59 protein-coding genes and 2 tRNA genes are annotated in these 55,228 nt (G+C 42.7%); 1 reads left to right on the forward strand and 60 read right to left on the reverse strand.

Features of this window, described 5'->3' with window-relative positions; genetic code table 11:
- Positions 1-292 precede the first annotated feature (292 nt).
- The 47 genes from lysS to metG all read right to left on the reverse strand — a co-directional run bounded on the left by lysS (position 293) and on the right by metG (position 44,887).
- Positions 293-1,792: a lysine--tRNA ligase gene (gene lysS, locus SB658_RS21400; protein ID WP_029726382.1), complete on the reverse strand. Its 1,500-nt coding sequence runs from the start codon at positions 1,790-1,792 to the stop codon at positions 293-295.
- Positions 1,793-1,883: 91 nt separating this feature from the next.
- Positions 1,884-2,885, reverse strand: coding sequence for a tRNA dihydrouridine synthase DusB (gene dusB, locus SB658_RS21405; RefSeq protein ID WP_014475588.1), 1,002 nt, complete (start codon positions 2,883-2,885; stop codon positions 1,884-1,886).
- Between the two features lie 23 nt (positions 2,886-2,908).
- Positions 2,909-3,118, reverse strand: coding sequence for a helix-turn-helix domain-containing protein (locus SB658_RS21410; protein WP_003226678.1), 210 nt, complete (start codon positions 3,116-3,118; stop codon positions 2,909-2,911).
- A complete protein-coding gene (gene folK / locus SB658_RS21415) occupies positions 3,070-3,573 on the reverse strand; it encodes a 2-amino-4-hydroxy-6-hydroxymethyldihydropteridine diphosphokinase (RefSeq protein WP_029726383.1) in 504 nt (167 codons plus the stop codon). The genes SB658_RS21410 and folK overlap by 49 nt, the downstream gene beginning before the upstream one ends.
- A complete protein-coding gene (folB, locus tag SB658_RS21420; protein ID WP_014478613.1) occupies positions 3,570-3,932 on the reverse strand; it encodes a dihydroneopterin aldolase in 363 nt (120 codons plus the stop codon). Before folB ends, folK begins: the two co-directional genes overlap by 4 nt.
- A complete protein-coding gene (folP, locus tag SB658_RS21425; protein ID WP_029317175.1) occupies positions 3,925-4,782 on the reverse strand; it encodes a dihydropteroate synthase in 858 nt (285 codons plus the stop codon). The genes folB and folP overlap by 8 nt, the downstream gene beginning before the upstream one ends.
- Positions 4,764-5,645 carry an aminodeoxychorismate lyase gene (pabC, locus tag SB658_RS21430; RefSeq protein ID WP_015715112.1) on the reverse strand — a complete coding sequence of 294 codons (882 nt, stop codon included), beginning with the start codon at positions 5,643-5,645 and terminating at the stop codon, positions 4,764-4,766. Before pabC ends, folP begins: the two co-directional genes overlap by 19 nt.
- Positions 5,645-6,229 (reverse strand): aminodeoxychorismate/anthranilate synthase component II, encoded by a 585-nt coding sequence (pabA, locus tag SB658_RS21435; RefSeq protein WP_144500612.1) that lies wholly within the window; start codon positions 6,227-6,229, stop codon positions 5,645-5,647. Before pabA ends, pabC begins: the two co-directional genes overlap by 1 nt.
- A gap of 13 nt (positions 6,230-6,242) precedes the next feature.
- Positions 6,243-7,655 carry an anthranilate synthase component I family protein gene (locus SB658_RS21440; protein ID WP_144500613.1) on the reverse strand — a complete coding sequence of 471 codons (1,413 nt, stop codon included), beginning with the start codon at positions 7,653-7,655 and terminating at the stop codon, positions 6,243-6,245.
- A 166-nt stretch (positions 7,656-7,821) separates the two neighbouring features.
- Entirely contained in the window at positions 7,822-8,748 is a 927-nt protein-coding gene (gene cysK / locus SB658_RS21445) for a cysteine synthase A (RefSeq protein WP_015715109.1), read from the reverse strand.
- 75 nt (positions 8,749-8,823) lie between these two features.
- Complete coding sequence (locus SB658_RS21450; RefSeq protein WP_024571698.1) at positions 8,824-9,717, reverse strand: peptidyl-prolyl cis-trans isomerase; 894 nt, start codon at positions 9,715-9,717, stop codon at positions 8,824-8,826.
- A 46-nt stretch (positions 9,718-9,763) separates the two neighbouring features.
- Entirely contained in the window at positions 9,764-10,639 is an 876-nt protein-coding gene (hslO, locus tag SB658_RS21455; RefSeq protein ID WP_003226695.1) for a redox-regulated molecular chaperone HslO, read from the reverse strand.
- Between the two features lie 11 nt (positions 10,640-10,650).
- Positions 10,651-11,427, reverse strand: a complete 777-nt coding sequence (locus SB658_RS21460) for a type III pantothenate kinase (RefSeq protein WP_010886388.1) — start codon at positions 11,425-11,427, stop codon at positions 10,651-10,653.
- A 193-nt stretch (positions 11,428-11,620) separates the two neighbouring features.
- Entirely contained in the window at positions 11,621-13,534 is a 1,914-nt protein-coding gene (gene ftsH, locus SB658_RS21465) for an ATP-dependent zinc metalloprotease FtsH (RefSeq protein WP_003243881.1), read from the reverse strand.
- 97 nt (positions 13,535-13,631) lie between these two features.
- Positions 13,632-14,174 (reverse strand): hypoxanthine phosphoribosyltransferase, encoded by a 543-nt coding sequence (hpt, locus tag SB658_RS21470; RefSeq protein ID WP_003226700.1) that lies wholly within the window; start codon positions 14,172-14,174, stop codon positions 13,632-13,634.
- Positions 14,171-15,589: a tRNA lysidine(34) synthetase TilS gene (gene tilS, locus SB658_RS21475; protein WP_029726386.1), complete on the reverse strand. Its 1,419-nt coding sequence runs from the start codon at positions 15,587-15,589 to the stop codon at positions 14,171-14,173. Before tilS ends, hpt begins: the two co-directional genes overlap by 4 nt.
- Before the next feature lie 103 nt (positions 15,590-15,692).
- Complete coding sequence (gene prkT / locus SB658_RS21480) at positions 15,693-16,709, reverse strand: serine/threonine protein kinase PrkT (protein WP_029726387.1); 1,017 nt, start codon at positions 16,707-16,709, stop codon at positions 15,693-15,695.
- On the reverse strand, positions 16,675-17,412 hold the full coding sequence (locus SB658_RS21485) for a vWA domain-containing protein (protein WP_003243782.1): 738 nt from the start codon (positions 17,410-17,412) through the stop codon (positions 16,675-16,677). The genes prkT and SB658_RS21485 overlap by 35 nt, the downstream gene beginning before the upstream one ends.
- 84 nt (positions 17,413-17,496) lie before the next feature.
- The gene (gene spoIIE, locus SB658_RS21490) at positions 17,497-19,980 is read right to left on the reverse strand and encodes a stage II sporulation protein E (RefSeq protein ID WP_003243026.1); all 2,484 of its coding nucleotides are present in this window, start codon (positions 19,978-19,980) and stop codon (positions 17,497-17,499) included.
- A gap of 199 nt (positions 19,981-20,179) precedes the next feature.
- Positions 20,180-20,251: transfer RNA gene (locus SB658_RS21495), tRNA-Glu, on the reverse strand.
- A 9-nt stretch (positions 20,252-20,260) separates the two neighbouring features.
- Positions 20,261-20,337 (reverse strand) — tRNA-Met (locus SB658_RS21500).
- Positions 20,338-20,505: 168 nt separating this feature from the next.
- Positions 20,506-20,892, reverse strand: a complete 387-nt coding sequence (locus SB658_RS21505; protein ID WP_003218379.1) for a S1 domain-containing RNA-binding protein — start codon at positions 20,890-20,892, stop codon at positions 20,506-20,508.
- A gap of 80 nt (positions 20,893-20,972) precedes the next feature.
- Entirely contained in the window at positions 20,973-21,350 is a 378-nt protein-coding gene (divIC, locus tag SB658_RS21510) for a cell division protein DivIC (protein ID WP_003243211.1), read from the reverse strand.
- Positions 21,351-21,367: 17 nt separating this feature from the next.
- Positions 21,368-22,003 carry a spore cortex biosynthesis protein YabQ gene (yabQ, locus tag SB658_RS21515; protein WP_003243260.1) on the reverse strand — a complete coding sequence of 212 codons (636 nt, stop codon included), beginning with the start codon at positions 22,001-22,003 and terminating at the stop codon, positions 21,368-21,370.
- On the reverse strand, positions 22,000-22,302 hold the full coding sequence (gene yabP, locus SB658_RS21520; RefSeq protein ID WP_003226714.1) for a sporulation protein YabP: 303 nt from the start codon (positions 22,300-22,302) through the stop codon (positions 22,000-22,002). The genes yabQ and yabP overlap by 4 nt, the downstream gene beginning before the upstream one ends.
- Before the next feature lie 78 nt (positions 22,303-22,380).
- Positions 22,381-22,641: an RNA-binding S4 domain-containing protein gene (locus SB658_RS21525; RefSeq protein ID WP_003226716.1), complete on the reverse strand. Its 261-nt coding sequence runs from the start codon at positions 22,639-22,641 to the stop codon at positions 22,381-22,383.
- 2 nt (positions 22,642-22,643) lie between these two features.
- Positions 22,644-24,113 carry a bifunctional methyltransferase/pyrophosphohydrolase YabN gene (gene yabN, locus SB658_RS21530; protein WP_015715107.1) on the reverse strand — a complete coding sequence of 490 codons (1,470 nt, stop codon included), beginning with the start codon at positions 24,111-24,113 and terminating at the stop codon, positions 22,644-22,646.
- Complete coding sequence (locus tag SB658_RS21535; protein WP_019712375.1) at positions 24,103-25,701, reverse strand: putative polysaccharide biosynthesis protein; 1,599 nt, start codon at positions 25,699-25,701, stop codon at positions 24,103-24,105. The genes yabN and SB658_RS21535 overlap by 11 nt, the downstream gene beginning before the upstream one ends.
- A 181-nt stretch (positions 25,702-25,882) precedes the next feature.
- Positions 25,883-26,419, reverse strand: a complete 537-nt coding sequence (gene spoVT, locus SB658_RS21540) for a stage V sporulation protein T (protein WP_003218365.1) — start codon at positions 26,417-26,419, stop codon at positions 25,883-25,885.
- A gap of 135 nt (positions 26,420-26,554) precedes the next feature.
- A complete protein-coding gene (mfd, locus tag SB658_RS21545; RefSeq protein ID WP_003243453.1) occupies positions 26,555-30,088 on the reverse strand; it encodes a transcription-repair coupling factor in 3,534 nt (1,177 codons plus the stop codon).
- Positions 30,089-30,157: 69 nt separating this feature from the next.
- A complete protein-coding gene (fin, locus tag SB658_RS21550) occupies positions 30,158-30,388 on the reverse strand; it encodes an anti-sigma-F factor Fin (protein WP_003243417.1) in 231 nt (76 codons plus the stop codon).
- 59 nt (positions 30,389-30,447) lie between these two features.
- Positions 30,448-31,014: an aminoacyl-tRNA hydrolase gene (gene pth, locus SB658_RS21555; RefSeq protein ID WP_029726390.1), complete on the reverse strand. Its 567-nt coding sequence runs from the start codon at positions 31,012-31,014 to the stop codon at positions 30,448-30,450.
- A 106-nt stretch (positions 31,015-31,120) separates the two neighbouring features.
- A complete protein-coding gene (locus tag SB658_RS21560) occupies positions 31,121-31,735 on the reverse strand; it encodes a 50S ribosomal protein L25/general stress protein Ctc (RefSeq protein WP_029726391.1) in 615 nt (204 codons plus the stop codon).
- Positions 31,736-31,819: 84 nt separating this feature from the next.
- Positions 31,820-32,773: a ribose-phosphate diphosphokinase gene (locus SB658_RS21565; protein WP_003218353.1), complete on the reverse strand. Its 954-nt coding sequence runs from the start codon at positions 32,771-32,773 to the stop codon at positions 31,820-31,822.
- Positions 32,774-32,795: 22 nt separating this feature from the next.
- Complete coding sequence (glmU, locus tag SB658_RS21570) at positions 32,796-34,166, reverse strand: bifunctional UDP-N-acetylglucosamine diphosphorylase/glucosamine-1-phosphate N-acetyltransferase GlmU (protein WP_015382564.1); 1,371 nt, start codon at positions 34,164-34,166, stop codon at positions 32,796-32,798.
- A gap of 192 nt (positions 34,167-34,358) precedes the next feature.
- Positions 34,359-34,652: a septation regulator SpoVG gene (spoVG, locus tag SB658_RS21575; protein ID WP_003218346.1), complete on the reverse strand. Its 294-nt coding sequence runs from the start codon at positions 34,650-34,652 to the stop codon at positions 34,359-34,361.
- Between the two features lie 194 nt (positions 34,653-34,846).
- Entirely contained in the window at positions 34,847-35,224 is a 378-nt protein-coding gene (gene ridA, locus SB658_RS21580; protein WP_003226738.1) for a 2-iminobutanoate/2-iminopropanoate deaminase, read from the reverse strand.
- Positions 35,221-36,078: a pur operon repressor gene (purR, locus tag SB658_RS21585; protein ID WP_003218342.1), complete on the reverse strand. Its 858-nt coding sequence runs from the start codon at positions 36,076-36,078 to the stop codon at positions 35,221-35,223. Before purR ends, ridA begins: the two co-directional genes overlap by 4 nt.
- Positions 36,079-36,133: 55 nt before the next feature.
- Positions 36,134-37,003, reverse strand: a complete 870-nt coding sequence (ispE, locus tag SB658_RS21590) for a 4-(cytidine 5'-diphospho)-2-C-methyl-D-erythritol kinase (protein ID WP_003226742.1) — start codon at positions 37,001-37,003, stop codon at positions 36,134-36,136.
- 147 nt (positions 37,004-37,150) lie between these two features.
- On the reverse strand, positions 37,151-37,336 hold the full coding sequence (locus SB658_RS21595) for a small, acid-soluble spore protein, alpha/beta type (RefSeq protein WP_003218333.1): 186 nt from the start codon (positions 37,334-37,336) through the stop codon (positions 37,151-37,153).
- A gap of 159 nt (positions 37,337-37,495) precedes the next feature.
- The gene (gene veg, locus SB658_RS21600) at positions 37,496-37,756 is read right to left on the reverse strand and encodes a biofilm formation stimulator Veg (protein ID WP_003218330.1); all 261 of its coding nucleotides are present in this window, start codon (positions 37,754-37,756) and stop codon (positions 37,496-37,498) included.
- 210 nt (positions 37,757-37,966) lie between these two features.
- Positions 37,967-38,839, reverse strand: coding sequence for a sporulation-specific protease PrtG (gene prtG / locus SB658_RS21605; RefSeq protein WP_410602252.1), 873 nt, complete (start codon positions 38,837-38,839; stop codon positions 37,967-37,969).
- Positions 38,840-39,000: 161 nt separating this feature from the next.
- Positions 39,001-39,879: a 16S rRNA (adenine(1518)-N(6)/adenine(1519)-N(6))-dimethyltransferase RsmA gene (gene rsmA, locus SB658_RS21610; RefSeq protein WP_014662482.1), complete on the reverse strand. Its 879-nt coding sequence runs from the start codon at positions 39,877-39,879 to the stop codon at positions 39,001-39,003.
- On the reverse strand, positions 39,872-40,432 hold the full coding sequence (gene rnmV / locus SB658_RS21615; protein ID WP_015253010.1) for a ribonuclease M5: 561 nt from the start codon (positions 40,430-40,432) through the stop codon (positions 39,872-39,874). Before rnmV ends, rsmA begins: the two co-directional genes overlap by 8 nt.
- A 144-nt stretch (positions 40,433-40,576) precedes the next feature.
- Positions 40,577-41,890 (reverse strand): ubiquitin-like domain-containing protein, encoded by a 1,314-nt coding sequence (locus SB658_RS21620; RefSeq protein WP_029726392.1) that lies wholly within the window; start codon positions 41,888-41,890, stop codon positions 40,577-40,579.
- Between the two features lie 155 nt (positions 41,891-42,045).
- Complete coding sequence (locus SB658_RS21625; protein ID WP_128422032.1) at positions 42,046-42,813, reverse strand: TatD family hydrolase; 768 nt, start codon at positions 42,811-42,813, stop codon at positions 42,046-42,048.
- Positions 42,814-42,892: 79 nt separating this feature from the next.
- The gene (gene metG, locus SB658_RS21630) at positions 42,893-44,887 is read right to left on the reverse strand and encodes a methionine--tRNA ligase (protein ID WP_029726394.1); all 1,995 of its coding nucleotides are present in this window, start codon (positions 44,885-44,887) and stop codon (positions 42,893-42,895) included.
- Positions 44,888-45,381: 494 nt separating this feature from the next.
- Here metG and abrB point away from each other — a divergent pair, with 494 nt between their 5' ends.
- Entirely contained in the window at positions 45,382-45,672 is a 291-nt protein-coding gene (abrB, locus tag SB658_RS21635) for a transition state genes transcriptional regulator AbrB (protein WP_003226760.1), read from the forward strand.
- A 48-nt stretch (positions 45,673-45,720) separates the two neighbouring features.
- Here the strand turns inward: abrB and rsmI are convergent, their stop codons facing one another.
- The 13 genes from rsmI to csfB all read right to left on the reverse strand — a co-directional run bounded on the left by rsmI (position 45,721) and on the right by csfB (position 54,989).
- Complete coding sequence (gene rsmI, locus SB658_RS21640) at positions 45,721-46,599, reverse strand: 16S rRNA (cytidine(1402)-2'-O)-methyltransferase (RefSeq protein WP_019712967.1); 879 nt, start codon at positions 46,597-46,599, stop codon at positions 45,721-45,723.
- Positions 46,574-46,873 (reverse strand): GIY-YIG nuclease family protein, encoded by a 300-nt coding sequence (locus SB658_RS21645; protein WP_003242983.1) that lies wholly within the window; start codon positions 46,871-46,873, stop codon positions 46,574-46,576. Before SB658_RS21645 ends, rsmI begins: the two co-directional genes overlap by 26 nt.
- Positions 46,860-47,603, reverse strand: coding sequence for a tRNA1(Val) (adenine(37)-N6)-methyltransferase (locus SB658_RS21650; protein ID WP_003244526.1), 744 nt, complete (start codon positions 47,601-47,603; stop codon positions 46,860-46,862). The genes SB658_RS21645 and SB658_RS21650 overlap by 14 nt, the downstream gene beginning before the upstream one ends.
- A gap of 58 nt (positions 47,604-47,661) precedes the next feature.
- Entirely contained in the window at positions 47,662-48,021 is a 360-nt protein-coding gene (yabA, locus tag SB658_RS21655; protein WP_003218308.1) for a replication initiation-control protein YabA, read from the reverse strand.
- 14 nt (positions 48,022-48,035) lie between these two features.
- On the reverse strand, positions 48,036-48,863 hold the full coding sequence (gene ricT / locus SB658_RS21660) for a competence/sporulation regulator complex protein RicT (RefSeq protein WP_003226767.1): 828 nt from the start codon (positions 48,861-48,863) through the stop codon (positions 48,036-48,038).
- 2 nt (positions 48,864-48,865) lie between these two features.
- On the reverse strand, positions 48,866-49,855 hold the full coding sequence (gene holB / locus SB658_RS21665; RefSeq protein WP_003244417.1) for a DNA polymerase III subunit delta': 990 nt from the start codon (positions 49,853-49,855) through the stop codon (positions 48,866-48,868).
- A gap of 11 nt (positions 49,856-49,866) precedes the next feature.
- Positions 49,867-50,307, reverse strand: coding sequence for a YaaR family protein (locus SB658_RS21670; RefSeq protein WP_009966249.1), 441 nt, complete (start codon positions 50,305-50,307; stop codon positions 49,867-49,869).
- Between the two features lie 12 nt (positions 50,308-50,319).
- Positions 50,320-50,649 carry a cyclic di-AMP receptor DarA gene (darA, locus tag SB658_RS21675; RefSeq protein WP_003242755.1) on the reverse strand — a complete coding sequence of 110 codons (330 nt, stop codon included), beginning with the start codon at positions 50,647-50,649 and terminating at the stop codon, positions 50,320-50,322.
- A 73-nt stretch (positions 50,650-50,722) separates the two neighbouring features.
- Complete coding sequence (gene tmk, locus SB658_RS21680) at positions 50,723-51,361, reverse strand: dTMP kinase (RefSeq protein WP_003243137.1); 639 nt, start codon at positions 51,359-51,361, stop codon at positions 50,723-50,725.
- Positions 51,358-52,800: an aminotransferase class I/II-fold pyridoxal phosphate-dependent enzyme gene (locus tag SB658_RS21685; RefSeq protein ID WP_029726395.1), complete on the reverse strand. Its 1,443-nt coding sequence runs from the start codon at positions 52,798-52,800 to the stop codon at positions 51,358-51,360. The genes tmk and SB658_RS21685 overlap by 4 nt, the downstream gene beginning before the upstream one ends.
- 81 nt (positions 52,801-52,881) lie before the next feature.
- Positions 52,882-54,042: a toxic anion resistance protein gene (locus SB658_RS21690; RefSeq protein ID WP_029726396.1), complete on the reverse strand. Its 1,161-nt coding sequence runs from the start codon at positions 54,040-54,042 to the stop codon at positions 52,882-52,884.
- Positions 54,043-54,060: 18 nt separating this feature from the next.
- The gene (locus SB658_RS21695; protein ID WP_003242630.1) at positions 54,061-54,675 is read right to left on the reverse strand and encodes a 5-bromo-4-chloroindolyl phosphate hydrolysis family protein; all 615 of its coding nucleotides are present in this window, start codon (positions 54,673-54,675) and stop codon (positions 54,061-54,063) included.
- Between the two features lie 119 nt (positions 54,676-54,794).
- Entirely contained in the window at positions 54,795-54,989 is a 195-nt protein-coding gene (csfB, locus tag SB658_RS21700; RefSeq protein ID WP_003243294.1) for an anti-sigma-G factor, read from the reverse strand.
- Between the last annotated feature and the right edge of the window lie 239 nt (positions 54,990-55,228).

Here is a 55,228-nt window from a genome sequence, read left to right on the forward strand (position 1 = left end):
GCACATCGCTGTGCGATTTTTAAAAACTGAATTAACAGGTACGTTTTGTCTTGTTTAGTTTTCAAAGATCATTTTGTCCACTTCGTTCAAGCGACTTTATTATTATAACTCGTTGACTCAGTGAAGTCAATAACTTTTTTTGAAGTTCTTTTTTTCGTTATCGCCTTGTTTAGCGGCAACGAATAATAATATACCACCTAGTAAATAATAGTGCAATAGTTTTTTTGAAGAAATACTAAGGAATTTAAAAAGAGCGGCATCCTTTCTCTATGGAGGATACCGCTCTTCTTTATTAGCGTTGTCTCATTTGCGGGAATAACAGCACATCGCGAATAGAAGGGGCATTCGTCATCAGCATAACCAGACGGTCGATACCGATGCCTAAACCTCCTGTTGGCGGCATACCGTATTCCAGAGCTTCAACAAAGTCTTCATCCATTAGATGAGCTTCATCATTACCGGCTTCACGCTCTTTTAATTGCGCTTCAAAGCGTTCTCTTTGATCAATAGGATCATTCAGCTCTGTAAACGCGTTGGCATGTTCACGGCCAACGATAAACAGCTCAAAACGGTCTGTAAAACGCGGGTCCTCAGGGTTTTTCTTAGCAAGAGGAGAAATTTCTACAGGATGCCCGTAAATAAACGTTGGCTGAATAAGCGTTTCTTCAATTTTTTGTTCGAAGAATTCGTTGATGATATGCCCTACTGTCATAGAATCTTTAATTTCTACACCATGTTCTTTTGCATATTCACGCGCCTGCTCAACAGTAACCTCTTCCCAGAAATCAACGCCAGTCGCTTCTTTGACTGCGTCAACCATATGGATTCTTTTCCACTCCGGTTTAAGGTCGATTTGCTCTTCCCCGTATTGAATCGTAGTTGTGCCAAGCACTTCTTGGGCGATATGAGCGACAAGGTTTTCAGTTAAGCTCATGATATCTTTATAGTCCGCATATGCTTCATATAACTCAATCATTGTAAATTCAGGGTTATGGCGTGTAGAGACACCTTCGTTACGGAAAACACGGCCGATTTCATATACTTTTTCTAAACCGCCGACAATTAGACGTTTTAGGTGCAGTTCGATAGCAATACGCATATAGAGTGGAATGTCTAACGCGTTGTGGTGAGTGATAAACGGACGTGCAGAAGCTCCCCCAGGAATGCTGTGCATTGTAGGTGTTTCTACTTCTAAGTATCCATGATCATCAAGGTATCTTCTCATAGCTTGAATGATCTTGCTTCGTGTAATAAACGTATGTTTGCTGTCTGGGTTTACGATAAGATCCAGGTAGCGCTGACGGTAGCGCTGCTCAACGTCTTTTAAACCATGGTATTTGTCAGGAAGCGGACGAAGCGCTTTTGTCAGCAATTCAAAGGAAGTTGCTTTAACAGACAATTCGCCTACATTTGTTTTGAAGACTTTTCCGGTTACGCCGATAAGATCACCGAGGTCAGAAGACTTGAAGATTTCATATTGGTCGTCACCGACACTGTCTTTTCTTACGTAGATTTGGATTTGGCCTTCTAAATCCTGAAGATGGGCAAAGCCGGCTTTTCCTTTGCCGCGTTTTGTCATCATGCGGCCTGCGATTGTAACTTCAATCGCTTTTTCTTCTAACTCTTCTTTGGTTAGATCTTGATATGCCGAAATAACTTCTTGAGACTGATGAGTTCTTTCAAAACGTGCGCCGAATGGATCGATGCCGTTATCTCTCAGCTGATTCATTTTATCGCGTCTGACTTGCAGCTGATCATTCAATTCTTCATGGTTATGCTCTTCTTGACTCATTGTTATCACTCCATTACAGATATTGTTTCATGAAAAAAGCAGAAAAACTGCCAGCGTAAAACTAGCAGTGAGCAGCAAATAGAGGTGAGTATTATCCTACTTTTGCATTTTGAAGCTCTTTTGCCTCAACTTCAACCGTAAATGCATCTAAAAGCTGTACAAACTCTTCTCTCGTCTCGCAATGATTGATTTCATTACGAACGTTCGCATTGCCTTTCACGCCTTTCAGATACCATGCAGCGTGCTTTCTCATTTCTCTTACCGCTACGTTTTCACCTTTTAAGTCAATCAGGCGGTCAAGATGCAGTTTGCATACGGCCATTTTTTCGCGTACTTGCGGCTCTTCTTTTAATTCACCTGTTTCAAGATACTGAACCGTACGGTAAATCATCCACGGGTTGCCCAATGCAGCGCGTCCGATCATGACCCCGTCTACTCCTGTCTCATCGAGCATACGCTTAGCATCCTGCGGTGTCTTAACATCGCCGTTTCCGATAACCGGAATCGATACTGATTGTTTTACTTCTTTGATGATATCCCAGTTTGCCGTTCCTTCGTACATCTGCACTCTCGTACGGCCGTGAAGCGCAACTGCTTTACCGCCCGCACGTTCTACAGCCTGTGCATTTTTCACTGCGAAAATGTGGTCTTCATCCCAGCCCATTCTCATTTTCACTGTAACTGGTTTATTAACAGCATCCACTACTGCAGAAACCATTTCGTAAATCTTATCAGGATCGAGAAGCCATTTGGCTCCCGCATCGCATTTTGTAATCTTCGGCACGGGACATCCCATGTTAATATCAATGATATCAGCAGTTGTGTTTTGGTCTACAAACTTCGCCGCTTCCACAAGGGTTTCCTTTTTTCCTCCGAAAATTTGAAGGCTCAGTGGTTTCTCACGTTCATCAATATAAAGCATACCCATTGTTCTTGCATTGTTGTAAAGGATCGCTTTGTCACTGACCATTTCAGCACATACCAATCCGGCTCCGAATTCCTTTACAGTCAATCTGAACGCAGAGTTGCAGACACCAGCCATAGGTGCGAGCACAACCCGGTTTTTCAATTGAATATCTCCGATTTTGAACAATTTTTCTCCTCCTTTCATTTGTTCTATTTTTCTGGCGGCGCCAATTCGTCCGCACTTATATTTAAAACATCTGCTGCATCTTGAATGATGGCAGCTGACGGCAATCGGTTTCCGCGTTCAATTTCGCCGAGAATAGAAACTGATATACCTAATGCTTTTGCAAATCCTTCTTGAGTATAACCTTTCAGCTTTCTGAATGCACGAATTCGTCTACCCCAGATTTCTGCTTCCATACTCTTACACCTTCTTGGTCTGTTTCGGCGCTTGTAGCCTCTTTTTCAACCTGCTGGCAAATTTCCGCAAGCGGCGCAAGGACAAACAAACGCTCATACATTCTCGGATGCGGAACAATTAGTTGCTCTGTTTCAATATTTTCACGATTAAATAACAAAATGTCAAGGTCTGCCGTCCGCGGCCCCCATCTTACTTCCCTTGTTCTGCCTAATTCATTTTCTATCTGCTGCGTCAGTTCAAGGAGTTGAAAAGGGTTCAGTGATGTCTTGATTTCAACAGCCATATTCAAAAATTGAGCTTGATCTTCGTATCCGACCGGGTCAGTTTCATAAATAGACGACACTTTAGTGACTGTCACCGCAGCATGCTGATGCAGTAAAGCCACTGCTTGCCTTAAATACGTTTCTCTATCTCCAATATTAGATCCAAGTGCAATATAAGCTATGTTGTTCATGACTTTTTTCTCGTAATTTCAATGGCTACTGATTTATAGTGTCCGGGAATTGGCGGGTCTGGCTTAATCACTTTCACCGTACATTGCTGAACAGGCTGAAATTTTTCGAGAACAGTGCCAGCAATACGTTCTGCCAGCGTTTCCACCAATTTTACAGGCTCCCCTTCCACGATATCTTTACATACGTGATAGAGTTCAGCATAGTTGATCGTTTGCTCAAGGTCGTCTGTTTGTCCAGCTTTGCTTAAATCCAGCTCAGCGGTTAAATCGACTTTAAACCGCTGGCCAAGTTTGTTTTCTTCTTTGAACACACCGTGATATCCGTAAAACTCCATACCTTCTACATAAACTTTATCCATGGTGCACCCCTCCCTTATTCAGCATCGCGTCCATCATTTTCGCCATTCTGGCAATTTGTTTTACATCATGGACCCTGACAATGTCACAGCCTTTTTGAATGCCGAGACACACAGTCGCGCCTGTGCCCTCAGCCCGCTCCTCAGGCGGAAGATCCAGAACACGTCCGATGAATCTTTTTCGGGAGGTTGCCAGAAGAACCGGATATCCCAGCCCGCTGAAAATCTCTAGTTTGTTCATCACTGCCAAGTTATCGTGATAGGTTTTCGCGAAACCGATACCGGGATCAAGAATAATGTTCTTCTCGTCTACTCCGGCATCAACAGCAATTTTTACACTCTCCATTAAGTCCGACAGCATATCCGGCAATAAGTCATTGTAGTTTCTTTCAGGGCGGTTATGCATGAGAACAATTGGAACATTATGTTCAGCTGCAACGGAAGCCATCTTCGGATCATGTTTAGCACCCCAAATATCATTGATAATGGATGCGCCGGCTTTCACTGCTTCATCTGCGACAGAAGCCTTGTACGTATCTACAGAAATAGGAACACCAAGCTCTTTCGTAATCCGCTCAATCACCGGAATGACTCTGGACATCTCCTCATCCTCAGATACGCACTCAGCGCCAGGCCTTGTCGATTCCCCTCCGATATCAATGATATGGGCACCATCATTGATCATCTCTTCCGCGTGCAGCAGCGCCTTGTCCAAGCTGTCATATTTTCCGCCGTCCGAGAAAGAGTCAGGCGTTACGTTTAAAATTCCCATCACCAGCGTCTTCTCTTTATATGATAAAGCGCTGGGCTTAGTGTGGATTACTTGTGTTTGATCTATTGTGTGCTGCGCCATGCTCTTCCTCCCTTTTCATGAATCATGTTCTTTATTTCTTTTTTGTATAACAATTGAAGAGCGGAGGTTGCTTCTCCGCTTTGGCTTCCATAGTTTACTTCTTCTATTTTAATAAACGGGATGATTTCAAGAACCGAGTTCGTCATCCACGCTTCGTCAGCTGTCAAGAGAGCTTCTAGCTCATATCGGCCCGTTTTGAGCTCCAGGCCGATATTCTTTGCATTTTCTATGATAAAACGTCTCGTGACGCCGTCCAGAATACCAGTATCAAGCGATGGCGTATAGATACAGCGACCTTTTCTCCAGAAGACATTAGATATGATACCCTCTGCAACAGCTCCATCCTCCGTTAGGAAAATTCCCTCGACACGTGGATCATTTCCAATTTCCCGTTTCGCATACATATTATTTAGATAATGATGAGATTTTAACCGGAACGATCCCTCAGGAGTGTTTCTCCGTATCGATAAAACCTTCCCTTCTTTTTGCAAAGGAAGGCTTTCTGGTTTCAGCTGATTCACAAAGCATAAAACGGTCGGCTTATCGTACGTCTGGGCGACAAAGCCTTTATCGCTGATCCCCGCTGATATGTTCAGTCTGACGCGGGCATTGCCATCCTTGATATCATTTAGCTTAAGCAGCTTGTCCAGCATCTCAAGGATCTCATGCTTTGAAACAGTATATTCGATTTGCAGATCCTTAAGCGCGCGTTCAAGCCTTTCTATATGCCAATCAAGCAAAAACGGGCAGCCTTCGTAGAGCCTGAAGGTTTCGAAAACACCGATCCCATATAAAAACCCATGGTCAAAAGGAGAAAGAACTGCATCTTTCTCCTCCATATACCGGCCGTTCACATATATCATCACGCAATAACTTCCTTGCGATATGTCTCAATAAAATTTCTGAGCATTTCTTTCCCAAAGGAGGTCATAATAGACTCTGGGTGAAATTGCACGCCCTCTATCGGGAGGTCATTGTGGCGAATAGCCATGATTTCTCCTTCTTTCGTTTGTGCTGTTACTGTAAAACAGCTTGGCAGCGTCTCAGGTTTTACGATCAGCGAGTGGTATCGCGTCGCAACAAGGGGGTTTTTCAACCCTTCAAAAACGGTCTTGCCGTCATGCTCGATATCCGAAGTTTTCCCGTGCATAAGCCGTTCTGCCCTAACAACATCACCGCCGAACACTTGTGCGATGGACTGATGTCCGAGACATACACCGAAAATAGGAATTTTCCCTGCGAAATGTTTAATTGCTTCGAGGCTGATTCCCGCCTCATCAGGGCTGCAAGGTCCGGGAGATATCATCAGAAAGTCCGGAGACAGTTCTTCAATTTCTTCGATTGTGATGCTGTCATTGCGTCTCACAACAAGCTCTTCCCCAAGCTCGCCCAAATACTGTACCAAGTTGTACGTGAATGAATCGTAGTTATCAATCATTAAAATCATTTCTCCGCTCACCTCATCTAATTTTTGTCTCTTCTTTGCTCAGCTCTAATGCTCTTTGCATCGCAAAAGCTTTTTTGAATGATTCCTTGTATTCGTGCTTCGGAACAGAATCAATCACAACTCCTGCGCCGGACTGCATAAATGCCTGCCCTCCGGTTGCATAAATGGTTCGAATGACGATATTAAACTGCAGATCGTGATTATATCCAAACCATCCTATAGATCCAGTATAAAGCCCTCGGCGTGTCGGCTCAAGTTCTTCTATAATTTCCATCGTTCTTACTTTCGGTGCACCAGTAATGGTTCCTCCGGGAAACACAGCATGAATAATATCTACAGCGTCATACCCATCCTGCAGTTCACCTTGGACATTAGACACAATGTGCATCACATGCGAGTATTTTTCAATTGCCATGAATTCATTTACGCGCACAGACCCGTAACGTGATACTCTTCCCAGATCATTTCGCTCAAGATCAACCAGCATGACATGTTCCGCGCGTTCTTTTTCATTGTGTATCAATTCGTTTGCAAGCGCCTCGTCTTCTTCATTTGTTTTCCCTCTGGAACGGGTGCCCGCAATCGGTCTCGTCTCTAATAGCTTGCCCTTTTTGCTGACAAGCAGTTCAGGCGATCCGCAAATGATTTGGAAATCAGGTGTTTCTAAATACGCCATATAAGGAGAAGGATTTACTTCTCTCAAGGTTTTGTAAATTTGATATGGGTGGGCAGACAGTGACTGTGACTGCCTTATTGATAGATTGACTTGAAACACATCTCCGCTGGCAATGTATTGTTTGATTTTCTCTACAGCTTGTGAGAACCCATCCTCGGTAAATGGCGCCGCGAAGGAACCATCTGTTTCATGCTTCATCTTTCGCGAAGAGACAGCGGGAAGCTCAGTCAGCCACATCTGCTCTAACTCAGATAGCCTCACATCCGCTGTTTCCTGATCAGAACCATTAACATGAGTAATCAGCCATAGAGACTCTTCTTGATGGTCATAAACTGCTATATCATCAAAAACAAGAAAATAAATATCTGGTGTTTCTAGATCATCTAACGCGAGCATTTTAAAATTTTCAATGTACCGTGCGTAATCATAGCTGAGAAACCCGATTGCCCCGCCTTGAAAGTCAGGGAACTCATGATTCGTTTCTGTTTCCAGCGTTTTAAACCAGCTGTGGAAGGCCCGTAATGGATCACCTTCTTTAAACAGCATCTCATCACCATGCTTAATTGTAGTTATTCCGTCTTTTCCTTTCACAGTTGCAATTGGATCAAGACCGGCTATACTATATCTGCCGCCTCTTGCACTTTCGAGAAGTACATGATGTTTCCGGGATTGCGCAAGTTTCTCAAATTGTTGTAAGAATGAGTCTTTTTGAAAAGGTATTTTTTTGCCTGCCGGTCTGCGTTGTGCCATTTGTATCATTCCTCTATTTTCTTTTTTACTTGTTTTTAATTGTAAAGCAATGTTGTTAGTGAAAAAAGTGAATTTCTCTTCCAAGAATAACATTCGTCGCAGACATGGCATATTTGATGCACGAAATATAAAAAAACTCCCGGCGGACCGGGAGTTTTGGCTTTTTTTAATCGAATTGATACAGCGGCGTGCTTAGATAACGTTCGCCGTTACTTGGAATGATGGCCAATACTTTTTTGCCTTTTCCGAGTTTTTTCGCTACTTGAAGAGCAGCATAAATTGCCGCACCTGATGAGATGCCTCCGAGAATTCCTTCTTCACGTGCAGCTCTGCGGGCATATTCGAATGCTTCTTCATTCTTCACAGGGAAGATTTCATCATATACTTCAGTGTTTAAGATGTCCGGCACGAATCCAGCTCCGATTCCCTGAATTTTGTGGGGGCCTGGTTTTCCTCCTGAAAGCACTGGGGAATCTGACGGTTCAACAGCGTAAATCTTGATGGAAGGGTATGCTTCCTTCAGCACTTCGCCCGCTCCCGTAATCGTTCCGCCCGTTCCGATTCCGGCTACAAATGCGTCAAGCGGGTCATCACCGAATTGCTCAACGATTTCTTTACCCGTTGTTTGGCGGTGAATTTCTGGGTTAGAAGGGTTGTTAAACTGCTGCGGCACAAAGTATCCGTGCTTTTCAGCAAGCTCTTCAGCTTTCTTAATGGCGCCTTTCATGCCTTCCGCACCAGGAGTCAGCACAAGCTCAGCACCGTATGCGCGAAGAAGGTTGCGGCGCTCCATGCTCATTGTATCAGGCATAACCAAAATGGCTTTTAATCCTTTAGCAGCAGCAACCATTGCAAGCCCGATTCCTGTATTTCCGCTTGTCGGTTCAATGATCGTATCACCGGCTTTTAATTTTCCTTCTTTTTCAGCCGCTTCAATCATGGCTAAACCGATACGGTCTTTTACACTGCTTCCAGGGTTCATGTATTCAAGTTTTAGATATACATCCGCACTGTTTTCATCTGCAAGGCGATTTAATTTAACGATTGGCGTATTCCCAATTAATTCAGTAATGGAGTTTGCTACACGTACCATTCTCGACACCTCAATTTCCGACTATTTGTATTGGTATTATGTATATAATCTATCAATTTCAAAATTTTTTGTCAATCACTTAGTACTTTTTTCCCCATAAAACCAAGATACATCGGCTTCTTTCCAAAGTGTCTTAACTGTCGCTTTATCGCCTAGCTGATCCATTGCGATTTGCCGTCTGATCTGGTCCTTTACTTCATCAAATGAGAACGTTCTTGCCTTTAGTTTTTCTTTCAGCTGGATAATGGCATATCCGTTGCTGACCTTTATTGGTTCCTGAGACCATTCATCCTCTTTGAGTGTTTTCGCCTCTTCAATGTATGCTGATGGAATGTTGTCTGATGCCTCTGTGACAAAACCTAAATCTCCGCCGTATGGTGATGTATATCTGTCAGTGGATCTTTCGGCAGCGACAGCTTCAAAGCTTGATCCGCCTTTCAGTTCTTTCAGGACTTCTCTCGCTTCTTCTTCATCTTTTACAACAATGTGCCGAATTCGATACGAATCATCAAACTGATATAGTTCCTTATTTTTATTATAGAATGATTCCAATTCTTTGTTTGAGATATCGATATCCCTTGTTAACAATTCCTCAAGGAGGATATTATAACGAATTTGGTCTTTCCACTCTTTCTCCGTCGTATGTTCATCTTCGTAAAAGGAATTATTGACCGCTTTAATCAGCAAAAACTCACGATCAACTTCGCTTTTGGATATTTTAAGGTTGTTCTTTTTAGCCAGCTGCTCAACAACTCGGACATTGATCATATCTTCAAGCGTTGACTTACCATACTGATCTTCCATTTCTTTCAGCCATTCTTCTCTTGTCACACTCTTGCCCCCGATAGTCGCAATAGACTCACCGGATGACGATGCGCCGGCTTGGGATTTCGTCAGCGTATATGCAACAGCAATACAGCAAACCAACAGCGCCCCTAAAATAATGGTCCAGATTGTTCTTGATTTCAAACCTGCTTTCAGCCCCTTTTCTCAAATTAAAAACCCGCTAAAGAGCTTAGCGGGTAGTTTGGTCACGAAGCCCTTCCAGCTCTTCTTTTGTAAATAAGTACTTTTCATTACAAAAATGGCATACTGCTTCGGCTTGTCCATCTTCTTCTATCATATCTTGAATTTCTTTTTTGCCTAGTCCTAAAATGGCTGTTTCGAACCGTTCTTTTGAACAAGGGCAATGGAATCTGACAGGCATCGTTTCCAAAATCTCAGGTTTCTCGCCTAGGACTTCTTCTAAAATTTCTTCTGGTGTCAGCCCTTTTTGGATGAGCTTAGAAATCGGCTCTACTTGAGATAGACGCTGTTCAATTTTTGTGATTGTTTCATCATCTGTTCCCGGCATCAGCTGAATAATAAAGCCCCCTGCCGCAAGAATGGTATTGTCAGGATTCACGAGCACACCTACGCCCACTGATGAAGGAACCTGCTCAGATGATACAAGATAGTAAGTGAAATCATCTCCTAATTCTCCTGAAACGATTTCTACTTGTCCTGTGAAGAACTCGCGCAAACCTAAATCTTTTACGACACTTAACGTTCCGTTTGTTCCAACCGCACGTCTGACATCAAGCTTGCCTTGTTCATTTAAATCAAAATGAACTTGCGGGTTAGAGACATAGGCTCTGACTTCTCCTTTGGCATTGGCATCAGCTACAATAGCTCCGATCGGACCTCCGCCCTCGATTTTCACGGTCAGCTTATCATCGCCCTTCAGCATAGCGCCGAGCATGAGTGAAGCTGTCATTGTGCGGCCCAATGCAGCGGATGCTGTCGGCCACGTACCATGGCGTCTCTGCCCCTCATTTACCATATCAGTCGTTCTCGCCGCATAAGCCCGAACTTTTCCGTCATACGCAAGTGCTTTTACTAAATAATCCATTACTAAACCTCCTATACACTTCCTACGCGGTTTCTTTCATAAATCAATTCCAGCCCTTTTAGGGTTAAGAATGGATCAACGATGTCTATACAATCTGATTCGTTCGCAATGAGCGGCGCCAGGCCTCCTGTCGCAATGACCTTTGGTTCCTGTTTTGCCTGCCATTTCATTCGCTTAACGATTCCTTCCACTTGGCCGACATAGCCAAATAAAATCCCAGATTGCATCGCGCTAACAGTGTTTTTTCCGATAATATTGTCGGGCCGGGTGATTTCGATACGCGGAAGCTTTGCTGCACGCGAGTAAAGCGCCTCTGTCGAAATTGTAATCCCAGGGGCAATCGCCCCGCCCATGTATTGTTTGTTTTCATCAATATAGCAGTACGTTGTGGCGGTTCCGAAATCGACAACAATTAATGGATTGCCGTATAAGTGTATCGCAGCGACAGCATTTACGATTCTGTCTGCCCCCACTTCTTTCGGATTGTCATATTTTATATTTAAACCGGTTTTCATACCTGGACCAACAATTTGCGGCTCGATATGAAAGTATTTTGTGCACATTCTTTCTAACGCAAACATGATTGGCGGCACTACTGACGAAATAATAATGCCATCTATCTGTTCAAACATAAGCCCGGAGTGATCAAATAAGGAGCGCAAAATCATCCCAAACTCATCTTCTGTTTTATGCCTGCTTGTTTCTATACGCCAGTGATATTCTAATTTTCCATCATGATATACACCAAGTACAGTATTGGTGTTCCCCACATCGATAACCAGTAACAACCTCTATCACCACTTTTGAATAGTTTCTCTACTTTACTTTTACAAACATTCTACAATACCATACACGATCAGCGGCTCATTTGTAAACAAATCGATACCAGATTTGGATGATTGTAAAAGCCGCAGCTGAGCCCATCATTTACATAAAAAAACTGCCAGCGTCAGCCGGCAGTTTTTTTAGAAAGAAAGCGAATTACTCTTTCGTATCGTCTTTCTTTTCTTCTGTTTTTGTCAGAATGTTTACTTTCACATCATCGTTCTTTTCATCATCTGAGAAATTACGCTCAGGTAATGTTCCATGATCGATAAGGTGTTTGATTTGTTCAGCGTCAAGCGTTTCAACTTTCAGAAGCGTTTGGGCAATCAATTCAAGCTTGTCACGATTTTCAGTCAGGATTTGTTTCGCACGCTCATAACATTCTTTGATGATGCGCTGAATTTCCTGATCAATTTCGTAAGCGATTTGATCACTGTAGTTCTGTTCGTTGTTGAAATCACGGCCTAAGAATACCTGACCGCCCTGAGACTGTCCAAATTGCAACGGTCCCAGTTTTTCTGACATACCGAATTCTGTAACCATTCGTCTTGCAATATTCGTCGCACGCTGGAAGTCATTGTGCGCCCCTGTGCTGACTTCACCGAAGATAATCTCTTCAGCAACACGTCCGCCCAAGAGGCCGACAATTTTATCAAGCAGCTCCGGCTTTGTTTGGAAATAACGGTCTTCTCTTGGCAGCATAACAGCATAACCGCCAGCCTGGCCCCGAGGAACAATCGTTACTTTATGAACCATATCTGCCTCATCTAAAACGAGACCGATAACGGTGTGTCCGCCTTCATGATAAGCCACGATATTGCGTTCTTTCTTGGAGATAACGCGGCTCTTCTTAGCGGGTCCGGCAATTACACGGTCCGTCGCTTCGTCAATATCACGCGCATCGATTTTTTTCTTGTTTTGACGAGCCGCTACAAGCGCAGCTTCATTCAAGAGGTTTTCTAAGTCAGCGCCTGAGAAGCCTGGTGTTCTCATGGCAATTGATTTTAGGTTAACCGTTTCATCCAGCGGTTTGTTTCTCGCATGGACTTTCAATACAGCTTCACGGCCAATGACATCTGGGCGGTCCACTGTGATTTGACGGTCAAAACGTCCCGGACGAAGTAAGGCTGGGTCCAAGATGTCCGCACGGTTCGTCGCAGCAATGATGATAATTCCTTCATTAGCGCTGAATCCGTCCATTTCAACAAGCAATTGGTTTAGCGTCTGTTCACGTTCATCGTGTCCACCGCCGAGACCAGCGCCACGCTGGCGTCCGACTGCGTCAATTTCATCAATGAAGATCAAACAAGGCGCATTCTTTTTCGCATTTTCAAACAAGTCACGCACACGGGAAGCACCGACCCCTACAAACATTTCAACGAAATCAGATCCGCTGATGCTGAAGAAAGGTACGCCGGCTTCTCCTGCACAAGCCTTGGCAAGCAATGTTTTACCGGTACCCGGAGGTCCGACTAAAAGCACGCCTTTCGGTATTCTGGCGCCGAGCTCGGCAAACTTGCGGGGATCTTTCAGAAACTCAACAACTTCAACAAGTTCTTGCTTTTCTTCGTCAGCCCCTGCAACGTCTTTAAATTTGACGCGTTTCTTTTCCTCTGTATACAGCTTCGCTTTACTCTTGCCAAAGTTCATGACACGGCTGCCGCCGCCTTGAGCCTGATTGAGCAGGAAGAAAAACAGAATAAAGATAATGACAAATGGGATGATGGTCGTCAGGAACGTCACCCATCCGCTTGTTTCTTGCGCGGGCTCAACCTTTACGTCTGTCTTTTTCAAAGCGTTAAATATCTGGTCTGCTCCCTTTCCTTCAGGAACATGAGTCAAAAAGTATTGATCTTTGTCGTAGTTTTTCAGCTGCCCTTTTACCTCATAAACACCTCTGACAGGCTGAACCGATACGCTATCAACTTTCCCGTCATCCAGGTTTTTGATGAACGTACTGTACGACATATTTTCTGTTTTCGGATTTGAGGTCTGGAAGTAGCTCACAACCCCGATTACTACTAATAAAATAAGTAAATAAAAAATGGTATTACGGAAGACCCGATTCATTCCTTACCTCCTCCCACAGTAAGCACAACTATGTTCAATAGTACCATAGAAAATCATTCCAATACAAACAATAACCATCTCGGAAGCAGGCTGCCGATCAGCTTTCATAAACTGCCGGTTTTAACACTCCGATATAAGGCAGATTGCGATAGCGCTCAGCATAATCAAGTCCGTAACCCACTACAAACGCGTCAGGAACTTCAAAACCGACAAAGTCTGCTTTGATGTCCGCTTTTCTTCCGCTCGGTTTATCCAAAAGGGTAACAATCTTAATTGATTTTGCTTTACGGTATCGGAAGAGCTCTACGAGATAACTTAAGGTTAACCCACTGTCGATGATATCTTCAATAATTAAGATGTCCCGGCCCTCTACAGATGTATCCAAATCTTTAATGATTTTTACTTCTCCAGAAGAAACCGTAGAATTTCCGTAGCTTGATACATCCATGAAATCCATTTCCAAATATGTATCAATATGCTTGATAAGATCCGCCATAAAAGGAAGTGCTCCTTTTAACACACCGATTGCCAACGGAAATGTATCTTGATACTCGCTCGTTAATTCTGCACCTAACTCTTTTACTTTCTTTTGTATCTCTTCCTCTGAGATCAGTACTTTCTCGATATCATGTTTCATCATGATTTTGCTTGCCCCCTACACTTTTCATGCTGTCTATATTGTAATACAATGCGGTCGCTGTTTGGAATCACAAGATCTTCAAAAATTGATTTTTTCAAGCCAGGTATCCAGATAATTTCACCGCTTGCGTCCGTCACAATCGGCCAGTTGTCTCTTTCTTGGAGAGGCAGTTTCTTATCAATAAATATATCCTTTACCTTTTTTGAGCCGTTCATCCCTTTTAGTTTGATCCGGTCTCCAGCTTTTCTCGTCCGGATTGTTAAGGGAAACCGCACCTTTTTTTCACTTGTGATAAAAACAGCATTCCCATGTTCTTCAGGCGAGTCCGCATAATGCCTTGCCTCTATCAGATATCCATTAGGGAGCACTGCCGTTTCATCAGAAGCTCCGCTAATTTGGTATTCAAAGGGAACATTTTTGCACTGCCATTGTTCAAATGTAAACAAACATGTCTGATATGATTTGACCACCTTCAGTCCTTTCGGAAAGTCCAGTACTCCTGAAGGACTGCCATTTTCCGCCCAATCGAGAAACTGCTGAATGTGATGGGCTGAAAAGGATGATGGAACGTTTTCATAAAGATAGTTTAATATTAGTTGAACTCCTCTTCTTTGTAAAGGCATCGGGAGGGCAAGCAATTGAGAGGAATTGATTTCAACTGATGTATTAGACTGGCTTGTGATTACTTTATTCATTTCATCTTTCGTTAATGACTGTAAGAATTGCTCATCTTCCGTCAGTGCTTCACTCACTTTCTGAAACCTTTTATGCACATCCGGAGATTCCTGCTTCAAAAACGGGAGCACTGTTCTTCTGAATCTGTTTCTTGTGTAGTCATCTTTGGCGTTGCTTTCATCCGTCCGGTAGCTCAAGCCGTTTTCACGGCAATAGTGAAGGATCTCTTCCTTTGTAATGGTTAAGAACGGCCTGATGATCCGCCCTGTCCCAAAACGTCTAACCGGCTGCATTCCCGCAAGTCCCGTTCCAAGCGTACCCTTAGCCAGTTTCATAAGCATTGTTTCAACCTGGTCATCACCATGATGCGCAAGAGCCAGATAGTCCGCTTGGTGCTTCGACATGATTTCCTCAAAAAACTGGTAGCGGCAATCGCGTGCTGCAGCCTGCTTATTGAGTCCTTTTTCCTGTGCATATGCGGTTACATTGATTTGAGCCGTTTCGCACACGAGCTGTTCAGCTTTACAATAAGCTTGGACAAAACGCATGTCCTCCTCGGATTCCGCACCTCTGAACCGATGGTCAACGTGAGCTGCAATAACATTCGCTGAACGGCCGCATAACGTATGCAACGCGTGAAGAAGAGCCATTGAGTCCGGACCGCCAGAAACGCCTACAATGATCGTCGCCCCTTTTAACGTAAGATTGTGTTTGTTTAAAAAATCTTTGACACTTTTCACAATGTCCTCCTCACAATGAGCAGGTATTTTAAAGATATTCATATCCTAACACTTTCAACCCCTCCAAGCAAAGAAGAAGCATAGGCTCTGCAGTTTGCACCATTCAGATTAAGAAAAAGATAATATAGGCGAAATAAAGCGCTAAAACACTGATCACGATCAGCGTTGTTTCAAATAACCCCCCCGACTTAGCCTGTTTCTGTTTTGGGGTATATCGCGTCTTCGTTATTTTTCCTTGGCGCGGTTTTTGCTGTCTATGTCGTGTGGCAGGCTGCGGTGATGCTTTTATAGGCTGTTTTCTTTGTGCTGCTTTTTGCCCCGCGTCTAGCATATCCTTTTTCATTTCATCTGCGGATTGATAATCTCCGTTCAAGGCTGAAAAAAGCACTTTTTTATACTTTTGAAGCAGAGGGTTTCCTTCGATGAGAGACCTAAGCTGTTCTTTGGGCTGGTTCGTTTTCTTAAATTCTTTTTTATGCACACTGTTGATCATAATCATGGCAACTGCGAACAGATCATAGGATGGCTCTGCCTTTCTTGTTCCATACCCCCAATAGCCTCTGTCATAAAACTCCGTATACTCTTTTATCGCCCGGCCTTCCTTTGTCGTGCCGCCCACATCAATGCAGCGGATCCTTGCGGGCGGACCAGTTACGATCAGATTATCAGGTTTAAGATCGCCGAATATCCATCCTTGCTGGTGAAGCACCGATAAGCTGGATAACAGCTGAATCATTAATACCGGTATCCACTCTGCTCCTTTATCACTGACATACTTCAAAAGCAGCGGCCCTTTTATGTATTCCATTGCATAAAATGAAACTTTCGTATTGGTACTGGGAATATAGGCATCATCCGTATCAAAAAAAGAAGGCCCCATCGTAACGGACTGGGCCTTTGAGAAAGATTTCAAGACATTCACTTCAGAAGTAATAGACAGGCTGTCATCACTCACCTTTAAGGCAACATGTCCATCTGATGCTTCTGCCAAATACACAATTCCATTGGCCCCTTTACCAAGCTGTTTACGCAATGTATAAGTGTTTCCATTCCACTTGCCTTTGATTGTCGTACCCGGCTTGAGGCTACATGCCAAACTCGTCAAAGCGTCGTTCATCATCTGCCAGCATGCCCCTTCTTGAGCGTATTTTTTCAAACTGCAGTGTCGCTTCACGAATCGCCGGACCTGTCGGCGTGATGCCGCCTGTCGAAAGCTTTGCAAAGAGTGTGGAAAGAGATTGCAGCTTCGGTGTCCAGTTCAGCACAAGCTCGACCTCTTGTTTTTTCCCGGGAAATATACACATCGCAAATTCGTTATTCCCGATTCGGGAATTGAGGCTTACAGACAAATCAATCAGCGCCTCTTTTACTGTTGGAAGCTTTGGCGCCATACTTGCACTTGTATCAACAAGAACCAAAACCTGAAGATGCACCGTTTCTCCAAGCTCGTCTACCACTTCCATGACTTCGCCGCGTTTTTCCGGAGAAAGCTCTTCCATTTCCACATTCTTTCCGAGAATCTGTTTCAGTTCTTGATTGACTACACCTTGTAAGGTTTGCGTCATCGCTTTCTTTGTTACCATTTGAACAGTTTGTGAAAGCTGAGATGCATAAACGACTTGGTGCACGCCTCCTCCGGCAAGTGCAATCCCTTCGACTTCCTTCATTGCCTCAGGGTCAATTTGATTTTCTTCCATTATACCAATGACATTTACCGTAATCCCCTGCTCTTTAGCAAAAGCAGCCATTGCAAGCGGGTCTTCCCCATGGTTTGAGCAGCCATCCGTTATCAGCAAAATTTGATTTAAATGTCCGTTGTTCACATTCATTCCTCCTGGAGAATACGAGGATTCTCAGATTCATATATTCCCATCTTCGCCAGAAGAAATTTGATTTATACGGAAGCGTTATGAAATTTCTTGTTTGTTTTGAAAGATTGCCGGAACAGGAATGGATGCCCACTTCGGTGTATTGTGATCAATCCGGACGACAACAACAGTCATATCGTCCTCAATTTGGCCGGATCTTGTGCGGATGACTTCTTCCATAAGCAAATCGGCAATCTCCTGCGGGTCATTTGTTTTCAACCCTTTCATTTTACGCTTCATCCATAAGTCGTGATTTTCCACATGCTTAGGCCCCTCAAAAATGCCATCACTCATCATAATTAAGAGGTCACCCGCTTTCAGCTGTTCACTCACAACCTCCACATCGAATTCATTAATAATACCGATTGGCAGATTGCTCGCTTGAACTTTCATGACCTGGTCACCCCGTTTGATAAAGCTGGGCGTCGATCCAACCTTCAAAAATTTACAGCTGGCATCTTGAAGATCGATAATAGATAGGTCAAGCGTGGAATATATTTCGTCAGTTGTCCTTAGAGACAGTATGCTGTTGATCGTTTTAATTGCTATTTTTTCATCAATGCCCGATTCAAGGATTTTTTCAAGAAGCTTGATCGTTTCATTGCTTTCAAAGTGCGCTCTTGCGCCATTGCCCATTCCGTCACTGATTGCTGCAGCATATTTTCTGGCTCCAAGCTCCATCATGCTGTAGCTGTCACCGGAGACAAGGCCGCCGCCCTTCGCAGCGTGAGCAGCTCCCGTGGACACCCTGTATGATTTTGTTGATCCAAAGGCGACATGGCTGTATCCATTCGGATGCGGAGAGTGCTGTTCGGCTTTCACAAGAATTTGTTCCTCCAGAATGTCAGAAAGCATAGGAGCAATGATTTTTTCACTTTCTCCATGTCCGCTGAACGGAATGGTCATTTCAATATCGATATTTCCTTGTTCAAGACTATAGATCTCGACATGCTGAATCTCAATTCCGAAATGCTGAAGCGCTTCTATGATTTGCTCTTCCTGCAGAAAGTGTTGTTCTCGCTCTCTTTTTATTTCCCGAGAAAAGTCGGCCATAACCTCAGAAACGCCTAAAAGCTGTTCAGCAACAAGGCGCCTGCTGTCTTGGACTTTTTTCTTGAGTGTCAAATGGGCATGATGATGTGCGAGCTCATCCTCAATCAGCTCTTCAACCTGCTTGGATTTAGAACAATACTGTTGAAACTCTTTTTTCAGCCTTCGGTTTGATGCATATTCTTTTTCCTCTGTTTCAAGCATAACTTGTTTCATTAAGTCATATGTTTTATCAAAGTTCTGTACCCAGCACCTGTTTTTCTTGTAGCACGTCTGGCAGGAATGCTCCGTGATTTTGCTTAAGAACAGATCAACTTCGCTGTCATCTGTCTGTTCGTCTGATGCTTGATAAAAGGTTGCAAAGCTTTCAGACAGCGCGTGAAATACATTGGAGAATTGGTCTACCTTCTGAGCAGTGACATCACGGATTTTTCTAGCGTATTGCTGTTGCTCTTGAAGATGCTCGACAGTTCCCGGAATATATCTCGCCACTTTCCTCGTAATAGATTGAGGTGTGAGCAAAAACAGGCAGACTGCGATTAATGACTCATAGAGCGTTGTCATCAGACCGGCAGAGCCTTCACCATATAAAGATATAAGAAGTGATCCAACGATCAAACCAATTGCTGCACCCGCTTTTTTCCCTTCCTTCAGCAAACCGCCCAATAAACCGGAAAAAGCAAGCAGACTCATTTGATATAGGTTTCCGATATTCGCCAAGCCAAGAATCAGGCCGGTCACAACCCCAACCGTACAGCCGATGCTTGCTCCGCCAATAAAGGAAAAACTCAACACAACATAACGAGCCAATATATGTTCTGCCTGCATCCCTTGGTAGGACAAGCCAGCCAGCCCCGTTAAAACAGAGGCAATAAGAATCATAAAGCAAATGATTTCCTCTATTTTTAATGATTGTTTCACTTTTTTCACAGTAAAAATCGGAAGGCTCTGAAGGAAAATCAGTGTTAAGATAAACGATAGTCCAGCCTCAACGATAGCCATTACATAATCATAGGTTGTAAATACGCCATTTTGGGCATAAACAAACCCGGCTCTTGCTGCAGCCATGGAGAAGAACACGACAATCGGGAGCGCTTTAACACGATCGTCGGTAATGAAGGCAGCCACTTTAGAAAATACGAAGAATGCCAGCAATGCCGCCAGTATGAGCAATGAGTGCTTTGGAGATATGGTCAGCGCACCTGCAAGCACAGCCAAAACCGCATAAAACGCTTTGTCTCTTCTGATAAGAAGCATCGCTCCAAAGAAAGGAAGTGCGAAAGGAAGCACCTCGGATAATATGAAAGCCCGTCCAAGCAAAAATCCGATGACAACATAAATGAATCCTTTATAGAAAAACAGTGAATGCAAATGATGAGTCACCAGCTTCGTGCCCCTGTTAAAAAACGATTGGAGTTTTTCCAAAGCTTGTCCCGCCATTGGCCCGTTCACTCTTCTTTCTGCTTTTTCCATTCCTCTCATCTCCCACCTGTTATATTCGTTGCCTGTCATTATAGCGAAAGCACAGATAGGATTTTGTCAAAAGAAGGTAACAATACCAAAGAAATCTTCGACGGTTTCTGCCTTGATATTCGTTTATGAAAAGAATTTCCGGAATGTTGTCTAAAAATGAAAAAAATCGGCTTCTGCAAGAGAAACCGATTTGTTAGGATGACCCGTACGGGATTCGAACCCGTGTTACCGCCGTGAAAGGGCGGTGTCTTAACCGCTTGACCAACGGGCCAAACAAATATGGTAGCGGCGGAGGGGATCGAACCCCCGACCTCACGGGTATGAACCGTACGCTCTAGCCAGCTGAGCTACACCGCCATATTGTTTTGTGCTTCTAAGCACAAGTTATATAATACAAAGGTTTGTCTCTTTCGTCAACAGAAACTTTAATGTTGTAATTTTCTGACTCTTAAAGAGAATGAGGATAATAAAAAAGCATCCGTCGGGATGAACGGATGCTTCATTTATTTTATAGAAAGCAGCAAGTTATCCTCTTCTTGCTCCGCGCCCTCCACGTTTTGATTCCGTATTGCGTTTTAAAGATGACAAGCGATCTTCGCTGTCTTTTAAAAACTTATTCATTTTCTGTTCAAAAGATTCTTTCGGACGGAAATCATTTCTAGGTCTGGCTTGCGGACGGTCTTTAGCTTTTTTAATAGATAAACCAATTTTCCCGTCTTTTTCAACGTTGATGACTTTCACTTCAACTTGGTCGCCGACTTTTAAGTGGTCGTTAATGTCTTTGACATAATTATCAGCTACCTCACTAATGTGAACGAGACCGGTTGAGCCTCCAGGCAATTCAACAAATGCTCCAAAATTTGTAATACCTGTAATTTTCCCTTGCAACTTGCTGCCAACTTCAATCGACATAAAAAAAGTGCTCCTCCTTAGGCTTATAAAAAGATCGTTTGCTTAATTATACCTAAATAAAAATTTAAGTGTCAACAAGGCTACTTGCTCTTCTTCTCCACATTGAAGATAATTTCTCCGTCTCCAGACATGAATAAGTCCCTTCTGGCAAGCTCTGTGACGTAATCCTCATCCTTCAATTTGGATATTTCTTCTTTTAAATCCGTTTGTTTTGTCTTTAAACTTTTCAGTTCTTTTTCAAGCTGTTCTTTCTTTTCTTCTTTTGCACTAAGGGAAGATGTTTGGGACCATACAGAGCTTGCCAGCACAATTGCCGTCAGGAATACTAGGGCGCCGAATACAGTTAACCGTCTGTACAGCCCTTTGCGTCTTCGTTTCTTCAGCTGATTTTGCCGTTCTACTTGTTCTTTATAGTCGTTTTGTATTTCAGTTATCGTTCGTTCCCTGGAAAAATTCAAACCAGACGGTCCTCCTTTCATCTCTTCAAAAACCGTGTGATGGTCGTTCTTATGGTTATCAATAGTTTCTTCTTCTTTTTGAGAAATCCTGCACCTTTTTCAAAATAACGTCTAAAAGTTAGACGCATTTTCACAGGAAGAAGTTTCAAACATTGTTTCGCGATAAAACGGATCGGAAAACACAGAACCATGACTATTTTATATAGACACAGCAGGAGAAAACCTATCAGGCTGTATGTTTTCTTGAATAAAAATGCCGCCAGCCAGATGATCGCTCCGCATGTCCACACAATAGGACGAAATAACACGTGCTGAATGAGTTTTTTGAAGAATTGATAAACAGAAACAACAAGGTAAATGACGAATTTCAGTATTTTTATATAGATTCGTTTGCAAAGGCTCTGATACGTCGCAACGCCCAGCAGAACCGCTAAAAAGATGTAAATCCTGAATTCTCCCTCATTTACATGAAGCAAGACATAAAAGAAAAGCAGCCCTTGCATAATCCAGAAAAGAATATCATGAATAAATAATAGCCATCTGGCTGTTTTGGCACGAATGACAAAGAGCCGGTATGTATCAAGCGAAGCACCAAGCCAGAGACCCATACCGGACATCGCTAGCATTGTATAGAATTGTGTCGTCAGCGTCATTTAAACAACTTGCTAAAAAACCCTTTAGCTTTATCCCCTTGTTGTTCGTCTAAGTACACTAAATCAAATACCCTGCCTTTAATCGAAACAATCCCTTTTTCCACATCAAGATTTTTCATCTGCAGGTTTTGGCCTCTGACGGAGAGCATTCCCATCACCGTTTCCAGCAGGAATTCTTCGTTATCAAAACTCTCCACATGCTTAACCCCAGAAATATCTAAATGCTTCCGGCCTTTCATTGTCACATCATGCTGTTCCGGAACAGACGAAGAACCTTTTTGATCATAATATGAATTCATCTATTCAGCCCCCATATCCTCGATACTTTTAGCATTATTACTGCATTGTATGAGGTGGGGGGTTTTTTTAGAACAAGCCTATTCGCCGAGTTTTTCTTCTTTTAGAATCGTGTACATGTTTGCAGCTTCTTCTTTTTTCGTCGTGTCTTTCAATTCATTAACTTGAACCGTTACAAGCTTTTGGCCGAAGCGGACCGTTAGTTCATCTCCCGGTTTTACGTCAGAGCTAGCTTTAGCTTGGTTTCCGTTAATAGAGATTCGTCCTTGGTCAGCTACTTCCTTCGCTAGTGTACGCCGTTTGATCAGCCGTGATACTTTCAAAAATTTATCTAATCTCATATCTATGATCTCCTCTCAGTTTCTTTTGCTTCATTCCACAGTTTGTCCATGTCCTCAAGGGACATATCAGCCAACTCGACTCCCTCTTCCTTCGCTGTTTCCTCAATGTACGAGAACCGTCTCCGGAATTTGTCATTAGTCATGGTCAGCGCTTCCTCTGGCTCTATTTTGTAGAAGCGGGCTACATTCACCAGCGCGAACAAAATGTCGCCAAACTCAGCTTTAAGATTGTGTTCGTGAGGAGCTTCAGAAACCTCAGAAGAAAATTCCTTCATTTCCTCACTTACCTTTTCCCAAATATCGCTGACGTCTTCCCAGTCAAAACCGACCTTCGCTGCTTTTTTCTGCAATTTAGCAGCTTTCGAAAGAGCTGGAAGGGTTTTCGGTACGCTGTCTAGTAACGATGATTCAGATGTATTTTTTTCGGCCTTTTTTATATCTTCCCAATTGGCCAAAACATCGTTTTCATCCTGAACCTTAACATCTTTAAACACATGGGGATGTCTTCGGACCATTTTTTCACTGATTCCTTTTATGACATCATCAATTGTGAAATAACCTTCATCTTCACCAATTTGCGCGTGAAGCAAGACCTGAAGCAAAACGTCGCCAAGCTCTTCGATCATATGGTCTGTGTCTTCTTCGTCAATAGCTTCGAGAAGCTCATAACATTCTTCAATCATGTACTGCTTTAATGACTGATGCGTCTGTTTTTTATCCCACGGACATCCATTAGGTCCGCGAAGCTCTCTGATGATGCTTCGGAACGTGGAGAATTCGTGATAAAGCAGCTTCTCTTCTTTAATCGGCGGAATATACACACTTGTTAAGTTGTTCAAGGCGACATTGCGGTCCAGCTCAAATAATGGCACTGTCCTGATCTCCTCGCCACAGCTGCCTGCTGCAGTCACGATCACGACCTCATAATCATCAGGCAGCTTCTCCATTAATGTCAGCTTCACTTCAGAAGCCGTCATTTGGTCGTAAACCTGACATATGATCAGATGATGTCTGAGCTCAAGCTCATCCGCGGACAATGTGCCGGCATCCACAAATTGAAAACCTTCAATCGGGTCAATTTGCAAGGCATTGAATGTGGCATCAAGGAAACTTTGTCCCCCCGCGACTTTCACTTGAACGTTTTCCTTTTCCTGCCGCTCCGTCAGCAGCTGAACTGTTTTTTCTGCGACAAAAGGGTGTCCCGGCACAGCGTAAACCACATCCTCACGCCGCGCCGCTTCAAAGAGGATATCTGCAATTTCTTCATATACCGCCTCGAACTGATCATGTTTCTCATATATATCGTCAAAGAAACGGATGTTCTTCGTTTCTTTTTCAAGCTCCTCAATTAAAGGATGATCCTTGGTTCTGACATACAGCGTATCTGCCTTCGTCAACAGCTTGTGTATACCAATTGTCAACTGGTCCATGTCTCCGGCACCAAGTCCCACGACTGTAATTTTACCCGCCATTTTGTTCTCTCCTTCTCATGAATTTGCTTAACTTGCTGCCGAATGGCACACTGTTCAGCTCTTCATCTGTAAATATTCCCAATCTCATCATACAATAAATAAACACCGCGCCACCAATGGCAACAGCAGAAAGGCTCTCAATCACAGCAACTCCTCTTCCTGTTGCAGGAAACAAGAAAGTCCATAGACGCGTATACGCAAGCAAGACAGCTGACATCAAAAGAGCAGATCCAATAATCGGAATCAAAACGCCTCTAAGCTTATCAAGCCATTCCTTTTGCCGAAGCTGATACAAGTTAAGGCCGGCGACAGCCGCAAAGGAAGCCGCTGTCGCAAGCGATGCGCCTTCAATCCCATAGCGCGGAACCAAAAGTGTATTTAACACCCATTTCACCGCAACACCCGCGCCCACCGCTATCGCAGGAAAAACTGTGTACCCCGCTCCCTGTAAGACTGCCGCTGCCGTTACCGCCATAGATGCAAACAAAATGGAGCAGCTAAATACTTGTAACGCACCTGTCCCTTCTCCATTTTGAAACAGCATGATATTTACCGGCTTTAGAATGCAAATCAACCCAGCCGATGCGCCTGTACCGAGCACAAGGCATAGTTTCAAAGATGACGTGATTTTTTCTTTCATGATCTTCAGCTCATTGTTTTTTACAGCCATAGAAATATACGGAACGAGTGACGTCGCAATGCTTACCGCGAAAATTGAACCGAGCTGCAGCAAGGGTTGTCCCCGATCATAGATCCCCTTTAGGCGTTTTGCTTCTTCGCTTGCCTCACCACCCGAAAGCAATGCATATAAATTCAAAGCATCAACAAGCTGGATAAACAAAAGCAGCAAACTGCTTACACAAATTGTAACCGAATATAAAAGCAGTTTTTTCGTCAATTCTTTTGTTGTGATGACATTTTCATTTTGCCTATCCGTTTGGTTGTCTCTATTCGTTTTAAACCAAAAAAACCCCAGTATCATCAATGCAACCAAACTTCCGGCAAGAGAGCCTGAAGCGGCTGCCGCTCCCGCAGTATAAAGCGAGGCTCCCTTTTTCACGAGCCAAAATGATAAACCCAAGAGCACTGCAACACGCAGAAACTGCTCTGTCATCTGTGATAAGGCTGAAGGGAGCATTTCGTGCCGCCCCTGAAAACCGCCTCTAAGCAACGCGACAAATGGGAACAGCAGAAACGCGTACGCGGTCACTTGAATTAACACGGCTAGATGCGAATCCCCCATAAAGAGTGCAATAGGAACAGCACCCAGATATAAACAAAGAAATAATAAAATACCGATTAAAGACAAAAACAACGCAGATATTTTTAATATGGTGTGATGATTTTTTTCACTATAATCATTCATCAGCTTTGAAATAATGACTGGAAATCCTGATGTGGACAGCATGACCGCAATACCAAGAAAGGGATATACCTGCTGATATATATAAAATCCAACATCGCCGACAATGTTTTGAAACGGGACTCTGTAAACAGCGCTTAAAATTTTTGTGATGACGCCTGCCAGAATTAAAACAAAAGCCCCCTGCCAAATCCAATGCCGTTTAACGCCTATTGAATCGTCCATCCAAAAGCTCCTTCCCAACGTCAGGGGCAATACGGTTCACGTATTACCGCGGCACAAATAAAAACGAGGTTATTATACCACATCCCAACCCTTGGATTCCTTTTTCGGCACGCATGAAAAAGAACAGCGTCCCAAGGAGAGCTGTTCTTTACATACCTATTTTCGAAGAAAGGAATAAGACCTACTGTTCCATTTGACGAGCCAAAAATCCAGCTGCTGTTTCAACGGCTTTATGCTCTACTTCGCCCATTGTCTGATCTTTTGAAAAGATCACCACAGCACCTATCGGATCACCGTTCGCCACAATTGGGCCGACAGTATAAGAATTCATGTCCTCATCAATTCCATTCACAAGCTGTACTGATTTCGCATCACTCTCAAGCACGGAGCTGCGCTGATCCATTGTTCTTTCCAGCATTTCGCTGATTGACTTGTTTAAGTAATCTTTTTTGGAGCTGCCGGACACGGCAATATATACATCACGATCACAAATCAGCACTGAATGGCCGAGGCTGTCGTAAAGCGCGTCTGCATACTCCTTTGCAAAGTCTCCAAGCTCACTGATCGGAGAGTACTTTTTCAAAATCACTTCTCCGTCACGATCTACAAAAATCTCAAGCGGATCGCCTTCCCTGATTCTCAGAGTTCTTCGAATTTCTTTAGGAATCACGACCCGACCTAAGTCATCAATACGACGTACGATACCGGTTGCTTTCATCTCTGGTGCCTCTCTTTCATTTGATGGTATATACATGTGGGAAAGACCTAAAGCAGTTACTTTATGTACCTTCCGCCTCGCTTGAAATTAGTATCCGTCACATCAAATGTAATATACACCAGAGAGTAACAAAATTTACGTTGATGAAATGGTTTGCTTTTTCACATCTTTTAAGCCCTTCAGCATGCCCAGCACGGTGTCGAGCCATTCATCGGCACTACGGCCTTTCGTCTGTATGGAGATTTTGAGTTTTTTCCCTTCCATTCCCAGTCCGATTTGTCTGCCATATTGATTGCCAAGCTCAAACAGCTTCTGTCCGTCAATTTCAGCACTTGCTTCTTCAGAAATCGTCAATCTGACAGCATCTTTATCCTGCTTAATCAGCTCGACACGTTCCTGTCTCGCATAGACTTTCATTTCTGCAACAGTAAACAAGTATTCGACTTCTTTTGGATAGTTTCCAAAGCGGTCGATCATTTCATCTTGAAGCTCATTCTTCTCTTCGATTGTCGCCACAGACCTGAAGCGTTTATACATATCAATTTTCTGTTTGCCGTCTTGAATATAAGTTTCCGGAATATACGCATCAAGCTCGACATCAATTTCTGTTTCAAACTGCTCTGTCTTCGCTGTGTCTCCTTTACGCTCCTCAATGGCCTCCTTCAGCATTTGTGAATAGAGGTCAAATCCGACCGAATCGATGAAGCCATGCTGCTGGGCACCAAGAAGATTCCCGGCTCCGCGAATCGTTAAGTCACGCATTGCGATTTTAAAACCGGAACCTAGCTCTGTGAATTCTTTAATAGCCTGCAGCCTTTTTTCAGCCACTTCTGTCAGCACTTTATCCCGGCGATACGTGAAGTACGCATACGCCACACGGTTAGAACGGCCGACACGCCCCCGCAGCTGGTAAAGCTGAGAAAGTCCCATCTTGTCGGCGTCAAATACGATCAACGTATTGACGTTCGGGATGTCCACGCCAGTTTCGATAATGGTTGTGCTGACGAGAACGTCTGATTCTCCTTCAAGGAAACTTAGCATAACGGTTTCTAATTCATTTTCTGTCATTTTCCCATGAGCATATGCTACCTTCGCGTCAGGGACTAGCATTGAAATTTCATCCGCTTTCCGCTCAATGTCCTCTACCCGGTTGTACAAGAAATAGACCTGGCCTCCGCGTGCAAGCTCACGTTCAATCGCCTCTCTGACAAGAGCGCCGTTATATTCCACAACATACGTCTGTACGGGGAAGCGATTTTCCGGCGGAGTCTCGATGACTGAAAGATCCCTTACGCCAAGCATAGACATATGCAGCGTACGAGGAATCGGCGTTGCTGTTAACGTTAATACATCAACATTGGCTTTTATTTGCTTGATCTTTTCTTTATGGGTTACACCGAAACGCTGCTCTTCATCAATGATGAGGAGCCCTAAGTCTTTATACACGACATCCTTTGATAGCAGCCGATGCGTCCCGATGACGATATCAACCGTTCCGTTTTTCAGCCCTTTGATTGTTTCGTTTGCTTCTTTTCTCGTTCTGAACCTGCTGAGAAGGCCGATATTAATCGGATAGTCCTGGAAGCGCTCTTTTATGGTTTCATAGTGCTGCTGTGCCAAAATTGTTGTCGGAACGAGCAGAGCTACCTGCTTTCCGTCACCGATCGCCTTAAACGCGGCACGTATGGCAACCTCTGTTTTACCGTAGCCCACATCTCCGCACAGCAAGCGGTCCATCGGACGTTCTCTTTCCATGTCTTTTTTGATTTCGTGAATAGAACGGAGCTGATCCTCAGTCTCTTGATAAGGGAAAGCCGATTCGAATTCCCGCTGCATCTCATGGTCAGGAGAAAACGCATAGCCCTTGCTCGCTTCTCTTTCGGCATACAGCTTAATTAAGTCATCAGCAATATCCTGAACGGATGTCTCTACTTTTTTCTTGACCCGCTTCCATTCACTTCCGCCTAATTTATACAGCTTTGGCTCTTTTCCTTCGGAGCCGACATATTTTTGGACCTGATCAATTTGTTCTACAGGGACGTAAAGCTTGTCACTTCCCTGATAATGTATATTTAAATAGTCTTTATGAATGCCGTTGATTTCAAGAGTCTCAATCCCCAGGTATTTTCCGATCCCGTGATTAATATGAACGACATAATCTCCAATTTGAAGCTCAGAATAGCTTTTGATGCGCTCTGCATTGGTAAGCTTCTGTTTTCGCGGCTTCTTCTTTACACGGTTTTTGAACAGTTCTTCTTCCGTGATAACGGCAAGCTTCATTAACGGCAGCTCAAATCCCGATTGGAGCTCGCCTTCCATGATATAGACCTGTCCCTGAACAAGCGCTTTTTTGCTGTCTGTCATGGCGGCCTCGATATCATAATCAGCCAAAACAGATGACAATTTCTGCGTACGTTCCTTGTTTGCTCCTAAGAACACAACAGTGAAATTTGATTTTTTAAAACGCTCCATTTCGCCCGCAAGCACGTTCATTTGGCCATGGAAACTCTGCATTTGCCGGCCTGACACATTGACGATATTTTGCGGGCTCGTATGGTGTACATGCCGCAAAAATAAAGAGTAGTACAGCAGAGGCCGTTTTTGCTCAGCCACTATTTTTTGGAAGCTGAATGACAAACGAATGTCATGCAAAATCTTCCCTTCCTCAAGAAGATTTGTTATAAACTCCGCTTCTTCTTTTTGAAGCTGTTCTTCCATCTCATGAATCCGACTGACTTCATCCAAAATCAGAAGTGTATTATCAGGTGTATAATCTAGTAAACTAGCAGGCTTTTCATAGAAATATGAGAGATACTTCACGAGCTCCTGATCTGTCTGGCCTTCAGACAAGCGTTCTTTATCGTGAGAAATATTCGCATGAAGTATTTCTTTTTGTTTGTCAGCCTTTAATTTTTTCAAGCTCGCGGCAAGACCACTATCGATTTTCTCCATCGCCCGCGCTTTTTCTTCCGGTCTGATAATTAATTCCTTCGCGGGACCGATATTGATCGAGGTAAGGGTCTCAATTGACCGCTGATCATCTGAATTAAAGCTGCGGATTGAATCCACCTCGGTGTCAAAAAGTTCAATTCTCACCGGATTCTCTGAAGTCAACGGATAAATGTCAATGATTCCACCGCGAATACTGAATTCCCCGGGCGCAGAAACCATATCAGACCGCTCATACCCTACCTCTACCAGCCGTGAGGCAAGCTGGTCAGGTTCGATATCATGGCCTACTTGAATGAGCATCTGGCTGCTTTTCCACACCTCTACAGGCGGCAGCATTCTTCTGATTGCAGCTACCGGAGCAACGACAATTGGCGCTTCTCCATTCGTTAGTCTATTAATGACATCTAATCGCTGCGCCCGCAATTCAGGGCTTGCAACTGCGATTTCTGATGAAATGAGTTCATTGACGGGGTACAAAAGGACAGACCGATCCTCTAGAAGTGAAGTCAGATCATCTGTTACTTTCTGGGCTTGATATAAGTTATGGGTGATTAGAAAGATAGGCTTATTCGTTTCATTAGCCAGAGCAGAAGTAAAAACAGAACGCGCGGAACCCGACAGACCCGCGAGCAGCTGTTCCTTCAGGCCCTCGTGTAAACCGTTGATGATGGATTTAAAGTCATCGCTTTCTTTTATAAAGGTTTGAATGTTGTCCATATGGCCCCTCCTCTCTGTTTCCTGCGAGAACAGAAAAACGCTTTGGTCTAGTGTCTACACCAAAGCTTTTTATTGAATAAATGTGTGATATTCGTGGTAATGTGGATTTCGGTCAAGCGCCTCTTGGCAGTCTTCACATATCGTCAAAACATGGACATCTCCATTTTCCTTATAAGAAATCATATCGTTTCTTTCCTCATTTGTTAAGTGCTGAAATCCAAGTGAATCTGTCGATACCATTGAAGATTCGAGACTGCCTACTTTCACTCCGCAATGACGACAATAATAATGCAAAGCCATACAAGGGACCTCCTGATGAAAAAGTCATTTTGGTGTAGTATGGACTTTGTTGTTACATTTTATACCTTTGCGTTAAATTCGTTCATGACTTCTAAAAACGGTTTACTCAAAGAAGCCTCACAAGCCTTCACAGATTTATCAACCGCTTCTTCGATCTCAGGTGCCTCCTCCTTGGTAAAGGAGCCTAACACATAATCAACGACCTTCATGCCGTTTACAGGCCGGCCGATTCCGATGCGGATACGGTCAAACTCGGATGTTCCAAGATGCTGGATCAGTGATTTGATGCCATTGTGCCCTCCGGCGCTTCCTTTCGTTCTTAAACGGATCTTGCCAGTAGGAAGGTCAAGGTCGTCGTAAATGACTGTCAAATCTTCGTTATCGATATCATAGTAGTCCATTAAAGGCCGCAAACATTCTCCTGATAAATTCATATATGTAAGCGGTTTAACAAGTAGAACCTTTTTGCCGGAAACAAATCCGGTTCCGTATAATCCGTTAAATTTATTTTGATTCAGCTCTATATTCCATTCCTTTGCAAGCTGATCTATCACCATAAATCCGACATTATGCCGTGTATTTTCATAGTTCTTCCCCGGGTTTCCGAGACCGGCAATCACAAGCATGGCGAATCCTCCCTTAGTCACATAACTCCCGTCTTCATAAACGGGCTATAATTCTTCTCATTCTAGCACAAAAGACGTAACCGCGGGAGGGTTACGCCTTAAGCTATTATTGTTCGTTTTCACCTTCTGGCTGAGCATCGGCAGATTCCTCTTCATCGACCTCAGCTGCTTCCTGCTGCTGCGGAGGAAGGATTGAAGCCACAACCTCATCTGATTCATGATTAAAGGAGTAGTCATCGCCAGCAGGCAAATCCGCAATCGTCAGTACTTCATTTACATCGAGGCTTGTAATATCGGCCTCGATCGTTTGCGGAATGGCTTTTGGCTTGGCCTTTACAGTAAGTGCATATAACGGCTGCTGCAGTACGCCTCCGTTTTTCACTCCAATGGCTTCTCCGGTCAGATGAATCGGAACTTCCACTTCAATGTCCTCACTCATATTAACTACTTGAAAATCAGCATGAGTGATTTCATTTTTCAACGGGTCCGTCTGCAGGTCTGTTACCATGACTGAGTGTTTTTCTCCGCTGACCTCAAGCGTAATGACTGCATTTTTGCCTTCGTCCCTCAGCGTTTTGATGAGCTCCACACTGTCTAATGACACAGGTTTGTTGCCCGTATCCTTCCCATATATGATACCTGGAACATGTCCTGAAGTACGGATATTCCGAAGAGACGAACGAGTAAAGTCCGTTCTTTCTTTTGCCGTTAAAGTTGCCATATTCAGCACCATCCTATTGTCGTTTTAGTTGTCCTATTACAAACAATACCCATAACGATAAGGATTTAAACCTCGAAAAATGGTTTAGCTGAACAGATAGCTGACTGATTGCTGCTCATGAACGCGAATAATCGCTTCGGCCAGAAGCGGTCCGACTGAAAGCTGCTTAAAGCGTTCAATTTTCTTTTCTTCAGGAAGCTTGATGCTGTTTGTCACAACAAGCTCTTTAATTGTTGAATTATTAATCCGTTCTACCGCAGGGCCTGATAGTACAGGGTGTGTACAGCATGCATATACTTCTTTCGCTCCGTTTTCAACGAGCGCATTAGCAGCAAGTGTAATCGTACCTGCAGTATCAATAATGTCATCGATGAGGATAGCAGTCTTCCCTTCGATGTTACCTACAATATTCATGACTTCCGCCACGTTTGGACGCGGACGGCGTTTATCGATAATCGCAATTGGCGCTTTTAGTCGGTCAGCCAGTTTGCGGGCACGTGTCACACCGCCATGGTCTGGTGAAACAATGACGATATCTTCAAGATTTTTGCCTTCAAAATATTCTCCTAAAATCGGAACACCCATTAAGTGGTCAATCGGTATATCAAAGAATCCTTGAATTTGCGGCGCATGCAGGTCAAGTGCAATCACACGAGTCGCACCGGCTGTTTCAAGCAGGTTAGCGAAAAGTTTAGCTGTGATTGGCTCACGGGATCTTGCTTTTCTGTCTTGACGCGCATAACCGTAATAAGGAATAACAATGTTAATCGTTTTTGCAGAAGCGCGTTTTAACGCATCTACCATAATCAGCAGTTCCATAATATGCTCGTTAACGGGGTCACTTGTAGACTGGATGATGTAACAATCACATCCGCGAATACTTTCTTCGATATTAATTTGGACTTCCCCGTCACTAAATCTTGTGACAGAACATTTCCCTAATTGAACTCCAACTATATCTGCGATTTCTTTTGCAAGCTCTGGATTCGAATTCAAAGAAAAAATCTTTAAATTCTTATCTCCGTATTGATTAGACATGGATAAACCTCCGAATTTAGGATTATTTTTTATGAATATTTTTCACATAATCGTCTTTATTTACTTGTCTCGCTCTGGCAATAGCAAGTGCTTTTCCAGGTACATCTTCCGTAACAGTTGAACCTGCCGCCACATAAGCGCCTTCTCCGACTGTGACAGGGGCAACCAAGTTGGAATTGCAGCCGATAAACGCGCCATCTTCAATTTTTGTCAAATACTTATTCTTTCCATCATAATTGACAGTAATTGAACCGCAGCCCAGGTTTACATCAGTGCCTACCTCAGCATCGCCGACATAGCTTAGATGAGATGCCTTGCTTCGGTCTCCGAATTGAGTCTTTTTAATTTCTACAAAATTCCCGATCTTCACTTCATTCCCGATGACAGAATCAGGTCTGATGTGAGCAAAAGGTCCTATGTTTACATCATTCCCCACTTTACTGTGATTGACTACCGATTGTTTAATAACCGTACGGCTGCCAATGGCACTATTCATAATCTCCGTATGAGGGCCAATAATCGTATCTTCTCCGATTTGCACCTCACCTTTAATCACAGTTCCAGGGTAAATCACAGTATCGCTTCCGATAACAGCGTCAGGAGAAATATACGTATTCATCGGGTCGATCAACGTCACGCCATTTTGCATATGCCGTTTATTAATGCGCTCTTTCATAAATTGTTCTGCCTGAGAGAGAGCAACTCTATCATTAACTCCGAGCGTTTCTTGGAAATTACCAGTCTGGTAAGCGGCAACAGTTTCGCCTTCATTTTTAAGAATCTCTATGACATCCGGCAAATAATACTCGCCTTGGGCATTATCATTAGACACCTGATCAATAGCCCGAAATAGCGCTTCATTGTCAAAACAATACGTACCGGTGTTGATCTCAGTTACAAGACGTTCTTCTTCAGAGGCGTCCTTATGCTCAACGATTTTTTGAACCGCTCCGTTTTCGCTGCGAATAATGCGGCCGTATCCAGTTGGATCTTCTGCAACCGCAGTTAAAATCGTAGCTTTCGCTTCTCTTTGTGTATGTTCTTTCAGCATCTGTTCCATCGTCTCTGCTGTCAAAAGCGGCGTATCTCCGCAAATGACAATTGTGACGCCTTTTTCGTCAGCAAGAAATGGCTGTGCCTGTTTTACAGCATGAGCAGTGCCAAGCTGTTCTGCTTGAAGCGCGTACTCGCTTTTATCACCAAGCTGCTTTTTCACTTCTTCCGCACCATGTCCAACAATCGTGACAAGCTTTGATAAAGATAATTTTAAGGCTTCGTCCACGACGTGCTCTACCATAGGCTTACCGCAAACTGGATGAAGGACTTTATAAAGCTTCGATTTCATTCTCGTTCCTTGTCCAGCCGCTAAAACAACTGCAAACCGCTTATCCATTTATTGGCCTCCAATATCCCTTTTATCCATAGAAAAATATATCCTAAATATCTTCTGATTTCAAGGAGACTTCATGAAGTGCAAGAATTTTCTATTGAGTGCAACTAAGTTTGAAAAATCAGAATTAAAAAAGGACCGCCGGCAAAAGGCTTATGTTAGCCCTTTCAGCAGTCCTTGCTTTTTGGTTATTTTTTAAGAAGCTCCAGCTTCTTCGAATTCTAATGCTTCAGTGTCACCCAGACGATGATACTCATTTAACACGGCATCTTGAATCTTTCCTCGCGTGCTTGAATTAATAGGATGAGCAATATCGCGGAACTCTCCATCAGGGGTGCGTTTACTCGGCATCGCAACGAAAAGACCATTGTTTCCATCAATCACACGAATATCATGTACAACAAATTCGTGATCCAGCGTGATGGATGCAATCGCTCTCATGCGACCATCGGTATTCACGCGGCGTAATCTTACGTCAGTAACTTCCACAGTAGTTCACCACCTTTTCCCTATATAAAAGCATTAGTGTATCAATTCCACGATTTTTTCTGAAATCCTGCTCGTTTTTAAAATATTTTTTGAAAAAATAGGATATAGTTACACAATTAGGTCATAAAGCTTTCATTTCGGGCATAAGGTAAATAAAAAAGTGATCCCGGGCTCTCCCAGAATCACTTTTCTTATTATTTCACCAGTGCAATAACTTCAATCTCGACTAACGCATCCTTCGGGAGTCTCGCGACTTCAACACAAGATCTCGCCGGTTTGTGAGTGTCAAAGTATTGTCCGTACACTTCATTTACTTCCGCAAACTGTTCCATATCCGCGATAAATACAGTTGCTTTTACAACTGTTTCAAAAGAAGCACCCGCTTCTTCCAGAACCGCCTTTAAATTGCTGAATACTTGATGAGTCTGCTCCTTAATATCGCCGTTCACCATTTCGCCTGAAGGAGTCAAAGGGATTTGGCCTGAGCTGTAAAACATATTGTTGACGATAATCCCTTGTGAATAAGGTCCGATTGCCGCTGGGGCATGTTTTGTGTGGACTGCTTTTGTCATGATTCTGTCTCTCCATTCTTTAAAAGATTGTCTTTAAAAAAACGCAGAAAATTGCCATTCTGAATTTCAATGGACTTCTCTTTCATGTTGATGGTTGAAAGAGTAAGAAGTGACATATATTCGTCAACAAGACGTTCATCTACTCCTTCGGCTTCAACTAAGACGCCGATTCCCGCCACATTTGCGTTAAACTCATCCAACAGATTAATCATACCATTAATGGTGCCGCCTGCTTTCATAAAGTCATCAATAATGAGTACGTTTGAACCCGTTTTCATGCTTCTTTTCGCAAGTGACATTGTTTGAATACGGTTTGAGGAGCCTGAAACGTAATTAATGCTGACTGTGGAGCCCTCTGTTACCTTATTGTCTTTACGAACGATCACAACAGGCACATTCAAATAGCTTGCAGCTGCATACGCAAGAGGGATGCCTTTCGTGGCAACGGTCATGACAACATCAATTTCGCGCTCTGCAAACACGGAAGCAAACAGCTTCCCTACCTTGGAGAGTACAGATGGCTTTCCTAAGATATCCGTTAAATATACATAACCGCCCGGAAGGATACGCTCAGGATTTGCCAGCGACTGTCCAAGTGTCTGCACAAACTCTTCAGCTTCAGCCTGCTTCATTTTCGGAATATATTTAACGCCTCCGGCAGCCCCGGGAACAGTAAGCAAAGTACCAATCCCCTGCTGTTCAAAGGTTTGTTTAATAATTGTTAAATCTTCACTGATCGATGATTTTGCAGATTCATACCGCTCAGAGAAAAAGGTTAGCGGTATTAACTCGTGCGGATGGGTTAACAAATAATTTGTTAAGTCCACCAATCTGCCGCTGCGACGAAACTTCATGAACTTACCCCCAAAATCCGAATATTTTAAGATCAATATAACTTAACATACGGATTTAATCAAGAGCGTTCTGTTCGCCGATCATTCTCACCGCATAAACTTGATCGCAGAAGCCTCTTAACCCGTTATAAATTCTCTGCACCTTCGACTCATACTGAACCAGTCCAAACACTGTCGGGCCGCTCCCGCTCATTAACACGGCATCTGCACCAAAGCGTTTCATCTGGTTTTTGATCATTGCAACTTCAGGATGCATATCGAGTGTAACAGATTCAAGCACATTGCCTAAACGGCTGCACATCTTCTGAAAACTCTTCTCTTCTATCGCCTCGATCATGCCTTGTACATCGGGATGCTCTATACCATCCAGTTTCAGCGCTCTGTACACTTCAGCAGTTGAAACACCGATTGTCGGCTTCGCTAAAATGACCCAGCAGTGCGGAGGCGTGCTGATATGTTTAATTTTCTCGCCGCGCCCTGTTGCTAATGCAGTTCCGCCATAGACACAAAATGAAACGTCAGAGCCAATTTCCGCTCCAAGCTCAGCAAGCGTTTCCGCGGACAGATTTAAATTCCACAGTCTGTTCAGCCCTCTGAGTGTCGCCGCCGCATCACTGCTTCCGCCGGCAAGACCGGCAGCCACCGGAATTACCTTCGTAATCATGATGGAAACTCCCTTTTTCACGTTGTATCTGTCCTTGATCAGCTTGGCAGCCTGATAAGCTAAGTTTCTTTGGTCATCAGGCACAAATCGGTTGTGGGAGGAAACCCTCACTTCATCCTCTGCAAGCTCCGTCAATTCAATTCGATCAGCTAAATCAATTGTCGTCATGATCATTTCGACTTCATGATAGCCATCCGGGCGTTTTCGGGTGACGTCAAGTGACAGATTGATCTTAGCTGGCGCTTTTTCTAAAATACGCATAGCTTTCACCTACTTCTCCATCTAAACATAAGTATGAACATTGTATCACATTTGAAGTACAGGATGAACATATCCATATTCAGCCCATTATGTATTTATATCCAAAATAAAAAAACCAGGGAACAGCACGTCCCCCGGGTCACATCCTTATCGGTTATTCTGATTCTGAGCCATTTGCTGTTCGGCGATTTCAATAGCACGCTTCACCATGTTACCGGCATCGCGGGCCCGAATTTCACCCCAGCCTCCATTTTTTACTGTGTCATAAAAACCAAGGTCTTTAGCCAGCTCATATTTAAACTCATCTGACATAACTCCACGACGTCTGCCCAAACGAAACAACCCCTTTTTTAGAAGTGATAGCCATTCGTGCACGTCACGATAATATGTGACTGTTTTATCTTTTGTTAAATCAGATGGAACTTTCGTTTAAATTACTGGAAACCAAAAAAGGGCAAAACAAAAAGCAGTAAACAAAAGGTTCACTGCCCGTTAAAATGCCACTGAGCTTGCGGCGTCATCATTAAATGTCAGCTCAACAGTCTCAGTCAAAATATCAGCATAACTGTATGAAACTCTTTCAAACGAGTTCTCGTCTTGATCTAGTTGTATCACAAAAACAGAAGGGTACGTCTCAGCTAAAATGCCCGAACGCTCAATCGTTTTTCGGCGGCCACCGTTTGCTTTTAACGTCAGCCTTTTACCTAAATTCCCATCAAGCGATCTTTTAATATCGGACAACGTCTTCGCCATTGCATCCACCTCACTACATTTATTGTACAACACGAGCCCATTTTTGTCAAATAAAATTTAAATTATATCAACGTTAATAAGACGTTGTCAATAAAATTATTTTGACAAAATTCTATGATTCCTCAATTATGTTCCGCAAGTTTCGGTAAATTATGTATCATTATGTAAAATAAAAAACCCGCATAGCTCTCCTATGCAGGTTTTCAACTGTTAATTGGACTTATAAGGCATACCAATTCTCAGAACTCCTCTTGTTTCAATACCTCCAAGCCCTTTCTCTCTTGTCAGCGTATTACGGAGCACTTCCCATACATTAATCCGTTCCATAAACGGCGTAAAGCTGATCTTCGCGACGATATATACCGGATCAAGCGCATGAATATTGACTCTTGACGGTGAACTTGCAAAATTCGCACCCGCTCTGATGAGTGATTCAAAATGGGATTGGCAGGCCCCCGCAAAAATAACAAGCTGATCTAAGTGAGGGATCTTTTTTCGGGCTGTTTGAACAGTTTCAACAAAGTGCTTAGAATGTCTGTACGCATTCAAATCATCAATACCGCCCTTTTGCCTCGAATACGCATCATGCCCTGTGATCACCAGGATATCAGGTCGATATTTGTCGAGCAATTCTTCAATAGAAGCAGACATTTTCTTTTCATGGCAATGGATGCCATAGACCGGCACTCCAATTTTTTTATAGACATTCAGGCATTTTTTCAGATATGCTTCGTCACCATCCAGATGAAGCACTTTGCCCGGCATATGGAAATAATGCTCCTGATGCTGATATTGGCTTGTCGCATAGTACTCCTGTTTTTCTCTGAGCAGTTTATAATCCTGGCGGAGCAATTCGAGCGACTCATTCATTCTGCTCTCATCTTTCTTTTTCCGCATCATCTGCTCATCTTTTTTCACTGCTACCAGATCAGAAAAATCCGAATCAGCAATCAGCCTGACTTCATCTCCATGCAAAATGGCAATTGAATTTCCTTTGCTTGTTTGCTCTATTCTTATAATTCGAAACAAAACATCCATCTGATAGGATTTTCTGGCTACCATATCCCCTATTTGAAATTGCACGTTCCTCACTCCACACATAGACTAAGCCTCATCATGAAAGAAAGAGCCTTGAGAAAGCGCCTTTTTTCGCTGAGTCCAAGTTTTTTCTTATCATTGAATGAAAGGTCCTTCTCTAGCCTATGTAGCGGCAGTCCATGTGGTGCGCAAAACAAAAAGCCCTTTTAGAAAAGGGCTTTATACAATCCGTTAGACAGCGCTGCGAACTCCTCAATAGACAGGGATTCGCCTCGGCGCTTACCGTCAATATTTGTTTCTTCGAGCACTTGCTCAATCGTTGATTTTTGCGCTTTTCCTTCAGGCAGATTGTTAACTAAGTTATTGAGCAGCGTTTTACGACGCTGTGCAAAGCTTGCCTTGATGAGCTGAAAGAAAAAGGATTCGTTTTCCACGTCCACTGCCGGGCCGTCTCGGAGAATCAGACGGATGACTGCGGAATCGACATTAGGCTGAGGAACAAATACGGTTTTCGGAACGATCATCACCGTTTTGGCTTCTGTATAAAACTGCACCGCGATTGAAAGCGAGCCGTATTCCTTAGATGAAGGATCAGCCGCCATGCGCTCAGCCACTTCTTTTTGCAGCATGACCACAATCCCTTTCAGCGGAAGGTGTTCTTCAAGCAGTTTCATGATAATCGGTGTTGTTACGTAATAAGGAAGGTTGGCAACTACCATGATCTCATCACAATCTTGAAATTGTTCTTCAATGACTGATTTGACATCAGCCTTTAACACGTCCTGATGAATGACAGTGACATTGTCGTAAGGTGACAGTGTATCCTTCAGAATCGGCAATAGTCGCTGGTCAATCTCAAATGCCACGACCTTTTTCGCCCGCTTGGCAAGCTGTTCGGTTAAAGCCCCGATTCCCGGGCCGATTTCAATGACACCTGTTTTCTCCGTCACTTCCGCGTGATCGACAATTCTGTTTAAAATGTTCGTATCAATTAAGAAATTCTGTCCTAAGCTCTTTTTAAAAGAAAAACCGTATTTCTTCAGTATCTCTTTCGTTCTAATCGGTGTCGCAATATCTTTATTCATTCTGTTCCTCCCGCATAACGGTATCGAGCGCACTCATAAAATCACTTTTTTTAATTTGAAACATTTGCAGCCGTTTTTGAAGCTGTTTGCCATTTGTATAGCCGATTTTCAACAGATCACCCAGTCGTTCCCGGCGGCGTTTGGCCGCAGGTCCGCCTATTAGTCCGGCATGAATCAAATCCTCAGCTGAAATGTCACTCGGCTGCGCTTCCATCTCCTCATGCACATTTTCTAAACATGCCCTAATGCTTTCAACCGATGCATGCTCCACACCAATTCCCCGCTTGTTTTTAGGTTTGGCAAGATGCTTTGGCAAAAATGCATGCTTACAGCCGGGTACAGCCTCTGAGATGGTTTTGCGAATCTTCTCTCCCGGAAAGTCCGGATCCGTTAAAATAATGACGCCTCTGGTCTTCTGGGCCAAACGGATTTGGTCAATCACATGATCATCGATGGCTGAACCATTTGTTTCAATTGTGTCTGCATCAACAGCCAATTTGATGCGGGCCGTATCGTCACGCCCCTCGACCACAATGATCTCTTTAATTTTCATTATTTCCTCCAAGACAAAATAAAAACTTTTGTATATTCATGAAACTTTTTCTTATATCGAGCGTCTAATAAGCAGAAAATGCACTTTGTCTATTATAACGAAAAAAACAGAGGGCGCAAAACCCTCTGAATACATAAGTATATATTAATTTAAGATTTTAATTTTGACTGTTTTATTTCCCCATCGGTACGCCGATGATTTCTCTGGGAAAAAGACGTCTATTTTGTTCCCTTTAATCGCTGAACCGGTATCTGCAGCAATGGCATATCCATAGCCTTCCACGTGGACTTTGGAGCCTAGCGGAATGACATTTGGATCCACAGCGATGACTTTGGCATTCGGATTATTTTTTAAATTGACGCCTGTCGCTGTATGTCCTGAACAACCGCTGCAGCTTGCCGTATAAGCCGTAGATGATACAGTCATGACTTTGCCTGTTGATTCATTGCTGCGGGACACAACTGTTTTTGAATCACCTGAAGCACTGACCGTTTCAACTTTTGGACTGCTTTGCTTTGTGCCGACAGCAATCACTTTATCTTTGCTTTGTTCAGCTGTTTCTTCTTTTACAAGCTCTCTGGACACTTCTTTACCGTTTTCTTTAACGACTTCGAAATGTTTTTTTAGCTTGCCTTCTTTTCCTTTTTGGACGACCTTTTCTTTCCCTTTTTCAAGAGAAGCGTCTTCTTGCTTTTTCACATCGAACGCAATCTTCTCTTCAACTACATCGGTGACCTTTTCGATACGAGTAATTGTAATATCAGCCTTTCCTTTCGTCAGCTTTGCATCTAACGCAGGCTTGATTTTATCTTCGTCTTTTATGTTCATCTTTTGCTGTTTTAAAAAGTCAGCGACCGTAGTCGAAGTCGTCCAGATCTTCTTTTGTTTCCCTGCATCATTCACAGTAACCTGAAATGCGGGCTCTATGTTAATCTTCATGTCTTTCGAAATATCTGTATCTATTGCGGGATCAATTTGATCTTGGTCTTTCACATCAACATCTTGTTCGTCCAGTAATGCACCGACCGTTTTTGCTGTTGACCATAATGTCTTTTCTTCCCCGTTTATTGTAAGCTTCACAGGTTTTGCAGCCTCATACACAACGTCCATGTCTGCTGTTATCTTTGTCTGTTTAGCAGGTGTGATCTTGTCTTCGTCTCTTGTCTTTATATCAAGCGTCTCCAAAAGATCACCGACTGTATTTGCATGTGTGCGTATATGTTTCTTTTTGCCATTGATAGAAACTGAGACTGATTGTTTCGTCAGCTCATGAGCCGCGTACGCAGTCCCGCTTCCTGCCAAAAGCAAACAAGCAGCAACCAGAATGACTTTGCTTTTGCTAAGCTTTACGGAAAACAGCTTTTTCATTTTTTGTGTGATGAAAAACGCCTCCTTCTCCTCGGAGAGATTATATAGAGTATCTAAAAGGCTGTCAACCCTCCCTTCTCTTTCTCCCAAAAGCTCAGTGTCTTCTTCATTATCCTGAAATACACTGAGAAACGGAAGAAAGACTTGTCGACAAACCTATCCTATGAGGAGAAGAAAGCATGTAGAACTTTTATAGAAAAACGCTGTAAGGGACAAGCTCTTACAAAACCCGCTAGCGTTTTTTGTCAGTTTATACGGAAAAGTCTTTTCGCATTTACAGTCGTGATGGAAGCAATCTCTTCAAAGTTCATTTCTTTTAATTCGGCGATTTGTTCTGCCACATATTTCACATAGCTTGGCTCATTTCTTTTCCCGCGGAAAGGGTGCGGTGTGAGAAACGGGCAGTCCGTTTCAATCAGCAGCCGGTCATTGGGAATTTCCTTCACTACTTCCTTCGGTTTCTTCGCATTTTTAAATGTCACCGGTCCCCCAAATGATAAATAAAAATTCATTTTCATGCATTCTCTTGCCACTTCCGCACTTCCTGTAAAGCAGTGCATGATTCCGCCCACAGCTTCTGCGCCTTCCTCTTTCAAAATGGTCACGACATCCTCCGTTGCATCACGGTTATGAATGATAATAGGCAAATTGACCTCTTTCGCTAAGGCGATTTGTTTTCTAAACACCTCTTTTTGAATATCTTTAGGTGATTTATCCCAATGATAATCCAGTCCCATTTCCCCTATTGCTACCACTTTCTCATGAGCAGAAAGCTCTTTAATCCACGCTAAGTCTTCCTCTGTCATGTCAATAGCGTCAACAGGGTGCCAGCCAATGGCTGCATAAATAAAATCATATTCCTCAATCATTTCCATCGCACGGGTAATCGTCGGACGGTCAAAACCAACTACGACAATTCGTTCAACTTTTTCAGCTTTTGCCCGTTCAATAACCTCTTCAAGATCAGTATCATATTGTTCTGCATTTAAATGCGCGTGAGTGTCAAACAACATAAGTGAAAAACTCCTTTCTTGTCGAAACACAAAAGGTGTTCGACGAATTGTTACACGTGAAACACCTTTTGTCTTATCATTATTTAATTCTTGTGCCTTTTGGTAACGACTGATCGATAGACACGACCTTTAAAACGCCGTCTGCTTCTCCTGCAAGGATCATACCTTGAGAAAGCTCTCCTCTGAGTTTAACCGGTTTTAGATTTGTTACACAAACGAGTTTTTTTCCAACAAGCTCTTCAGGCGTATAATGCTTCGCAATGCCGGATACCACTTGGCGCTTTTCAAAACCAAGATCAAGCTGCAGCTTCAATAAACGGTCTGCTTTTTTCACTGGCTCTGCCTCAATGACCTCAGCTACGCGAAGCTCTACATCCATAAATTGATCAATCGTAATTTCAGGTAAACGATCGACCTCTTGCGGCTCTTCTTCTTTTGTTTCTTCTTTCGCTGGTGCCGAACCTTGCATTTTCCCTTTGATGTAAGCAATTTCTTCTTCTGCCTCTAAACGAGGGAACAATGGCTCGCCTTTTTGTACTTTTGTATCTTTCAGCTGGCCGAAAGCTGTAATGCTGTCCCAAGCTTTTAGAGATTCATCGGTAATGCCCAGCTGCTCGAACATTTTTTCCGGTGTTTTTGTTAAGAATGGCTGAAGCAGTACCGCTGAAATACGCAATGATTCAGCGAGATGATACATAACGGATCGCAATTCTTCTTCTTTTGCCGGATCTTTCGCAAGCACCCATGGAGCTGTCTCATCAATGTATTTGTTTGTGCGGCTGATGAGCTGCCATAAAGTCGAAAGTGCTACCGAGAACTCCATATTTTCCATTGCTTTCTCATAAGCTTTCACTGTTTCTTCAGCAACCGAAGTGAGCGTTTGGTCAAATTCCGTAACAGCACCTTTGTAAGAACCAATTTGTCCGTCAAAATACTTATTGATCATCGCAACAGTACGATTCAATAGATTTCCTAAATCATTCGCTAAATCATAGTTGATTCGCTCAACAAATCCTTCCGGCGTGAAAACACCGTCAGATCCGAACGGCACTTCACGAAGCAGGTAATAGCGAAGCTCGTCTAAACCATAGCGTTCAATTAATGTAACCGGATCTACAACGTTTCCTTTTGATTTCGACATTTTTCCGTCTTTCATCAAAAGCCAGCCATGCGCGAATACCTGTTTCGGCAGCGGAAGATCCAGAGCCATCAGCATAATTGGCCAGTAAATGGTATGGAACCGTACAATCTCCTTACCGACTAAATGAACATCGGCAGGCCAATATTTTTGATAAAGCTCATCATTTTCTGTATCATAACCAAGTGCCGTTAAATAGTTAAATAGTGCGTCAATCCAAACATATACAACATGCTTTGGATTTTCCGGCACCTTCACGCCCCAATCAAAAGTGGTACGTGATACTGCCAAATCCTCAAGTCCAGGTTTGATAAAGTTATTAATCATTTCGTTTTTGCGTGATTCTGGCTGAATGAATGTCGGGTTTTCTTCATAGTATTTCAGAAGGCGATCCGCGTATTTCCCCATGCGGAAGAAATAAGATTCCTCTTTGATCAATTCAACTGGGTGACCGCTGTCAGGGCTTTTTCCGCCGATGACCTCTCCCTTTTCATTCCGCTCAATATCAACGAGCTGAGTTTCCGTGTAGAACGTTTCATCAGGGATGCTGTACCAGCCTTCATACTCATCAAGATAGATGTCCCCGTTATCAAGAAGCTTTTGAAACACTTTTTCAATGACAACTTTATGCCGTTTTTCTGTCGTGCGGATAAAGTCGTCGTTTGAGATTTCAAGCTGCTTCCACAGTTTTTGAATATCTGCCACTGCACGATCCACATACTCCTGAGGTGTAATGTTTTCCTGTTCAGCTTTTTGCTGGATCTTTTGTCCATGCTCGTCCGTTCCCGTTAAATAGCGAACATCGAACCCTTTTAATCTTTTGTAACGTGCCATTGCATCTCCCGCGACTGTCGTATATGCATGGCCGATATGTAATTTTCCGCTCGGATAATAAATCGGTGTTGTAATATAAAATGTATTGTTTTCTTGCGGCATCTTGAAACCTCCTAATCAGAATGTCAAAAAGCTCCCGCCCAAAGGACGAGAGCGGCGATAAGTGCAAATCATATATGAATATTATTTATATTTATCCTTTATCTATGATACCATCTTAGCCTTTAAGATCAAGAATATATACATACGCCCTGAAAAAGAATAATTAAAATTAAAAATCTTTAATGAAAATAAAAAAAGTCTGTTCGTGTCGAATTTTGTCGTATATAATCAAATGAAATAAAAAACTTTGGTTCGAAAGTCTTGATTTAAAAGGATTTTTAGTAGGATAATAGCTTTATTAAATATTTATAAAATGCTGTTATTTCGGTAGTTTCTAAGACATTACTGACTATAAGAACTAATTCTTACAATCAATAGTAAACAAAATGATTGACGATTATTGGAAACCTTGTTATGCTATGAAGGTAAGGATTTTGTCGAATAATGACGAAGAAAAATATAATTTAAACAAATAAGTATCTCTTGGGAGGAGAATGTTTATGAAATCTACTGGTATTGTACGTAAAGTTGATGAATTAGGACGTGTAGTTATTCCTATCGAACTGCGTCGTACTCTTGGAATCGCAGAAAAAGATGCTCTTGAAATCTATGTTGATGATGAAAAAATCATCCTTAAAAAATATAAACCAAACATGACTTGCCAAGTAACTGGTGAAGTTTCTGATGATAACCTTAAACTTGCAGGCGGTAAATTGGTTCTTAGTAAAGAAGGCGCTGAGCAAATCATCAGCGAAATCCAAAACCAGCTTCAAAACCTTAAATAATCATTTCTTGTACAAAAAACGTTCTTGTTATGACACAAGAACGTTTTTTTATTGCTTAATATGGTAAGCATCGTACACTTCACGCTTTGGTACATTGCGATCGACTGCTGCTTTTTTAATGGCTTCTTTAGACGTAGCGCCTTTCGAGATGTAATGCTCGACATGTTCTTTCGCAGTGAGGGTTTCCCACCATTGTTCTTCCTCATCTACCTCTTCATTATTACTTCCTTCTACAACAAGACAAAACTCGCCGCGTATCTGATCCTCGTTTGCCCATCCAATGACCTCGGATATCGTTCCTCGGATAAACTCTTCATATTTCTTAGTGAGTTCACGCGTTACAGCAATTTCCCGATCTCCTAATATCTCTGCCATCGCTGACAAGGTTTCCTTCAATCTGTGAGGCGCTTCATAAAAAATGATCGTTTCCCGCCGTTTTTTAAGGGCTTCAAGCTCCTTCTTCTTTTCTTTTTTCTGTCTGTTGAGAAAACCGTAAAAGAAAAAAGGCTGCGGTACAATACCTGATGCAATAAGAGCTGTTAATGCAGCATTTGCTCCCGGCAACGGAACAACATAACCGCCTATATCCGTAAAATCTTTTACAATTTCGGCTCCTGGATCAGAAATCGTCGGCAGACCGGCATCACTGACAAGAGCAATGTTTTTTCCCGATTTCAGCCATTCAATAATTTTGTGCCCACTGCTTTCTTTATTGTGTTCGTGATAGCTGACGAGCGGTGTTTCAATTTCATATACATGACAAAGCTTTTTCGTTTGCCTCGTATCTTCCGCAGCAATCGCATCCACTGATTTCAGCGTGTCGATCGCCCGGAATGTCATATCCTCTAGATTTCCGATTGGGGTTGGGACCAAGTAAAGAATCCCCATGTCCGACTTTCCATTAAAGCTCATTTGGCGCCTTAACATATACAGCCTCCTTGCTGTTCCGCTTTTCTTCTATATAAAGCTCTTTTTTCTTCCGAGTTAGTTTTTTGAAATAATATTCCGCCTGCATAGCTTCCCGCTTTGTTGAAAAGCTCTCGGCAAAAATTAATTCAACCGGACGTCTTACTTTTGTGTACTTTGCGCCCTTTCCATCATTGTGTGTTTTCACTCGTTTATGCAGATCGTTGGTATACCCGGCATACCAGCTATTGTCTTTACATTTCACGACGTAGAAGAAATGGTTATTTGTCTCCATATAAAATGGTCCTGATTTCTTTTGTATATTCATTTTGTTCATCATAAACGAATAAGGGAGGAAGAATTTTCAAATCTGGACGCCCGCCTTTGATACCTTCAACCAGAATGGTATTGGCTTCTTTCCCTTGCTTCGGATAGACAAATTGTACACGTTTCGGCTCGATTTGATAAGCCTTCATCAGTTCAAAAATCTCCAGAAGCCTTCCCGGCCGGTGAACAAGAGCTGCTTTTCCCCCTTGCTTGAGCAGTTTGCTGCTGACTGAAATGACATCCTCCAGCGTGCAGTGGATTTCATGTCTTGCGATTCGGAGATGCTCATTCATGTTTTGTTCAGTTTGTTTCGGCGTTTTAAAATACGGCGGATTGCAGGTGACAACATCATATCGATTATGTCCAAGTTTCTCCGGCATGTTTTTCAGGTCATCATGTATGATCTGGATCTGATCGTCCAACTTATTATACTCCACGCTGCGAACAGCCATATCATGCAGTCTTTCTTGAATTTCGACTCCCAGAATGTCTGCTTTTGATCTTGTACTGAGCAGCAGCGGCACAATACCATTGCCGGTGCATAAATCAACAATTTTCCCTTTTTGAATCGGAACGTACGCAAATTTGGACAGAAGCACAGCGTCCAACGAAAAAGCAAACACTGTTGGGCTTTGTATGATTTTCATGTCCTCTGCCAGCAAATAATCTAATCTTTCATCATCATGTAATGAAACCATCTTCTTATCCTTTCAGTACCTTTGAAAAAGGCTCCCGTCTTATGCGGAAGCCTTTTCCCTATTTTTTATTTAAGAATGACAGACAGAAAAGACAATCTTCTTTTCGAACACTACCATAGTGGACATTGCAGATATGAAATCCTTCTTGATACAGACGTGCCAGATTATCATATCCTTCCCCTATATCAGTTTGCTCTGTCTTCTGTGTTTTTGATTCTTTTTTATCAGCTTTGAACTTTTCAATCTGCTGCGTCGTATCGTCCAGCCGTTTGCGCAAATGCTTGTTTTCAAGCTGTAAATGATGATTTTCCTCAATCATCTCACCGATATGCTGCTTCAAATCCCCCAGCTGCCGGTACAGTGAACCAATTTGTTCTTCTAAGTTAATGACTGTATCAAATAACTCTTTTTTATCCAAGGTTCCACACCTCGTTAATCTGTGGTTTGTGCGGATACGACGCCCTCTTCCAAGAGCTCTTCCCAAGTATATTCTATCACTTTTTCACGGTTTATCAGTTCCACCTGAAGCACCCGTTCCAGAATATTTAGTCCGACGACCTTCGCGGGACCGTTTGCTGTCGTAATCATTTCTCCTATATCCGGAAGCTGTTCTTTTGCCGTCTCATACTCATCGTTCTCATATTTTAGACAGCACATCAATCGTCCGCAAAGGCCCGAAATCTTCGTAGGATTTAAAGACAAGTTCTGATCCTTGGCCATTTTAATGGAAACGGGTTCAAAATCTCCAAGGAACGTTGAACAGCAAAGCATTCTTCCGCAAGGACCGATTCCTCCGAGCATTTTTGCCTCATCCCTTACTCCGATTTGGCGCAGCTCAATTCTTGTCTTAAAGATAGAAGCCAAATCCTTTACAAGCTCTCTAAAGTCGACTCGGCCGTCAGCAGTGAAGTAAAAAATGACTTTATTGCGATCAAACGTGAATTCAACATCGACCAGCTTCATATCCAAGCCATGCTCAATCACTTTCTTTTGGCAGATATCAAATGCTGATAGTGCTTCCTGTTTATTTTCTTCTACAATGAGAAGATCGCGCTCGTCAGCCACACGTATCACTTTTCGAAGGGGAAGCACCACATCATGCTCATCCACCTGTTTATTTGCAATTACGACCTGGCCGTACTCAACACCTCTGACAGTTTCTACAATTACGCAGCTGTCATGTTCTATATGAAATCCATTCGGATCAAAATAATATATTTTACCCGCTTTCTTAAAGCGGACACCAATTACATTGTACAAGCTTATCCCTCCTGCAACATTAACACCAAGTGCTCCATTAATCCTTGTACATTCACATTGGAATGAAGCCGTTTCTTTGCTTCTAAAACAGCAAGTATCTGATTCGTAACGCTTTGTTGTGTTGATTGTAGCGCATGCTGTTTTATTGATTGGAATAAGTCTTGATAAATCAATTTATCTTCATTTCCTATTTGGATGGACAACACATCACGATATATCAATAAGAGCATATCAAGACCCATTTCTTGATGGGTTTTTTCTTTGAAAAAGGGCATCCATTGATCTTGAATAAAGAAAAAAGCATGTCCTTTCCGCTGGTGTAGGACTTCATACAATTTTATCACTTTCGCTCTAGACTCTGCAAACTCATCATTTCGACTTAATTCGACTGCTTCTGCTACATTATTAGTCATGTTGGCCAGAAGCCTTGCCATATGAGGCGAGACGTCCTGTTCGATCAGTCTGTCTTCAATTGCTTTCGGCTGCAAAGGCTGAAAAGGAAGGGTTTGGCATCTTGAAATGATGGTATCCAATAACCTTTGGGGCTGCTCAGTGATGAGGACGGCCATTGTGTCTTTGTTCGGTTCTTCTAAAAATTTCAGCAGGCTGTTCGCCGCATTTGCTGTCATTTGATCTGCGTGCGAAATAATATACAGCTTTTTATGCGATTCAAGTCCTGTCTTAGAAAACTCTTCTTGGAGCGCTTGAATTTGCGCCTTTTTGATTGATAAGCCATCAGGCTGAACAAGATGGAGATCAGGATGGTTCCCTGACTCTATCCGTTTACAGTTTCGGCAGCTCTCACAAGGCTCCGCGCCACCCTCCAGACAAAAGAAGCTTTTTGCAAGAAGCAGCGCGGCATCAAGCTTGCCTGTTCCTTTTTTCCCCTCAAACAAATAAGCGTGTGATAGTCTGTCCTTCTCAATACTATTATATAAAAGCTTCATCACTCTGGGCTGAAGCTCGTTCATTTCCTTCCAGGATATTGCCATTGTATCACTCTCTATGTGTAAAGGTTAATTAATAAACCTTTTATTTCGCCAATACGCTCCAGCAAATCAATTGCCGGTTTTTCCTGATCCATCATCTCTTCCGTAAGCTGTATCAATTTGTCATCTATTTCTTTCACAAGTCCCAGCGTTCTGCTGTTCCCGTAAAGGTCAAAGCTTTTCGATGTTTCATGTGAAAGACCGCTGTCCACAGCTTCTTTGACAAAACGTTTCACAAGTCCTTTAAATCTCGCTAAGTCTTTAAAATTCCGAGATTTCGTTAGCCTTTTTCCAAATGCTTCTATATCAGATAACAGCCTGGTAAGCTGATCAAGCTTCATTTTGCTGCTTTGGTTTTCCATTGATGTTTTAAACGATGCTGTGATCTCAGATGTTTTCACAGAGGGAATCTGCTTATTATCTATAAATGTACGTATATCTTTATTAATTTTCACAGTTTCAGATCCTTAAAATTGATGAAATTCATCGACTGGAAGGACAAATACTGTCGCTCCGCCAACTTCAACTTCGACTGGATAAGGGACATAGGAATCAGCATTTCCACCCATTGGAGATACAGGGGCAATCATCTGATCACGTTTCTGCCCGTTTTCTTTAATGAGACTCAACGCTTTATTGACGCGTATATCCTCGACACCGATCATAAACGTTGTATTGCCTGATTTAAGAAATCCTCCTGTCGTTGCAAGCTTTGTGACTCTGAAGTTGTGATCCGTTAAGGTTTTCAAAAGTCTGTTGCTGTCCTGATCTTGTACAACTGCCACTATCAATTTCATCTGTGAAGGCCTCCTTTAGATTGGAAACAACGTGATCTCGTTTACATTATTATATCAACTATTGGGAAACAGGTCACAATTGAATTTTTTTCAACGCTTCATCGATCACCTTTAGAACATCCTGAACGACGAGGTCTTTGGATTGCCCGGCATCAACTGAATGAAATCTTTCCGGAAATCGCTTCATCAGCTCTTGATAACCTTCTTGTACTTTTGTATGGAAGTCCAGTTTCTCTAAATCGAGCCTGTTTTTCTCCCGTGAGCCGTTTGCGTAAATACGCTTCAGTCCTTCTTCCGGATCAATTGAAAAATAAACCGTTACATGGGGCATCATATCTCCAATGGCAAATTCATTAATGGACAGAACCTCATCAATTCCAAGCCCTCTTGCATATCCTTGATACGCAAGAGAACTGTCTATGAATCTGTCGCAAAGAACGATAAACCCCTGTTCTAAAGCAGGTTTTACTTTTTCAACTAAATGCTGGCGTCTTGCAGCCGCATATAAGAGAGCTTCTGTTTTTGGGTCCATTAATATATTGTTCTCATTCAGAATAACCTCTCTAATTTGTTCTGCAATATCTATTCCGCCTGGCTCTCGAGTTGCCATAACCTGAAGGCCTTCTGCTGTCAGTATGTTTTTGATCTCCTGCAGAACAGTCGTTTTCCCTGCACCTTCAGGACCTTCGAATGTAATAAATAAACCGCTCATGATTTCTCCTCTTCTATATAAACAAGTAGTTGTTTCTCTTTGATTTTCATATTCCCTTGAACATGCGTTTTCATGCTGATCAAGCGGCTGAGCTTTTGCACACTTTCTTTTGTTATTCTTTCTCCCGCCATAATCATCGGGATACCCGGAGGATAAGGGATGATATCTTCTGCATTAAGCCGGCCAGCTGCTTCCTCAAAGCTCACATATTCTTTCTTAAACGAATGTAAGACCTTTTTTGGATAAGGCAAGACAGTAACAGGCTGCACACCCCATTCTGCAGAAACAAACGTCTGATCCGGAGGCGTTTTCTCAATCTCTTCATCGATGCTTCTAATGATTTCAGCGTTTATTCTCCGTTTTCCTCCCAATGGGAGAACGAGCAGAACTTGATTTTCATCAGCAAGCTCAGTGAATATGTTGGCACGCTCTAAAATGCTTTGCAGCGTATAGCCAGAATGCCCGCGTTTTGAACGAATTGTGAGCTTTAGCGGATCCGTGATGATCAGTGGATTAGCAGGGTTAACAGCTTCTGCATTTGTAAGTGAATCAAACGTTTGTTTAAGTGTTTCTATCCGCTGCAGAATGTCAGAAAGCTTTTGTTCTTCTATAATATGCTGTACATAAGCGCGGGCAATATCTAACGAAGCCATAATCGGATAAGACGGGCTGCTGCTTTGTAATCGGTTTAAATACTCTGCCACCCGATCCCTGTTAATCCTGCAGCTGCTGTTGAGATGCAAATAAGAACCCATCGTCATGGCTGGCAACGTTTTGTGGGCCGACTGAACAACAATATCTGCCCCCATTTTTAAAGCTGTGACCGGAAAAGGCTCACCTAAAATAAAATGTGCGCCATGCGCTTCATCGACCAAAACAGGAATCCCGTAATGATGGGCTTCAGTAATGATCTCAGTCAAATCAGCACTATGTCCGTAATATGTCGGATTGGTCAGTACCAAGCCTTTTGCATCTGGATATGCTGCCAGGGCCTCTTTAATTGTTCCAAGCGGAACATGCGTAGGCACATGCATCGCTGAATCAACGTCAGGTGCAAGATAAACCGGCTCAGCACCGGCCAAATCAACAGCATGAAATACAGACTTATGACAGTTTCTTTGAACCAGAATTGTATCACCAGGTTCACAAACAGATAAAATCATCGCTAAGTTTCCGACAGTCGTACCATTTACCAGAAAAAAACTTTCCGCCGATCCATATAATTGACTGACAAGCTCTTGAGCTTCTTTAATCACCCCGGAAGGATGATGGAGATCATCCAGTCCTGCCAGTTCAGTTACATCAATGGTGAGAAGCGGATCGAATATTGACTTAGCGTCATCAAAAAAGACATCTCCATTGTGATGTCCCGGAACATGAAATGAATGAGAATTTCTTCTCGCATGTTGAATTAATGCTTTATATAAAGGTGTGTTCATGAAAACAATCCTTTGAATGTGTCTTCTTACACCTTATTATATCGTGCCTCTGACAGAACTTAAAGCCAGACTTACTGGTAACTATCTTTCCTTTATTGTAAGCAGCTTTTGCTTTAGGTCGCCTTCCATCATCATCAGCTCTTCTTCTGCCTGACGGCGTTTGATTCGTCCTTCTTCTTGTATAGTCAGTGTTTCTTCAAGCGTGCTTATTAAGCTTTCCTGCACCTTCTTCAAGGTATCTATATCAACAAGGCCTCTTTCATTTGCCCGTGCAGTTTCAATTGTATTGGTTTTTAAAAGCTCCGCATTTTTCAGCAAAAGCTCATTGGTTGTATCAGATACTTTCTGTTGTGCATCCACTGCATTGCGCTGCCTTAAAAGCGTCAGTGCAATGGCAACTTGATTTTTCCATAGCGGAATCGCTGTCACAATGGATGACTGAATCTTTTCAGCTAACGCTTGGTTTGTATTTTGAATCAGCCTGATTTGCGGTGCACTTTGGATTGTAATTTGCCTGCTCAGCAGCAAATCATGCACCCTTTTATCTAACCGGTCAGCAAATTGAATTAAATCATTCACCTCTTGAACGGCCATTTGGTTATGATCACTCGATTCAGCCTGTTGCTTCAGTTCAGGAATTGTTTTCGTTTTTAATTCCTCCAGCTTCAGTTCTCCTGCAGCAATATAAACATTCAGCGCGGCAAAATATTCTTTATTTTTTTCATATAACTGCTCTAACAGCTTGTTGTCACTGATTAAAGCATTTTTAGAGTGCTCCAGCTTCAAGCTGATTTTGTCTATCTGCACACTGGTCTTTTGGTATTTAGACAGCACCTCTTGAAGAGAACTTGATACTCTTCCAAACATGCGTGCCAAAAAACCCTTTTTCTTAGATTGGAGATCATCAGGATTTACTTGCTCCAGCTTTTTCATCAGCTCTCCAAGTATTTCGCCAATCTCCCCGACATCCTTCTTTTGAACATGATTAATCATATCATGAGAAAAGTTCAGCAGTTTAGATTGAGCTTGTGAACCGTATAAGACAATGCTTTGCATATTTTTATGATCAATCTGTCCAGCAAGCTGAATTGCTTTTTCCTTGTTTTCCTCAGGAAGAACATCAACAAGCCGTACTTGCTCTTTCTCTGCTTTTACAGCCTCCGAACCTGGTATCTCTATGTTACCACCAAAAGGATCTGCCAATAATTCATCTATATGAAGGTCGCTTTGGTCTCGGTTCATCGCTCTTACCCTCTTCCCTTATTTCTTTAATGAATGTTTTGCTGCGTCTAATTCAAACTGCAACTCGTCAATTTCATCACCCATTGCTTGAGTTAAATCTTCCTCTAAACGCTTGGTCAATTCAGTAAGAGTGATGCGTGTCTCACTTAACGACATCGACAGTTCTTTGCTTTTTTTTGGGTGAGATGATAGAAAAGCATACTTCTCTGTCAATTCAACAACCGAATCGAGAGTTTGATAAAAAAATCGTTCTGCCTGATAAAACCGCTTTGGCTCTTTTTTGGTGAGGAGATAAATCCTTCTCACAATCCTTAGCATTTCTGCATTTTGCTTAAACATTTGAATGCTTTTAGCCTGAAACAAGGCTTTCCTAAGACGGACCATTTTCTGCCTTGCTTCCTCTAAGTTTTTCTTAATGTAAGCATACTCTCTTCCTGTCAATTCATGCTTTTTAAGAAATAACCGTCTTGCATTCCAGATGCCAGCTATATATACGGCTGCTCCAGAAGCAAGCCCATAAACAATAGATAAAAAAATCGACTGGTTTAAACCAAAAAAGCTCAATATTCCAATGAAAACAAAAGTCGCACTGCTAGTTAAACTCCACACCAAAAAGTGAAAAAATCTCTGCATGAGATAATCGACTCCTGTGTCTATACTCAGTTTTAATATTATTATCTACTACGTTCAATCCTTAAACAAGTTTCATCTTCTTTTTATTATTAAGAGTACAAAAAAAGACCTTTTCAGGTCTATGAATATAATGGCGGTGTATGAATGCTCTTTAGTTTTTTTACGTAAAACGCATAGTCAGGATCAGAAGTTGATGTAGAAATTACTTTTCTCTCACAATCTAAGCATATGAATTTCGTATAAAGATGAATGCCTCTATTCTTCTCTTGATCACAAATCACACATGTATGATTAAGTTTAACTGTTTCGTCCATCTTCTCCACCTCCGTACAGTTAGCCTCCCCTTAAAACGGATATTGTATACACTATTTAGACCTTTTTGAAACTTTAAATCAGTATATGGGCTATATAAGCCCTCGGTGTTTGTATTTGTTTGATTTTCTCGATCTTGAGTAAACAAAAAACCCAGCTCATTAAGCTGGGTTTAAGCTTGCTTGGCGGCGTCCTACTCTCACAGGGGGAAACCCCCGACTACCATCGGCGCTGAAGAGCT

It is taken from the genome of Bacillus sp. SIMBA_008 (genome assembly GCF_046535495.1).
Classification (GTDB): domain Bacteria; phylum Bacillota; class Bacilli; order Bacillales; family Bacillaceae; genus Bacillus; species Bacillus subtilis.

Coding starts and splice junctions, on each gene's coding strand:
- lysS (WP_029726382.1), bottom strand. CDS start 1,792: ATGAGTCAAGAAGAGCATAACCATGAAGAATTGAATGATCAGCTGCAA.
- SB658_RS21410 (WP_003226678.1), bottom strand. CDS start 3,118: ATGGAAGCAGAAATCTGGGGTAGACGAATTCGTGCATTCAGAAAGCTG.
- folK (WP_029726383.1), bottom strand. CDS start 3,573: ATGAACAACATAGCTTATATTGCACTTGGATCTAATATTGGAGATAGA.
- folB (WP_014478613.1), bottom strand. CDS start 3,932: ATGGATAAAGTTTATGTAGAAGGTATGGAGTTTTACGGATATCACGGT.
- folP (WP_029317175.1), bottom strand. CDS start 4,782: ATGGCGCAGCACACAATAGATCAAACACAAGTAATCCACACTAAGCCC.
- pabC (WP_015715112.1), bottom strand. CDS start 5,645: ATGATATATGTGAACGGCCGGTATATGGAGGAGAAAGATGCAGTTCTT.
- pabA (WP_144500612.1), bottom strand. CDS start 6,229: ATGATTTTAATGATTGATAACTACGATTCATTCACGTACAACTTGGTA.
- SB658_RS21440 (WP_144500613.1), bottom strand. CDS start 7,655: ATGGCACAACGCAGACCGGCAGGCAAAAAAATACCTTTTCAAAAAGAC.
- cysK (WP_015715109.1), bottom strand. CDS start 8,748: ATGGTACGTGTAGCAAACTCCATTACTGAATTAATTGGGAATACGCCA.
- hslO (WP_003226695.1), bottom strand. CDS start 10,639: ATGGATTATTTAGTAAAAGCACTTGCGTATGACGGAAAAGTTCGGGCT.
- ftsH (WP_003243881.1), bottom strand. CDS start 13,534: ATGAATCGGGTCTTCCGTAATACCATTTTTTATTTACTTATTTTATTA.
- hpt (WP_003226700.1), bottom strand. CDS start 14,174: ATGATGAAACATGATATCGAGAAAGTACTGATCTCAGAGGAAGAGATA.
- prkT (WP_029726387.1), bottom strand. CDS start 16,709: ATGATGAACGACGCTTTGACGAGTTTGGCATGTAGCCTCAAGCCGGGT.
- spoIIE (WP_003243026.1), bottom strand. CDS start 19,980: ATGGAAAAAGCAGAAAGAAGAGTGAACGGGCCAATGGCGGGACAAGCT.
- SB658_RS21505 (WP_003218379.1), bottom strand. CDS start 20,892: ATGTCGATTGAAGTTGGCAGCAAGTTGCAAGGGAAAATTACAGGTATT.
- yabQ (WP_003243260.1), bottom strand. CDS start 22,003: ATGACGCTGACGACACAATTCTATACAATGCTAGCGATGTCCGGTATG.
- yabP (WP_003226714.1), bottom strand. CDS start 22,302: ATGAATTCATATTATGATCAAAAAGGTTCTTCGTCTGTTCCGGAACAG.
- SB658_RS21525 (WP_003226716.1), bottom strand. CDS start 22,641: ATGAGATTAGATAAATTTTTGAAAGTATCACGGCTGATCAAACGGCGT.
- yabN (WP_015715107.1), bottom strand. CDS start 24,113: ATGGCGGGTAAAATTACAGTCGTGGGACTTGGTGCCGGAGACATGGAC.
- SB658_RS21535 (WP_019712375.1), bottom strand. CDS start 25,701: ATGGACGATTCAATAGGCGTTAAACGGCATTGGATTTGGCAGGGGGCT.
- spoVT (WP_003218365.1), bottom strand. CDS start 26,419: ATGAAAGCAACCGGTATCGTACGTCGTATTGATGACTTAGGTCGGGTC.
- mfd (WP_003243453.1), bottom strand. CDS start 30,088: ATGGACAACATTCAAACCTTTATAAAAGAAAGCGATGACTTTAAATCC.
- fin (WP_003243417.1), bottom strand. CDS start 30,388: ATGGCTTTGCATTATTATTGTCGTCATTGCGGAGTGAAAGTAGGCAGT.
- pth (WP_029726390.1), bottom strand. CDS start 31,014: ATGCTTGTGATTGCCGGTCTCGGAAACCCGGGGAAGAACTATGAAAAT.
- SB658_RS21560 (WP_029726391.1), bottom strand. CDS start 31,735: ATGGCAACTTTAACGGCAAAAGAAAGAACGGACTTTACTCGTTCGTCT.
- SB658_RS21565 (WP_003218353.1), bottom strand. CDS start 32,773: ATGTCTAATCAATACGGAGATAAGAATTTAAAGATTTTTTCTTTGAAT.
- glmU (WP_015382564.1), bottom strand. CDS start 34,166: ATGGATAAGCGGTTTGCAGTTGTTTTAGCGGCTGGACAAGGAACGAGA.
- ridA (WP_003226738.1), bottom strand. CDS start 35,224: ATGACAAAAGCAGTCCACACAAAACATGCCCCAGCGGCAATCGGACCT.
- purR (WP_003218342.1), bottom strand. CDS start 36,078: ATGAAGTTTCGTCGCAGCGGCAGATTGGTGGACTTAACAAATTATTTG.
- ispE (WP_003226742.1), bottom strand. CDS start 37,003: ATGCGTATTTTAGAAAAAGCGCCAGCTAAGATCAATCTGTCACTTGAC.
- veg (WP_003218330.1), bottom strand. CDS start 37,756: ATGGCGAAGACGTTGTCCGATATTAAAAGATCGCTTGATGGGAATTTA.
- rsmA (WP_014662482.1), bottom strand. CDS start 39,879: ATGAATAAAGATATTGCGACACCGATTAGAACGAAAGAGATACTGAAG.
- rnmV (WP_015253010.1), bottom strand. CDS start 40,432: ATGAAAATTAAAGAGATCATTGTGGTCGAGGGGCGTGACGATACGGCC.
- SB658_RS21625 (WP_128422032.1), bottom strand. CDS start 42,813: ATGTTGTTTGACACTCACGCGCATTTAAATGCAGAACAATATGATACT.
- metG (WP_029726394.1), bottom strand. CDS start 44,887: ATGCCGCAAGAAAACAATACATTTTATATTACAACACCGATTTATTAT.
- abrB (WP_003226760.1), top strand. CDS start 45,382: ATGTTTATGAAATCTACTGGTATTGTACGTAAAGTTGATGAATTAGGA.
- rsmI (WP_019712967.1), bottom strand. CDS start 46,599: ATGTTAAGGCGCCAAATGAGCTTTAATGGAAAGTCGGACATGGGGATT.
- SB658_RS21645 (WP_003242983.1), bottom strand. CDS start 46,873: ATGGAGACAAATAACCATTTCTTCTACGTCGTGAAATGTAAAGACAAT.
- SB658_RS21650 (WP_003244526.1), bottom strand. CDS start 47,603: ATGGTTTCATTACATGATGATGAAAGATTAGATTATTTGCTGGCAGAG.
- holB (WP_003244417.1), bottom strand. CDS start 49,855: ATGGCAATATCCTGGAAGGAAATGAACGAGCTTCAGCCCAGAGTGATG.
- darA (WP_003242755.1), bottom strand. CDS start 50,649: ATGAAATTGATAGTGGCAGTTGTACAAGATCAGGACAGCAACAGACTT.
- tmk (WP_003243137.1), bottom strand. CDS start 51,361: ATGAGCGGTTTATTTATTACATTCGAAGGTCCTGAAGGTGCAGGGAAA.
- SB658_RS21685 (WP_029726395.1), bottom strand. CDS start 52,800: ATGAACACACCTTTATATAAAGCATTAATTCAACATGCGAGAAGAAAT.
- SB658_RS21690 (WP_029726396.1), bottom strand. CDS start 54,042: ATGAACCGAGACCAAAGCGACCTTCATATAGATGAATTATTGGCAGAT.
- SB658_RS21695 (WP_003242630.1), bottom strand. CDS start 54,675: ATGCAGAGATTTTTTCACTTTTTGGTGTGGAGTTTAACTAGCAGTGCG.
- csfB (WP_003243294.1), bottom strand. CDS start 54,989: ATGGACGAAACAGTTAAACTTAATCATACATGTGTGATTTGTGATCAA.